Source organism: Nocardiopsis alba, assembly GCF_000710955.1.
Lineage (GTDB): Bacteria > Actinomycetota > Actinomycetes > Streptosporangiales > Streptosporangiaceae > Nocardiopsis > Nocardiopsis alba.
The window spans coordinates 287,134-343,891 of the sequence record NZ_BAZE01000001.1; the positions used below are offsets into that span (position 1 = coordinate 287,134).

Below are 56,758 nucleotides of genomic sequence, written 5' to 3' on the forward strand. Positions count from 1 at the left end.
GTCCATCACCTCCACCGTGACCCCCGACGAGCGGCGCATGCCCTTCGACACCAAGGGGTTCGTCGCCGCCCACCTGAGCGAGGCCAACACCGGCCCCGGGCCGGTGGGGCACGGCTTCACCGAGGCCAACGCCGACGGGGTCGACTGCTTCTACACCTTCCCCATCGCCGAGGGCGTCACCGGGATCAGCATGGACACGACCACCCTGGCCGGCCTGGCCAACGGGTCCATCGGCAAGACCCAGTACGACTGGCTGGAGCGGACCCTGCGCGCGTCGAGCTCGGTCTACTACGACCTGCTCGGACGGCGCCGGACCCAGCAGGTCACCGACGAACTGTTCGTCCTGTTCAGCCATCACACCAGCGACACGATGACCAACCCGCTCCCGGACCGTCGCCGCCCGGCCGAGCTGCGCTACATCGGCGACATCCTCGTCACCATGCTCAAGCGCTATCCGAACGTGCTGGCCTGGGTGAACGGGCACACCCACTACAACAAGGTGCGTGCGCACACCTCCAGCAGCCCCGAACGCGGTTTCTGGGAGATCAACACCGCCTCTCACATCGACCACCCGCAGATGGCCCGCTGCATCGAGATCGTGGACAACGCCGACGGGACGATGTCACTGTTCACCACCCTGTTGGAGGCCGACAGCCCCTATCAGGTGGACCACGGCGACTACTCGCAGGCCGGTCTGGCGTCGCTGTACCGAGAGCTGTCGGTCAACGACCTGTACGCCGACGCCGCCAACCTCGGTTCGGAGGCCGACCGCAACGTCGAACTCCTGGTCGCCGCGCACCATCCGGCACGGTGAGACCTCCCCGTCCGGCCGGACCTCGGAACCCGGCCGGGCGGGGCCCCGGGCCCGTCACCGACATCGGCGACTCGAAGCCTTGAGCCCGCCCGCCGGAGCCCTCAGCCCTGGAACTCCAGGTCCGTGACCCGTTCGTTCTCCGGCACCGGATCCGGAGGGGTGTCCCCTCGGAAGGGTTCGCCGTTCAGCGCCTCACGGTAGTGGGGCTCCTCCCAGCCGTACGGATCGGGCCCCACCGCCACGATGCGGGAGGGGTTGATGCCGGTGTGCACGTAGTAGTAGTGCTCCCGGATGTGGAGCAGATCTGTGGTGTCTCCGAAACCCGGTGTCTGGTAGAGGTCACGCGCGTAGGCCCACAGCACCGGATACTCGGAGAGCTTGCGCCGGTTGCACTTGAAGTGGCCGTGGTAGACCGCGTCGAACCGGACCAGGGTGGCCCACAGACGTAGATCCGCCAGGGTGATGTGATCGCTCACCAGATAACGGTGTCCGGCCAACCGCCGTTCCAGGTAGCCGAGCCGAGAGAAGACGTTGGAGACGGCGTCCTCGTAGACCTCCTGGTCGGGGGCGAACCCGGCCCGGTAGACCCCGTGGTTGAGATCGCGGTGGATCCAGGCGCTCACCGTGTCGATCTCCTCCCGTAGGAGCTCCGGGTAGAGGGAGGGCGCGCCCTCCCTGGCCAGATCGCCCCATTCGGTGGCCAGATCGACGCTGAGCATGTCGTAGTCGTTGGAGACCAGTTCCCCGGTGGCCACGTCCACCAGGGCGGGAACGCTCACACCCCCGGTGTAGTGGGGGTCGCGTGCCAGATAGGCCTCGCGCAGAGCGTGGATCCCCAGGACCGGGTCCTTGCCGTCCCGGTCTCCGTTGCCCTCGCTGAAGACCCAGTGCGGTTCACCGTCGATGACCTCCTGTAGGGGATCGACGACCGCCAGGGAGATCGCCTCTTCCAACCCCATGATGCGCCGGACCATGACCACCCGATGCGCCCATGGGCAGGCCCGGCTGACGACCAGACGGTAGCGGCCCGGTTCGGCGACGCGCCCGTAGCGCCCATCGGAGGTGACCCGGTCGGTGAAAGCCGAGGGATCGCGCTCGAAATCCTCGGTCGGCAGCATGTTGGCCCGCATACAGCACACCCTCCCTGCTCGGAGAACCCGTCCTCCTCCGATCCTAGGGCGGCGAGGGTCGGCTCATCAGGTTGTCCACAGCCTCGATCCGGGCGGATCCGGCCGCCCCCGTGGGACGGCCGGGGCGCGATTCATCGATCGTGGACGGCGGCCACGGCCTCGATCTCCACCAGCTGATCGTCGTAACCCAGAACGGTGACGCCCAGAAGGGTGCTGGGGACGTCGTGATCGCCGAAGGCGTCGCGGACCACCTCCCAGGCGGCGACCAGGTCGTCCTGGGAGGAGGAGGCGACGAGCACCCGGGTGCTCACCACGTCGGTGAGGCCGGCACCGGCCTCGGCGAGCGCCGTCCGCAGGTTGGCCACGCAGACGGCGGCCTGGCCCGCGTAGTCGCCCACCGCGGCGGTGGTTCCGTCCTTCTCCAGCGGGCACGCGCCGGCGGGGAAGATCAGACGCGTCCCGGCCGGGACGGTGGCCGCGTAGGCGTATTCGGCCGCGTCGGAGAGGGCGGCGGAACGGATGAGGGTCACTGCGCTGTTCATGAGGGTCTCCCGTCGAAGGCGTCGAACCTTCGGAAGGTTAGTGACATATCGAGAGAACGCCCACCGATTTTCGCGTTCCACCGCGAGGGCCGGACCCCACGTTGGAGGCGCCCGGGACGGGGGTCAGCCGGCTCGGCCCGCCGACGTCCGGACGCCGCTCCTCTCCAGTTCGGCCATGACCTGGCGGGCGACGGCCCGACCGGCCCGGTTCGCGCCGATCGTGCTCGCCTGCGGCCCGTATCCGGCCATGAACAGCCGAGGGTCGCGGACCGAGCGCCCGTCGCGCACCCACATCCCTCCTCCGGGTTCGCGCAACCGCAACGGGGCCAGGTGGGACAGTTCGGCGCGGAAGCCGGTGGCCCAGATGATGGCGTCCACCCGTTCGAACGAGCCGTCCTCCCAACGGACCCCGTCGGGTTCGATCACCGAGAACATCGGGCGGGCCACCAGGAGTCCGCGGTCGCGGGCGGCCAGGTTCGCGGGGGTGGCGGGCAGGCCGGTTCCGCTGATGATGCTCGGCAGCGGTCTCCCCGACCGGGCCGCCTCGTCGGCGGCGCGCACCGCCTTGACACCGCCCTTCGGGTCGTTCACGAAGGTGACCGGACGCCGGGTGACCCAGATCGTCTCGGCCGCCACGCCTTCGAGTTCGCGCAGGAAGCCGACCGCCGAGGTACCGCCTCCCACCACCAGTACCCTCCGGCCGGAGAACTCCGCCGCCTCCCTGTACTCGGGGGTGGAGAGCTGTCGGCCTCGAAAGTCGGCGATACCCGGCATATGAGGCCGGAACGGTCGCGCCCAGGTACCGGAGGCGTTCACCACCACCCGGGCCTCGATGTCCCCCGCGGTGGTCGTGGCCGACAGCCCCTCGCCCTCGTCATGGACCCCGGTGACGTGGACCGGCCGCGCCACCCTCAGGTCGAAGAAGCGCTCATAGCGGTCGTAGTACTCGCGCACCACGTCCCGGGCCGGGCGTTCGACGTCGGCGGTCGCGAAGCTCAGACCCATCTCGCGCATCCCGGGAAGGTCGTCGACCTTGTGGGCGTCGTCCAGGCGCAGCGACTCCCAGCGGAACTGCCAGGCCCCGCCGGTGGCGGGCCCTCGGTCCAGGACGACGAGGTCGGTCCCGGGTTCCAGTCCGAGGCGTCGTAGATGCCAGGCGGCCGAGAGACCGGCCTGGCCCGCACCGATGATCACCACGTCCGTCGAGGCGGGGAGCGTCCCCGCTCCCGTGGCCTCGTTCCGTTCGACCAGGTCCGTCATCGCCGATCCCTTCGTCCACCGTCGACAGTGGGCAACAACGGGGAATCCGCGTTCATGCCTCCCCTTCGAAGGTTCGAGCGGAACTCACATCCGCCTCGCCTTTCGGGAGGACCGGCCGCTGGAACAACGCTCCGCTCCCCCGCCCCGGACACCGGACCGTGCGAAGGTGCCGAAACCCTCGTTCGCGGTAGTACCGGTGCAGGGCGTGGTTGGTACGCCAACAGTCCAGGCGGAGCCAGTGCCTCCCCTGGGCGGCGGTCCGAGCACAGGCCCATTCCAGGAAGGCGTCTCCGAGCCCACCGCCGCGTTCTCCCGCACGGACCATGAACTTGTAGAGGTAGAAGGCGTCGGCGAGGTCGTCTTCCTCGTTCCAGAAGTCGAGGTCGGGCCCTCCCAGGGTGAGGGTCGCGTCGATCCTCCCTCCTCGATCGACGACCCACGTCGTGCCGGAGGCGACCCCCGCCTCGATGTCCGCGATGGCGCGGGCGGTGTCGTGCCACTGGTCCGATCCGATGGAACGCAGCCACTCCGCCGCGGCCACGCGCAGTTCTATGAGGGTGGGAACGTCGTCCGGTCCGGCCCGTCGGGGGATCGTGTCGAGTCCGGGAGGCCCGGTCTCCCCTCTTGTCGCCGCCATCGTCGCTCCTCGCGGGCTTCGTCTCCGTACCGTCGTCGACGAGTGTGCCCGACGACGAGGAGAAACGGTCCGTTCCACGAAAGGTTCGGGAGAGAGATCTGGAATTCCAGGTGTCCAGGTCCGGGAGAAGGCGGCCCGCCCGCAGGGCCGAGGGGACGGCCCCTCCCGGCCGAAGAGCCGGAAGGACGGCCGGGACGGCCGTGTCCGGGCTCTTCGAACGGAACAAGGATGTTACAGATGGTGACGACATCGATCCGCACGGGAGTCGTCACATGACCGCGATCACCTTCGACCACACCGCCACGGGCTACGGACTGCCCCACGTCCGCTGCCTGGCCCACGCCGCGCGGCTGGCCTACAAGGACGAGACCGAGGTGGAGGAGACGGCGCGGGGCTGGGGGTTCGACCGTGTGCGCTCCTTCCGGGTGCCGCTCAGCCGCCCCTTCGTCCTGGAGGACACCCAGGCCTACGTCATGGCGGGCGACGACATGATCGTCATCGCCTTCCGAGGAACCGAGCCCGAACAGGTCCGCGACTGGCTCTCCGACGTCAACGCGCCCCAGGTCCGCGAACACTCCTGCGAGGGCCGGGTCCACTGGGGCTTCCAACGCGCCTTGGACGCGGTCTACTCGGAGCTTTCCGGCACTCTGCGGGAGTTCCGGGACTCCGACCAGACTGTGTGGGTCACCGGGCACAGCCTGGGCGGAGCACTGGCCATGCTGGCCGCCGCCCGCCTGCACTTCGCCGACGACGTCCTCGCGGACGGCGTCTACACGTTCGGGCAGCCCCGGACCTGCGATCCCGCCCTGGCGCGGGCCTACGAGCAGGCGTTCCAGGGAAGGATGTACCGCTTCGTCAACAACAACGACATCGTCGCCCAGGTGCCGCCCGAGCCGCTCTACCGTCATGTCTCCGAAGTCCGGCACATCGACGCCGGCGGACGGATCCGCGAGAAGCCGATGTCCGTCCTGGGCGGCCTGACCGACTCGTTCGAGGGGCACACCGCCGACGTGTTCTCCCCCGGCGCGGACGCCCTCCGCGACCACTCCATGAACGCCTACATCACCCACCTCGACGCCGCCGCGCGCTGAGGGGTCCACCACGTGTCCGTGGCCGTCGAAGCGCGTCCATGTGTCCAGAGCCTTCGAGGTGGAAAACGCGTAGCCCGTCTGGCTCCCCCGTGGTTACGCTGCGCCCCATGGGCATCGAGATTCGTGACCACATCACCGAGGACCGCGAGGCCGTGGTCGCTCTGTCCCTACGCGCATGGGAGCCCGTACACGCTTCGATCGCCCGAGTCCTGGGACCGAAGATCTACGCACGGGTCGTCGGGGACTGGAGTCGGGCCCAGAGCCGGGACGTCCGGGCCGCCTTGGACTCCGAGGAGATGCGAACCCGGGTGGCGGTGACCGACCGGATCGCCGGATTCTCCACGGTCAGGCTCGACCGGAAGGAGGGCATCGGAGTACTGCACATGCTCGCGGTCGATCCGGAATGGCAGGGCCGAGGAGTGGGGAGGGAACTCGTCGCTGAGGCCGAACGGTTCATGCGCGAGGAGGACATGAAGGTCGCCCTCGTCGAGACCGGAGGCGATCCGGGTCACGCTCCCGCTCGAGCCGTCTACGAGGAGGCCGATTACACCGGCATGCCGGTGGTTCACTATTACAAGGCCCTCCGAGCGGGTCGGGGACACGAAGAAGGGCGTTCACCCAGGTGAACGCCCTTCGCCCGTCGGGACGGCGGGATTTGAACCCACGACCCCTTGACCCCCAGTCAAGTGCGCTGCCAAACTGCGCTACGTCCCGTGCGGTGGACCGGCGCCGTCTCCGGCGCGGCCAACGGGGAAGACTCTATCGCATCTTTCGGGGCGTTCGCACCACGAGGCACGGCCGCCGAAGGACGCGCGGGGTGCGCAAGAACGGTCAAGCGCGTGACGGGCCTCCGTGAACATACTGGTCACATGAGTCAGCCCACCGCCGAACCGCCCTCGGGCCGTGATCGTCTGCGCGAACTCCTCGACGCCGTCCTGCACGAGGACAACGCCCGCCTGAGCGACATGGCCGGACAGGCCCACGCCTCGCCGTTCCACTTCAGCCGTACCTTCTCCCGGGACACCGGAGAGTCACCGGTGGCGTTGCGCCGCCGGGTACTGCTGGAGCGGGCCGCCTGGCAGATCGGACAGGGCACCACCGTCACCGACGCGGCCTTCACCGCGGGATACGAGTCGGTGGAGGGGTTCATCCGGGCGTTCTCACGCGCCTTCGGTCATCCGCCGGGCGCGACCACCAAGGGCAGCGAACGGTGGCTGGAGGCGCCCAACGGCGTCCACTTCCATCCGCCGTTCCACCTGTGGGTGGAGGAGGGCTCGCCGCGGCGGAACGGCATGGAGCCGACCGTGCTCCAGATCCACCACGACGTCGACGACACGACCCACCTCATCGAGCTGGCCTCGCGCCTGTCGGAGCAGGAGTACCGGGCCACGCGCGCCCCCGGCCGGACCGTCCTGTCGTGGGACGGACCCGAGGAGTCGATCGCCCGCACGCTGGAGCTGCTGGTGAAGAGCAAGGAGGTCTGGCTGGCCTCCATCGAGGGAGCGGACTTCCCCGAGCCGGCCGCCGACGACCCGGAATCGCTCCGGGAGAGGCACCGTGCGGCGGGGGCTCGGTGGATCGCCACCGTCGACGACATCGGACGCCGAGGCGCCTGGGGCGACCGGCTCATCGATGCCCTGTGCGACCCGCCGGAGAGCTTCTCCCTGGTGGGCGTCGTAGTGCACGTGCTCACCTTCGCCGCGCACCGCCGCCAGCTCGTGCGACAGATGTTGCGCGAGGCGGGTGTGGCGGTGGATCACGGAGACCCCATCGAATGGCTACAGAGACACTACGGAGGAACGACATGACCAGGACCGTCTACGAGACCGCCACCAGCCTGGACGGGTTCATCGCCGACCCGGACAACTCACTGGACTGGCTGTTCGCTGTGGAGGGCGCGCAACCGGGCGAGGAGAATTCCGAGGCGATCGACAGCACCGAGGCGTTCATCAGGAGCGCCGGGGCGATCGTGTTGGGGGCGACCACCTACGAATGGATCCTCACCCATGAAGGGGGCGACCCGTGGCCCTACGAGGCGGCCACCTGGGTGCTCACCCATCGCGACCTGCCCCGGGTGAAGGGGGATCTGCGTTTCGCCCGGGCGGACACCGACGAGGAACTGCGCGCTCTGCACGCGGAGATGGTCCGGGTCGCCGACGGCCGGGACATCTGGGTGGTGGGCGGAGGACGGATCGCCGCCGACCTGGCCCGTCTGGGGCTGTTGGACGAGGTGCGGGTGTCGATCGCGCCCATCTCCCTGGGCGGGGGCGCGCCCCTGCTGGACGGGCGCGTCGAACTGCGCCCCCTGGAGGTCGAGCGGGCCGGCGCCTTCGCCTGTCTGCGCTATGAGGTGGTCAAGCCCTGACCAGGAGGGGTGGCGTGCCCGTCGGTCGACTCGACCTCGGCCAGCAGGCGCGCCGCCTCGGCCACCTGGTCCTCATCGAGCACGGCGATCCCGTGCTCGCGGAGCAGGTGGGCGGTGACCCCCTCCCCCGGCACCTTGACCCCGGAGAAGGTCCCGTCGTAGACCTCGCGTGACCCACAGGAGGGGCTGGACTGTTTGAGCAGGGCCACGGCGACCCCGTGGGCCCGGGCGGTGGCCAACGCGGAACGGGCACCGGAGACGAAGTGCTCGGTCACGTCCACGCCCTCGGGGGTGAGGATGCGTGCCCGGCCGGCGAGCACGTCCGCGGCGTCGGCGCCGGGTTCGATCTCCGCCGGGGGCCGGGGCACCGGCAACCCCCCGGAGATCTCGGGGCAGTGCACGACGAGTCGCCCCTCCCGCCGCCAGCGTTCGACCGCGGCGTCGTCCACCGGCTTGGCCCGACCGTCGTAGCGGACCCTGCGCCCCATCAGGCAGGCGCTGACCAGCACTTTACGCATGCGACCACGCTACCCTCCGGCCGACACGTTCAAATCCCACGGCCCCCTCGCACATGGTGCTTATGTAGGTACGCAAGGTGACGCGACCGAGGGAGAGACGTGAGCGACACACGACCCGGAGGCGGCTCGTCCTCCGACGATGCCCGAAGCCTGCGGACCGAACATCGCACCACACGCAAGGCCGTCACCGCGGCCGCGATCGGTAACGCGACCGAATGGTACGACTTCGGTGTCTACAGCTACCTGGCGGTCACGATCGGGCTGGTCTTCTACCCCTCCCAATCGGGGGGCGTCCAGCTCATCGCCACCTTCACCACCTTCGCGGCGGCGTTCCTGGTGCGTCCGCTCGGCGGTATGTTCTTCGGCCCCCTCGGAGACCGGATCGGGCGTAAGCACGTACTCGCCTTCACCATGCTGTTGATGGCGGTGAGCACCTTCGCGATCGGCCTGATCCCCTCGGCCGACACCATCGGCATCGCCGCACCGATCCTCCTGTTGCTCGCCCGCATGACACAGGGCTTCTCCACCGGAGGCGAGTACGGCGGCGCCACCACCTTCATCGCCGAGTACGCGCCCGACAGACGCCGCGGTTTCCTCTCCTCGTGGCTGGAGTTCGGCACGTTCAGCGGCTATATCGGCGGCGCCGGCATCGTCACCCTGCTGACGTTGTTCCTCGGCGACGAGACGATGCTGGCCTGGGGTTGGCGCATCCCCTTCCTGCTGGCCCTGCCGCTCGGCGCGATCGGTCTGTACCTGCGGGTCAAGCTGGAGGAGACCCCCGTCTTCGACCAGAACACCGACGGCTTCGCCAAGGACGCCGGTGGCGCGCGCCGCAAGGGGCAACTCCGCGAGACCATCCTCGAGCAGGGGCACGCCATCCTGCTGTGTCTGGGCCTGGTGATGGTCTTCAACGTCAACAACTACATGGTGACCGCCTACCTGCCCACCTACCTGGACTCCTCGCTCGGCTACAGCACCACCATGGGGCTGGTCGCGACCTTGGGCGCGATGGTGTTCATGCTGGCCGCCGTGACCCTGGTCGGAAGGGCGAGCGACCGGGTGGGTCGCAGGCCCATCCTGTTCTCCGGCAGCCTGTTCGCGATCGTGCTGTCCCTACCGGCCTTCTGGCTGCTGCAACAGGGGAACCTGTGGTCGGTCGCCTTCGGTGTGCTGGTCCTCGCCATCACCCTGGTGCACTTCTCCGGGGCCGCCCCGGCGGCTCTGCCGGCCTTCTTCCCGACCAAGGTCCGCTACGGCGCCCTGGCGATCAGCTTCAACATCTCGGTCTCACTGTTCGGTGGCACGACCCCGTTGATCTCGGAGTCGCTGGTGCAGTCCACCGGCAACCTGTACGCCCCGGCCTGGCTGCTGATGATCGCCGGCGCGGTGGGCGTCGTGGTCGTATGGCGGATGCCCGAGAGCGCGGGGCGTCCGCTGCCCGGGGCACCGGCCATCCCGGTGCCGGAGAAGATCGCGCGGGGCGCCTCTCCCACCCCTCCCCATCCCCGGGACGGGGAGGACTCGGAGTGGCGCTCGCCCGGAGGCAACGTGCGCAGGCTGCCCTCCGAGTCCGACTGACCCGAACGCGCCGAGGGCGCTCCGTCGGTGCGACGGAGCGCCCTCGGCGCGTTCGCGGGGGCTCAGCCCTCCCGCTTCTCGTCCTCGCCCGTCTCACCGGGGTCGTCGGTGTGCTCCCGGATCGCCGACATCAACAGCGACGAGGATTCGAGCTGACCCATGAGCCGGTCGACCGTCATCAGGGCGAGCCCCTGCGCGGGGTCTCCCAGGACGAGCAGTTTGTCGCCCGGCGCGATGCCCAGGTCTCGGCGGGCCTTCGCCGGCAGCGAGATCTGACCGCGTTCGCTCACGGTCACCGCGCCGTAGAACCCCCGGCCACCGGGCCCGTAGGAAGCGCCGTCCTCCTTCTCGGCCACCTGGTCACCACCTTCTCCACATGTTCCGCACAGCCTATCAAGCGGATCATGCCGGGCCCCGGCTCCGTTTCCCCCTCTCGACCGCGCCATGCTTTACATGATTTACATGACATATCATGTACGAGAACGCCTCGCAGAGGAGGAACCGTGACCACCAGCGCGCCCCGAGCGCTCGCCCCCGATCTGGCCCGTGGCGCCATGCTCCTGGCCATCGCCTTCGCCCACGCCCCCTTGTACGTCCTGGCCATCGACCACGGCCCCCTCGCGGCGAACCGGATCGCCCTCGCCTTCCACGACCTGTTCGTCGGCAACCACGCCCGACCGATGTTCGCGTTCCTGTTCGGCTACGCCCTCGTCCAGATGCTGGAACGCCGTACCTCCCGAGGCGACGACCCTGCCGATGTCCGGGCCATGCTGCGCCGCCGAGGTCTGTGGCTGATCGTCTTCGGCACGGCCCACCTCCTCCTGGTGCCCATCGACATCCTGGCCGCCTACGGAGTCGCCTCGCTCGTGCTCGTCGGCCTCCTCCGAGTACGGGACCGCACCCTGCTGTGGGTCGGCGCCCTCACCCTGATCCCCGGCACCCTGCTCTCCGGTCTCCCGCTGCTCCTGGCCCTCCCCCAGGGCCTGACCACCTTCGACATCGGCGCCCTGACCCTGCCCGCCGGCGGTGACACGGGCTCCCTGTACCTGGAACGCCTCCCCGGCGCGCCGATCGGAACGTTCGTCGGAACCGTGCTGGTGACGCCCGGTGTGATCGCCGGCATGTGGGCGGCCCGGCGTGGACTGCTGGAGGCCCCCGAACGCCACCGCGCCTTCCTGATCCGCGCCGTCGTGGTGACCATGGTGATCTCCTGTCTGGGAGCCCTGCCCTCGGTCCTGGCCCAGACCGGCCTGTGGCAGCCCTCGACGACGGCCGCGCTCTGGACCGCGGCCATGCTCCAGCCGCTCACCGGCTACTTCGGCGGCTTCGGCATGGCCGGGGCCATCGCGCTGATCGCCCTCCGGGCCGCGCGGACCCGGGGCCCGCTGACCACCGCGGTGGTCGCACTGGGACAGCGCTCCATGACCTTCTACCTGTTCCAGAGCGTGGCGTTCATGGCGGTGTTCGCCCCCATCGCCTTGGGCCTGCACGACCGCGTAGGACTGAGCGGAGCGCTGGTGGTGGCCACGCTCGTCTGGCTGGTGTCGTTGGGCGCCGCCGAACTCATGCGCCGTCGAGGCCTGCGAGGCCCCGCGGAGAGTCTGCTCAGGCGTCTGGTCTCCGGCGGGACCACTCGATCGAAGGCACCGGCCTCGACCTGACCCCCGGAAACGCCACGAGGGCCCACCCGGAACGATCCGGATGGGCCCTCGGCGCCGTCGAAGAGGGTCAGCGGCGCCCGCGCTGATTGCGGTCGGGACGCACGCTGCCCTTGGAGGCACGCCCCTGAACACCGTTCTTCTTCTCCCGAATGCGCATGCTGATGTGCACCGGGGTCCCCTCGAAGCCGAAGTCCTCGCGCAGACGACGCTCGATGAACCGGCGGTAGTTCTCCTCGAGGAAACCGGTCGTGAACAGGATGAAGTGCGGAGGGCAGGCACCCGCCTGGGTCGCGAACAGGATCTTGGGCTGCTTGCCGCCGCGTACCGGCGGCGGGGTGGCCGCCACCAGCTCCTTGAGCCAATTGTTGAGCTGCCCGGTCGGGATGCGCTGGTTCCACCCGTTCAGGCTGGTCTCGATGGCCGGAACGAGCCGCTCCATGTGCCGGCCGGTCGCCGCGGAGATGTTCACCCGGGGGGCCCAGGAGACGCGGGAGAGCTGCCGGTCGATCTCCTTCTCCAGGTAGATGCGGCGCTCCTCGTCGAGGATGTCCCACTTGTTGAAGGCCAGGACCAGGCCGCGGCCGGCCTCGACGACCTGCTCCACCACCCGGATGTCCTGTTCGGCGAGCGGCTCGCTGACGTCCATCAGCACCACCGCCACCTCGGCCCGCTCCAAGGCCGTGCCGGTCCGCATAGTCGCGTAGTAGTCGGCTCCCTGAAGGGCACGGAACCGGCGGCGGATACCGGCGGTGTCGATGAACTTCCAGGTCTTGCCGCCCAGCTCGATCAGCTCGTCGACCGCGTCCCGGGTGGTCCCCGCCACCGAGTCCACGACCACGCGGTCCTCGCCGGCCAGCCGGTTGAGCAGGCTGGACTTGCCCACGTTGGGACGGCCGAGCAGGGCCACGCGCGGCGGGCCGTCCTCACCGTCACGATCGTCGTCGCCCTCCGGGACCTCGGGGAACGACGACACCAGGGCGTCGAGGAGATCGCCGGTCCCACGACCGTGCAGGGCGCTGATGGGGAAGGGCTGGCCCACGCCGAGGTTCCACAGGTCGAGGGCGTCCGCCTCCTGCTGACCGCCGTCGACCTTGTTCGCGGCCAGGACCACGGGACGCTTGGTGGCGCGCAGGACGCGGGTGACGGCGGCGTCGGCGTCGGTGATGCCGACCGTCGCGTCCACCACGAACAGGATCACGTCGGCGGTCTGCGCGGCGTACTCGGCCTGACGGGCGACCATCGCGGCCAGACCGGCGACACTGGTCTCCCAACCACCGGTGTCCACCAGCGTGAAGCGCCGGGTCTGCCACTCGGCGTCGTAGGCGACGCGGTCACGGGTCACGCCCGGCACGTCCTCGACCACGGCCTCGCGGCGGCCGAGGATCCGGTTGACCAGACTGGACTTGCCGACGTTGGGGCGGCCCACGACCGCGACGACCGGCAGGGCCGGCTCGGGCCCCTCGGACTCGTATCCGATGTCGGACACGTCGAACTCACTCATTGCTCATAACTCCCGGTTGAAGGACCCCGCGCGCCCAGGATGCGTGCCGCGAGGCCACGAAGATTCGACGCGATCGCCACGTGAATCGATGGGGGCGCCCGTACGGGCGCCCGTGACCACCCTGAGGGAAACCCCTCGGGCGGGTGTCGTGATTCCCCCGAAGGGGAGGGTGTGGCCGGGCTCTCCCGGCCGGTACTACTCGCCGCCGGCCTCGTCGGCCAGCTTGACCACCAGGGCGATGACCTCGTCCAGGGTCAGCCCCGTCGTGTCCAGCTCCAAGGCGTCCTCGGTCCGGGTCAACGGAGAGTGCGCGCGGTTGGAGTCCAGACGGTCACGACGGGCCAGGTCGGCCTGGGTCGCGGCCACGTCGCCGGTGCGGACCTCCTTGCTGCGGCGCTGCGCGCGCGCCTCGGCACTGGCCGTGATGAACAGCTTCACCGGGGCCTCGGGGGCGACCACCGTGGTGATGTCGCGCCCCTCGACGACGATGCCCGCGCTCTCGGCACGGGCCGCCTCGATGACCTCGCGCTGGGTGCGCACGAGGAGCTCACGGGCCTCGGGCACGGCGGAGACCGCGCTGACGTTGGTGGTGACCCGCTCGCCGCGGATGTCCGCGGTCACGTCGTGGCCGTCCACCTTGACGGTGGGGTCGCCCGGGTCGGTGCCCATCGTGATGACCGGACGAGAGACCTCGGCGGCCACCGCCGCGGGGTCGGAGACGTCCACCCCGTGGTGCAGCATCCACCAGGTCAGAGCCCGGTACATGGCGCCGGTGTCGAGGTAGCGCAGTTCCCGCGCCTTGGCGACACCCTTGGCCGTGCTCGACTTGCCCGACCCGGAGGGACCGTCGATGGCGATGACGATTCCGGTGCCCTGCGCGCTCACTACTGCTGTCTCCCTCGAAGGTCCGCTTTGATCGACGCCTCAGCCTACCCGCGCGACGGGCGCCCTCGGACCAACTATCAGGCGCCGGGGTGCACCGACCAACCGTCCGCGGACAGGGCCTCAGCCAAGGTGTCCAGAACCTCGGGAAGCACGTACAGCTCGGCCACGCCCAGCGGCAGTCCGGGGCTGTGCTCGATCCGTACGTCCTCGATGTTGACCCCGGCGGTGGCCGCGGCCGCGAACAGCCTCCCCAACGCCCCTGGTTCGTCGGGGATGACCACCGGCATGACGGTGTACTCGGGACGGCTCACCGACCCGTGTTTGCCGGGGATGCGCCCATGCCCCACGCGCCCCCGCGACAACAGGTCCCGCACCGGTTCCAGAACGTCGACACCCTCGGCCGCCCCCGCCAGGGAACGCAGGGCCTCGGCGGTGGCGGCCAGGTCCTCGGCCACCTCGGCGAGCACCTCGGCCACCGGAAGGGCGTTGTGGGAGAGGATCTCCTCCCACATGGCCGGGTCTCCCCCGGCGATCCGGGTGACGTCGCGCACGCCCTGACCGGCCAGGGCCAGGGCCGTCTCGTCCCCTCCCGACAGACGCGCGGCCACCGCGGAGGAGGCCACGTGCGGGGCGTGCGAGACCAGGGCCACCGCGCGATCGTGGGCCTCGGCGTCCAGGATCAGCGGATCGGCGCCGCACACCCGGGCCAGCTCGATCACCGCGGCCACCGAACCGGGGTCGGCCTTACCGGTGGGACACAGGGCCCAGGAACGCCCCAGGAACAGGTCGGCGCGGGCCGCGCCGGGGCCGTGCTTCTCCCGTCCGCCCATGGGGTGGCCGGGAACGAAGGTCGCCATGTCGCATCCGGACCGTTCGGCCTCGCGCAGCACGCTCGCCTTCACACTGGCCACGTCGGTGTACACCTGGGCCAGTCCTCGGTTCTGGGCGTCGCGCAGCACCGCCGGCACGACGGCCGGCGGCGCGGCGATCACCGCGAGGTCGGCCGGGGCCGAGGAGGCGTTCTCCTCCAAGGGGCGGCCGGCGCCGAGGTCACAGGCCAGTCGCAACGAGGAGGCGTCCGGATCCGAGAGGGCGACGTCCACGTCATGGGCGCGCAGGGCCAGCGCGATCGACGTACCGATCAGACCGGTACCGATCACCGTGACCCGCCGCAGATCGCTCCGGCGCCCCTCGGCGTCCTCGTTCACCTTCACCGTTCCCCCGGCCCCCCGACGTGTGTCCACGCCACCAGCGTACGGCCTCTCCGGCCGTGGCTACTGCGCGATGTCCAGGCGCAACGCCTGGGCGCCGCGCAGGTAGACGTGCTGGACCTCGGAGCGGGGACGCTCGGTCTCCACGTGCGCCATGAGCCGCACCACACGCGGCAGGGCGTGCGGGACCGCGATCTCGGTCGCGCACATCAACGGGACGTCGGAGAAACCGACCTCGCGCGCGGCCAACGCCGGGAACTCGCACGTCAGGTCGGGGGTGGCGGTGAACAGCACGCTGATCACGTCGTCCGTGGTGAGACCGTTGCGCTCCATCACCTCGGAGACCAGTTCGGCCGTGGCCTCCAGCACCTGCTCGCGTTCGTTCGCATCGACCTGCACCGCACCGCGGATGGCCCGTACCGCCACGTTCTTCCCGCCTCGTCGTCGTCTCTCCCCGCTCCCCGAAGGAGAACGGCGGCCGCCCCACCATGGGACGGCCGCCGTCAACTGTATCGACAGACTCGGGTCACAGACCCGCGACCTTGTACAGTTCGCCGATCTCACGCGAGCTCAGCGCGCGCATCGTGCCCAGCCTCAGGGTGTTCAGGTCGATCGGGCCGACCTGGGTACGGGCCAGGTCCGTGACCGGGTGGCCCACCTCCTCCATGAGACGACGCACGATGTGCTTGCGCCCCTCGTGGAGTCGGATCTCCACCATGGCCTGCTGGCTGTCGTTGTCGACCACGCGGAAGGAGTCGACCTCGACGGGGCCGTCCTCCAGCTCGATGCCCTTCTCGATCTCGCGCACCACACGGTGCGGCACCGGGCCGGGCACCTTCGCGATGTAGGTCTTGATGACCTTGTAACGCGGGTGCGTGAGCCGGTTGGCGAGCTCACCGTCGTTGGTCAGCAGGATCAGACCCTCGGTCTCGGTGTCCAGCCGACCCACGTGGAAGATGCGCTCCTCGGTCTGCCCCGTGTAGTCGGCCAGGGTCGGACGACCCTGGGGGTCCCACATGGTGCTGACCACGCCACGCGGCTTGTTCAGCGCGAAGTACAGCTTGTCCGGGGCGGTGACCACACGCATGCCGTCGACCCGGATCTCGGAGGCCTCCGGGTCCACCCGGGCGCCGAAGCGACGGACGATCTGACCGTCGACGCTGACGCGACCGGCGGCGATCATCTCCTCGCTGGCGCGACGGCTGGCGACACCGGCGGCCGCGAGGGCCTTCTGTAGACGGATGCCGTCGGGGACGTCCGTGTAGGTGTCACGGTCCTCGCCGGAGTGACGGTCCTCATCGCGCGGGTCGTAGTCGGCGCGCAGCGCGTTGAGACGCTCACGGGCCGCCTTGGAGAGCTGGTTCTCGCTCTTGACCGCGCCACCGGTCGGGGCCTGGTCGCGACGTCCCTGGTAGCGGTCGCGACGGTCGTCGCGGCCGGAGGAACGACGGTCGTCGCGGCGCGGGCGCTCGTCACGGTCGAAGCGGCCACCGCCACCACGCCGATCGTCACGCCGGTCCTGGGGACGGCCACCGCCGCGCCGGTCGTCACGACGATCGTGGGAACGACCGCCGCGGTCGTCACGGTCGAAGCGGCCACCGCCGCGCCGGTCATCACGCCGCTCGAAGGAACGACCACCACGGTCGTCACGACGGTCATAGGAACGGCCACCACGGTCATCACGACGATCGCGATCACCGCGGAACCCACCACGGTCCCGGTCGTCACGGCGCGGACGCTCATCACGGTCGAAGCGGCCACCGCCACCACGCCGATCGTCACGCCGCTCGAAGGAACGACCACCACGGTCGTCACGGTCGAAGGAGCGACCACCGCGATCCCGGTCGTCACGGCGTCCCTGGAAACCACCACGCCGGTCGTCGCGTCGCTCGAAGGAGCGGCCACCACGGTCATCGCGACGGTCACGGTCACCGCGGAACCCACCACGGTCCCGGTCGTCACGGCGCGGACGCTCATCACGGTCGAAGCGGCCACCGCCACCACGCCGGTCATCACGCCGCTCGAAGGAACGACCACCACGGTCGTCACGACGGTCATAGGAACGGCCACCACGATCGTCACGCCGATCACGGTCACCACGGAACCCACCACGGTCCCGGTCGGGACGTCCGCCACCCCGGCGGTCGTCACGGTCGAAGGAACGGCGGCCTCGGCCGCCTCGGTCGTCATAGTCGCCGCGCTCACCGCGCGGGGCGTATCCGCCCCGCTCACCGCGGGGACGGTCGTTATCAGTTGTGCTCACCGGTGTCGTCAAGACCTTCGATGTCGTCGGGGAGGAACGGCGCCAGATCAGGCAGCTCGTCGAGGCCGCGCAGGCCCAGCCGTTCCAGGAAATAGGAAGTGGTCCGGTACAACAGGGCACCGGACTCGGGGTCGTGACCGGACTCTTCGATCAGGCCCCTCAGTACGAGGGTACGCATGACCCCGTCACAGTTGACCCCGCGTACCGCGGAGACCCTGCCACGGGAGACCGGCTGACGGTAGGCGACCACCGCCATCGTCTCGAGGGCCGCCTGGGTCAGGCGTACCTCCTGCCCCTCCTTGAGGAAGTGCTCGACGATGTCGGCGCATTCGGGACGCGTGTACACACGCCAGCCCTCGGCCACCGCCCGTAGGTCGAAACCACGGCCCTGTTCGGTGTATTCCCGTGACAGGTCCTCCAGGGTACGCGTGACCACGTCGAGTGGGACACCCAACGCCTTGGCCAGGTCGTACTCGGACACCGGCTGGTCGACGACCATGAGGACCGCCTCCAGGTCACGGCGCAGGGTCGGCGGCGCCACGGCCGCCTCGTCCGTCCCGGCGTACTCCGTCGTCATCGTCCGTCCCCCGTATCGGCGGGTGCCACCGCCTCGTCGTATTCGGTCTCCACCTCGACCTCACGGTCCCCTCCGGTCCAGGTCACGATGAGCTCGCCCAACGGTTCGGGCTGGTCGAACCCCACGTTCGAGGCGCGGTACAGCTCCAAGAGCGCCAGGAAACGGGCCACCACCTCGAAGGTTCCGGTACAGCCCGCCGTGAGCCGGGCGAAGGACAACCGTCCGTGCTCTCGCAGCTCGGCGACCATCAGCTCGCCCTGCTCCTTGACCGAGGTTTTGGTCTGGTGGATGTGCGTGACCGGGACGCTCGGCGGCTCCTTGGGGGTGAACACCATCCCCGCGAGCGCCGCGAACTCCTGAGGGCCCAGCTTGAACAGCACGTCGGGACGCATCCCCGCGAACCGTTCCTCCAACGGCACGGCCCGAGCGTAACGGCGCCCCTGCGAGGCCAACCGCTCGCGCATATAGGAGGCGACCTCCTTGTAGGCCCGGTACTGGAGCAGCCGGGCGAACAACAGGTCGCGCGCCTCCAACAGGGCCAGATCCGCCTCGTCCTCCACGTCCCCACGTGGAAGCAGCCGCGCCGCCTTCAGGTCCAACAGGGTGGCCGCCACCAGCAGGAAGTTGCTGGCCTGGTCCAGATCCCAGTCGTCACCGTGCGCCCGGATGTGCGCGATGAACTCGTCGGTGACCTTCGACAGGGAGACCTCGGTGATGTCGAGCTTGTGCTTCGAGATCAGCGCGAGGAGCAGGTCGAAGGGGCCCTCGAAGTTGTCCAGGTGCACCTGGAAGGCGTTCTCGTCGACCTCGTCCACGCCCCCGGCGGACGGAGGGACCCCCTCCGGGTCAGTCGCCATGGCGGGCCCACGTCTTCTCACTCATAGGACAAGGGTGTCACCGATTCGGAGCCGCGCGTGACGGGCCGTGCCCGGACCACCCCACGGGGGGCGTCCGATCCGGGTGCGCGGCCCGCTCAGTCCTCGCTCAACCGACGTACCAGCATGCTGCCCGCGCCGTTCTCCTCGAAGTCGGCGAGCAGGACGGCCACCGCCTCCCGGACCAGACGCCCCCGGTCGGCCGACAGCCCGTGCTCGGCGCGCAGCGACAGTCGGGCCTGTTCCAGGGCCAACAGCTCCGCACCGGAGATGTAGACGGTGATCTTCTCGTCGTGACGCTGGCGACCACTGGGCTTGGGGGCCCGACGCACCGCGCCGTCGCCCTTGACTCCGTGGCCGTCCCCGGCGTCGTCCGCCCCACGGGGCCGCCGTCTCTCGACGTCGTCCCCGTTCGTCTCCTGTCGTTCCTGCTCCGGTACCTTGTGCCGGCTCTCGGCCTCCGACTGTTCCCCGTCGGGCCCGGAGGGGCGGAAGAAGAGTTCGTCCGCCCCGGGTAGCGTCACGCGCCGTGACCGCTGAGAGGCCACCTCGCCAGCACCTCCTTGGCCAGAGCACGATAGGCGTTGGCCCCGGCCGAGGAGGAGTCGAACCTGGTGATGGGCTCGCCCGCCACGGTGGCGTCCGGGAACCGCACGGTGCGATTGATGACCGTACCGTAGACCTTGTCGCCGAACCCGTCCACGATCGTGGACAGCACCTCACGGGCGTGCAGGGTCCGCGGGTCGTACATGGTGCCGAGGAAACCGTCGATGACCAGGTCCTCGTTGAGGCGCTCCTGGACCTTCTGGATGGTGTCCATCAGCAACGCCACACCGCGCAGCGCGAAGAACTCGCACTCCAACGGCACGATGACGCCGTCGGCCGCGGTCAGCGCGTTGACGGTGAGCAGGCCCAACGAGGGCTGGCAGTCGATCAGGATGACGTCGTAGTCGTTGATGACCGGACGCAGCGCCCTCGCCAGCATCTGCTCACGGGCCACCTCGCCGACCAACTGCACCTCGGCCGCCGACAGGTCGATGTTGCTCGGAATGAGGTCCAGGCCGTCGACGTCCGTCTTGAGCAGGACGTCCTCGACCGTCACGTCCCGCTGCATGAGCAGGTTGTAGACGGTCAGGTCCAGCTCACGCGGGTCCAGACGGCCCAACCCCACCGACAGCGCGCCCTGCGGGTCGAAGTCGACCAGCAGTACCCGTCTGCCGTACTCCGCGATGGCGGCACCGAGGTTGATGGTGGTGGTGGTCTTACCGACCCCACCCTTCTGGTTACAGAGTGCTACAATCCGTGCCGGGCCGTGTTCGTCCAGCGGCTCCGGCTCCGGAAACGCCCGCTCGGGTCTCTTGGTGTGCAGATCGGCCCCCGTGTTGCGTGTCGTCCCCCACGGGTTGTTCACCGGGTCGGCGGAGGTGTCCCCGCCGACGGGTGCGGTGTTCGCCGCCTCGTCGTACTCCGACCAGTTCACAACCCTTGACCTCCCCTACGGACCGGCCACGGCCCGATGGGACTCCTGACGTCCCCCACGACTCGACCGCCGTCGGAAACTCAATATGTCGACAGCAACGTACCTTCGTGCGGCGACTCTAGAACGGCGACACGGCGCACTTCAACATGATCCGACGAGTATTCCTCACCGTGCGGACCGAGGGTGTTCGGACGCGTACGCCCTTCCATCTCGTAGGAGAAGAGTACACACCGGACACCCCTGCCCCGCCCCGCGCGAAGCCGCCTCCCCTCCGCCCGGACGCCCTCGGACCGCCGCACGCCCCGTGTCACCGGGCCGCCCGTCGCGCACGCGGATGGCTTGAGGCGTACACCTCACGCAGCCTCTCCACGGTCACCAGCGTGTAGACCTGGGTGGTGGTGACCGAACTGTGCCCCAGCAGCTCCTGGACCACCCGGATGTCGGCCCCGCCGTCGAGCAGGTGGGTGGCGAAGGAGTGCCGCAGGGTGTGCGGAGAGATCCCCTCCGCACCGGCCCGTTCGGCCACCGCCGACAGCAGCGCCCACCCACCCTGCCGGGTCAGCCTTCCACCCCGCGCGTTGACGAACAACGCCGGCCCACCGCGGCCGGAAGCGGCCAGGGTCGGCCGGGCCCGGGTCAGGTACCCGCCGAGCGCGCGACGGGCGTGCGAGCCCAACGGCACCAGACGTTCACGCTCGCCCTTACCTCGGAAACGCACCAGCCCGACCCGATCTCCGGCGTCGACCGCGTCGGCGACGTCGTCCACGTCCAGACCGACCGCCTCCGAGATCCGGGCCCCCGTACCGTAGAGCAGCTCCAACAGGGCACGGTCGCGCAGGGCCAACAGGTCGGGGCGCTGGTCCGAGGCGGGGGCCTCCTCGGGCCCCGCCGCCTCCAACAACCCTTCGACCACCTCCAACGGGACGGCCTTGGGCAGGCGCATCGGCGTCGACGGCGGAGTCACCTCGACGGCGGGGTCCTCCGCCGCCCAGCCCTCCCGCACGGCGAACCGGTGCAGGCCCCGCACCGCCGCCAGGGTGCGCCCGGCCGAGGCCGCGCTCAACGGCCCGTGCTCCTCGTCGCCCTCGCGCAGCACCGAGAGAAAGCGTCCCACCCGTGCCGGGGTCACCCCGCCCAGGTCGTCGACGCCGCTCTCCTCCAGATGGTCGATGTAACGGCGCAGATCACGCCGGTACGCGGCGAGAGTGTTACCGGCCAACGCGCGCTCCGCGCTCAGATGGTCGAGGAAGGCGGCGCGCGCCCGCTCCAGCGGCCCACGCTCCGCCCCTTCGGCCGAGCCGTTCGGGCCCTCGACGTCCGCCCCGCCCTCTCCGGGGTCGATCACCCGTCCCCTTCCCGTCAGTCGTCGGAGGCCTCGGGCAGGGCGGCGAACCCGTCCCCGGAGGCGGCGTGGGCGGCCAGGACACCGATGAGCGTGGCACCGTTGTGGAGTCGATCGGCGAGCACGGCGCGCACCGTCTCCTCCAACGGCAACCACTCCGAGGCCAGGTCGGTCTCCTCGTGCTCGCGCACGAAGTCGATCTCCTCCTCCGGCACCTCGGACAGGTCCCGGGCCAGGAAGATGTGGATCCGCTCGTTGGAGAAACCGGTGCTGGGGAAGAAGGCGGGCAGCCGATGCCAGGTGGCGGCCCTCAGACCGGCCTCCTCCACCAGTTCACGACGCGCGGTGGCCAACGGCCCCTCGCCCTCCGCGTCGAGGACGCCCGCCGGCAGCTCCCACAGGGTGTGCCCCGTGGGGTGCCGGTACTGGCGCTGAAGTAGAACCCGGCCCTGATCGTCCAAGGCCACGATCGCCGCGGCCCCGGGGTGGTCCATGTAGTCGCGGGCGGCCACGGTCCGCCCCTCGCCGCCGGCCCCGGGCATCTCCACCCAGTCGGTGCGCATCCCGCACTTGGGCCCGCGGTAGCGCTCCTCGGAACGCTCCACCGGCCATGACTCGGGGGCGTCCGCGACCCGCGCGTACGCCCCCGACGTCTCGTTCTCGATCCGACGGGTCTGGTCGGCCATACGGCCCCTCTCAAAGACCGGGCCCCACCCGTCGGTTCCGCTCGCTAGGGCTCCTGGTGCTCCAGCGCGGCGGAGATCAACCCGCGGAAGAGCGGGTTGGCGTTGGTCGGGCGGGACCGCAGCTCCGGGTGCGCCTGCGTCGCGATGAAGAACGGGTGGGCGTCCCGGGGCAGTTCCACGTACTCCACCAGCTTGCCATCGGGGGAGAGCCCGGAGAACACCAGACCCGCCTCCTCCAGCCTGGAACGGTAGGCGTTGTTGACCTCGAAACGGTGCCGGTGACGCTCGGAGACCTGCGCCCGACCGTCGTAGAGCTCCCGGGCCAGGGTGCCCTCGCCCAGGTCGGCCGGGTACAGACCCAGCCGCATGGTGCCGCCCATGTCGCGGTCACCGGAGACCACGTCCTGCTGGTCGGCCATGGTCGCGATCACCGGGTCGACGGCCTTGTCGTCGAACTCGGTGCTGTTGGCGCCCTCCAGGCCGAGCACGTTGCGGGCGTACTCGATGACCAGACCCTGAAGACCGAGGCAGATGCCGAGCAGCGGCACCTTGTTCTCACGCGCGTAGCGGATGGCGCCGAGCTTGCCCTCGATACCGCGCACCCCGAAACCACCGGGGATGAGGATGCCGTCGGCTCCGTCGAGCTCGGCGGCCGCGCCCGAGGGGCTGGCGCAGTTGTCGCTGGCCACCCAGCGGATGTTCACCCGCGTGTCGGTGGCGAAACCGCCGGCGCGCAACGCCTCGCTGACCGACAGGTAGGCGTCGGGCAGGTCGATGTACTTGCCGACCATGGCGATGGTGACCTCGTGGTCGGGCTGGTGCACGCGGCGCAGCAGCTCGTCCCACTCCGTCCAGTCCACGTCGCGGAACGGCATGCCCAGCCGACGGACGACGTAGGCGTCCAGGCCCTCACGGTGCAGCACCTTGGGGATGTCGTAGATGGAGGGGGCGTCGGGGGTGGAGACCACACCGGACTCGTCCACGTCGCACATGAGGCTGATCTTGGACTTCAGGCTCTGGGTGATGGGCCGGTCCGAACGGCACACGATGGCGTCGGGCTGGATACCGATGCTGCGCAGGGCGGCGACCGAGTGCTGGGTCGGCTTCGTCTTCATCTCGCCGGACGGGCCGAGGAAGGGGATGAGCGACACGTGCAGGAAGAAGCAGTTCTCCCGGCCGATCTCGTGCCGGATCTGACGGACGGCCTCCAGGAACGGCTGCGACTCGATGTCGCCGACCGTGCCGCCGATCTCGGTGATGACGATGTCGACGTCGGGGGCGTCCATCGCGTAGATACGCGACTTGATCTCGTTGGTGATGTGCGGGATGACCTGCACGGTGTCGCCCAGGTAGGCGCCCTGGCGCTCCTTGGCGATGACACTGGAGTAGATCTGACCGGTCGTGACGTTGGCCGACGCGGACAGCTCCACGTCGAGGAAACGCTCGTAGTGGCCCACGTCCAGGTCGGTCTCGGCACCGTCGTCGGTGACGAAGACCTCACCGTGCTGGAAGGGGTTCATGGTCCCCGGGTCAACGTTGAGGTAGGGGTCCAGCTTCTGCATGGTGACCCGCAGGCCTCGCGACTTCAGGAGTCGACCCAGGCTGGAGGCGGTCAGGCCCTTGCCGAGACTGGAGGCGACGCCGCCGGTAACGAAAAGGTGCTTGGTACTCGCGGCGGATGCCAAAGTGTTGCTCCCGTGGTGTGATTGGCTACGGCGGGCTCGAACGAGCCGAGAGGCCGTGCGGCGGTCCGGGTCCGAGCGGCGGCGAGGGCCGTTCCAGCACGTCGGACTCCACGGGGCACCAGGATAACAGGCCCCCCGTTCGCCCACACCCGGGAACGCCCTCCGGGTCTCGGCTGTTCCCCGGGCTCCTTCGCGCGGCCCTCGGCAAGCCCGACGGACAGGGCGTTCACGTTCCCTCGCGCACCGGACGGGTGGCGAAGGCAACAGTCGGAGACCGCCCCGGATCGTTCACGGCCGGGGCGGCGATCCCTCGGTCAGGCGGGGAATCCGCCGGCGCGTCCCAGGTAGGCGGGCGGGGTCTTACCGAGCCGCTCCCCCATCCAGTCGCCCAGCGCCGCGGCCTCGGACAGGCCGATCCCCGTGCGCATCCCGCTCCGGTGCAGCAGGTAGAGCAGGTCCTCGGTGGCGATGTTGCCGGTCGCGGCGGGTGCGAAGGGGCAGCCCCCGAAACCGCCCAGGCTGGAGTCCAGCACGCGGACGCCCTCCTCCACGGCGGCCAGGGCGTTGGCGTAGCCCGTGTTCCGGGTGTTGTGGAAGTGGCAGCGCAGCGTCCGCCCGGGGGCGACCTCTCCGACCGCCCTCGTCAGCTCACGGACCTGGAAGGGCACGCCCACGCCGATGGTGTCGGCCAGCGCGATCTCCACGGCGCTCGTGTCGGCGACGCGCCGCGCCACCTCGCGCACCCGTTCCGTCGAGACCTCGCCGTCGAAGGGGCAGCCGAAGGCGGTGGAGATCGTGACGCTCAACGGCACCCCGGTGCCCTCCAAGGCCCGGTCCATGTCGGCCAGGGAGTCGAGCATCTCGTCGACGGTGGCCCCCTGGTTGCGGACGCTGAAGCCGTCGGTGGCCGGCACCGCCACGTTGATCTCGGAGACCCCGGCCGCCAGGGCCCGGTCCAGGCCACGACGGTTGAGGGCCAGGCCGATGAAGGAGGCCCCCGCCCCCCGGTCGACCCCGGCCATGATCTCCTCGGCCCCGGCCATCTGCGGTACCCGCTTGGGGTTGACGAAGCTGACCGCCTCGATCCGCCGGACCCCGGCGGAGACCGCCCGGTCGATCAACCGGATCCGGTCCTCGACCGACAGCACGGTGGACTCGTTCTGGAGGCCGTCGCGCGGACCCACCTCCACGATCTCCACCTGTTCGCCGCCCTCGGGCCCACGATCGTCCGCGGCCATCACAACCACCTCTCCCGCCCCATCGCGTTATCGCGCCCAGGCTAGTGGAGGCCGGTCGAGAGCCACGTCACCGGGGCTCCCCACCGTCGTGTTCAGCGCAGGGCGAGGGCGGGGCGGACCTCCCAGGTCGTCCACACCGGGCGGTAGCCCATCCGGTGCCAGAACGGCCCCGAGAGCGGGTTCATCTCCGCGTAGTTGAGCACCGACACCGCCACCCCGTGACTGTCCAGGGCCTGATGCGCCTGACTGACCAGAGCCGTACCGATCCCGTGGCCGCGCTCGGCGGCGGTCACCACCGCGTAGCCGATGTGCGCGATCGGGCGGGCGCGCACCAGGGACCTGGCCCAACGGGAACGCTCGGGCGGGGACACCCACAGCAGACCGACCGCGCGTCCCCGACGCTCGGCCAACCAGATCCACGAACGCGAACGGTTCAGCGCCCGCGCCGAGACCTTACGGGTCTGCTCGGCGGTGTCGGGCTGGAGGAAGACCCCGCCGAAGTGCTGCTCGTACCGGTGCTCCTCCATCAGCAACCCCACCACCTGGGTCAGGTCGCTGATGTCGGCCAGGCGGATCGTCACATCGCGCGGAGGCAGCGACGGCGGCACCCCGCGACGCCGCTGCCGGGCCGCGAGCACCGTGTAGGGCTGGAGGCCGTGACGTTGCAGCGGGATGATCCCCTCCACGTCCCGGGCCGGCCAGCTGACCAGGGCGGCCGACTCCGACCCGGTGCCGGTGGGCAGGTCCTCCAACTGGTCGCGCCAGCTGGTGAGCAGGGAGTCCAGGGCCCGCGCCGGTTCGGGGCCACCGACGATGGGGGTCAACCAGTGCTGGTCGGGGACGCCCCATATCCGGCCGACCTCGCCCGGCTGGTACCAGGTGTAGTGCATACTGCCCGCCGCCACGGGGTGGCCGTCCTCGTCGCTGACGGTCAGGAGGGGGTAGGAGTTGGGGGCGAAGCCCACGGGTTCGGGCAACAGGGGATCGGCGTCGGCCCAGCGTCGGGCGGCCGAACGCACCAACGGGTCGAGTCCGACGTCGCCCCCGGGAGACTCGTCGTGTCGCACCCGCGCGACGTAACCGCTCATCCACCCCTCCCCTAGCGGGTCCTTGCCAAGCGAACACCCACGGCCGCGGCCTCGCCGCGGCGCCCATGATCATCGTGCCCACCACGCGGACGTATCGGCGCGGTGGGGACGGAACGACCGTACCGCCTCATCCTGGCACCGATACGCGAAAACGGGGAACCGTACCGATGGTACGGACCATCCCGCCCTCCGTGGCGCCTCACACGAGTGCGGGTGGACGCGCTCCACGGTAACGGATCATGGCCCGCCCACCGAGGGCGGGGCGGTGCGTACGAGAGCGCGAGCGCCTGCCACATAGGGGTTTCGGAGTCCGCCCGGGGTGGAGGGCGAGGGGGTTCAGATACCGGCGTCGCCGCCCTCGGTGACGGTGGTGTTACGGCCGTGGTTGACCACCACGGGGTCGCCTCCGGCGAAGGAGACCTTGTTGTCCACCCCCACCAACACGATCTTCTCGGCGCTGCCCACCTCGACCACCGAACCACGACCGCTGGCGCGCACCAGACCGCACTCGCCGTCCAGCACCACCTTGGCGTTGTCGGCGGAGACGACGACCTTGCGATGTTCGCAGTCCTCGTGGACGTCGGCCTCGTCGTCGACCACCAGGATCACCTCGTCGTCGACGACGTTGCCCTCCGGCTCCCGCTCGCGGTCCTCATCGGTCGATCCCCGCCCCTCGTCCACGGCATGGGTGCGTCCGGAACCCGGGTCGACCTCGTCGGGGGCCGCCTGCTCCACCCCACAGCCGACGACCAGGGAACCGAGCAGCGCAGCGCCGCCCACGAGTCGAAGAACTCGACCACCCATGAACTCCCCCATAGCAAAAACCGATAATCGCGACATAGGTCCGGGACAAGACCCAAGACTATGTCACGTGAAGGTAACTATGCGACCCAAGAGTTCTGTGATCGTTCTCTTTTCGAGACAGGGTCGGGGATGTGGGAGGAACTCCTGAAAGCCCCTCCCACCCGGAAACGTCCGCTCAGCTCATCCCCGCGGCGTCCATACCGCGCAGCTCGCGCTTCAACTCGCCGATCTCGTCGCGGAGCCGGGCCGCCAGCTCGAACCGCAGGTCGGTCGCGGCCTGGTGCATCTGTTCGCTCAACTGCTCGATGAGTCCGGCCAGCTCCGCGCGCGGCATGTTCGCCACGTCCGCCTTCTCGCCCAGAGCCGGGACCGGGGCCTTCGTCGCCTTGGCCCCCTGGCGGTAGCCGGTCGACATCAGCTCCTCGGTGTCCACGTCCTCCCGGTTCAAGGTGTCCAGGATGTCGGCGATCTGCTTGCGCAACGGGGTCGGGTCGATCCCGTGCTCGGCGTTGTAGGCCAACTGCTTGTCCCGGCGCCGGTTGGTCTCCTCGATCGCCGCGCTCATCGAGTCCGTCACCCGGTCCGCGTACATGTGCACCTGACCGGACACGTTACGGGCCGCGCGACCGATCGTCTGGATCAGGGAGGTCTCCGAACGCAGGAAGCCCTCCTTGTCGGCGTCCAGGATCGCCACCAGCGACACCTCCGGCAGGTCCAACCCCTCACGCAGCAGGTTGATCCCGACCAGCACGTCGAACTCGCCCACCCGCAACTCGCGCAGCAGCTCCACCCGGCGCAGGGTGTCCACCTCGCTGTGCAGGTACCGGACCCTGATCCCCAACTCGGCGAAGTAGTCGGTGAGGTCCTCCGCCATCTTCTTGGTGAGCGTGGTGACCAGCACCCGCTCGGATCGCTCGGCCCGCTCCCGGATCTCGTGCACCAGATCGTCGATCTGCCCGTCCGTGGGTTTGACCAGCACCTCCGGGTCCACCAGACCGGTCGGCCGGATGACCTGCTCGACCACATCGCCGCCGCTCTGCCGCAGCTCGTACTTGCCGGGCGTCGCCGACAGGTACACCGACTGCCCGATCCGTCCGGTGAACTCCTCCCACTTCAACGGACGGTTGTCCAACGCCGAGGGGAGTCGGAACCCGTGGTCCACCAGGGTCCGCTTACGCGCGGCGTCCCCCTCGTACATCGCGCCGATCTGCGGCACGGTCACGTGCGACTCGTCCAGGACCAGGAGGAAGTCCTCGGGGAAGTAGTCCAGGAGCGTGTTGGGCGCGCTTCCGGGATCGCGGCCGTCGAAGTGCCGCGAGTAGTTCTCGATCCCCGAGCAGGTCCCCAGCTGACGCATCATCTCCAGGTCGTGGGTGGTGCGCATCCTCAGACGTTGGGCCTCCAGCAGCCTCCCCTGACCCTCCAGCTCGGTGAGCCGCTCGCCCAGCTCCGCCTCGATCGAGGCGATCGCCCGTTCGGTGCGCTCCTCGCCCGCGACGTAGTGCGAGGCGGGGAAGATGAACATCGCGTCGCTCTCGCCCAGCACCTCACCGGTCAGCGGGTGCAACGTCAGCAGACGTTCGATCTCGTCACCGAACATCTCGATGCGGATCGCCAGTTCCTCGTAGACCGGGATGATCTCGATGGTGTCCCCGCGCACCCGGAACGTCCCCCGGGTGAACGCCATGTCGTTGCGCGAGTACTGCATCTCCACCAGACGGCGCAGCAGGTCGTCGCGGTCGACCTCCATGCCGACCTCCAACCGCGCCATCCGGTCCACGTACTCCTGCGGGGTGCCCAGACCGTAGATGCACGACACCGACGCCACCACGATCGTGTCCCGCCGGGTCAGCAGCGAGTTGGTGGCCGAGTGCCGGAGCCGCTCCACCTCGTCGTTGATCGACGAGTCCTTCTCGATGTAGGTATCGCTCTGCGGGACGTAGGCCTCGGGCTGGTAGTAGTCGTAGTACGAGACGAAGTACTCGACCGCGTTGTTCGGCAGCATCTGCCGGAGCTCGTTGGCGAACTGCGCGGCGAGCGTCTTGTTCGGCTGGATGACCAGCGTGGGCCGCTGGAGCCGCTCCACCGTCCAGGCCACCGTCGCCGTCTTACCCGTACCGGTGGCGCCCAGCAGCACCGTGTGCGGATCGCCCGCCCTGACCCGCCTGGAGATCTCCTCGATCGCGTGCGGCTGGTCCCCCGCCGGGGTCATCTCCGAGACGACCTCGAAGGGGGCCTCACTGCGTTCAATGTCGCTGACCGGTCTCACTAGCCCTCAATCTCCCGTCGAACCACAGGCCGACCCGAGCCGCCCGTCCCCTCTCCCTCCAACGCTACCGACCCCCGGTGACATCCCGGCCGATGGAAGTCCGGCCGCGTCGCGCCGCGGCCCCTGGGAACACGTGAGGTCTAGGCGGCTCTGCGCAGGAGTTCGTTCCACAGCTCCTCGACCCGGCGTTCCAGGTCCTCACGGCTCCCGGAGTTGTCCACCACCAGGTCGGCCGAGGCCAGACGGGTCTCCCGATCGGTCTGGGACGCGATCCTGGCGCGGACCTGCTCGGGAGGCATCCCCCGGTCCCGGGCCACCCGCTCCACCCGCGTCTCGTCGGGGGTGTCCACCACGACCACCACGTCGTACAGCGACTCCAGGCCGTTCTCGACCAGCAGCGGCACGTCGTAGACCACGACCTCGGCGTCGGAGTCCAGAGCCTGTTCCATCAGGCGGCCACTGCGCTCGGCCACCTTCGGATGGACGATCGCGTTGAGCCGTTCCAACCGCTCCTCGTCGGCGAACACCAACTCCCCCAACCGGGGACGGTCCAACCGCCCCTCCGGGGTGAGCACCCCCGCACCGAACTCGGCGACGATCTCCGCCAACCCGGGCGTGCCCGGTTCCACGACCTCGCGGGCGATGGCGTCCGCGTCGATGACCACCGCGCCGAAGGAGGCCAACGCCGCGGAGACCGCGCTCTTACCCGAACCGATACCGCCGGTGAGTCCCACTTTCAGCATGGCTGCACCCTAGGCCATGGGCACCGGAGGCACACGCCGCGGCTCCCCCTCACAGCGCCGCTCCCACCGCGCTCAACTCCTTGCGCATGTGCACCATCACCAGATGGTCGGCCACCCTCTCCCGGTGCGTCTCGGCGTACCCCACCTCACGGTAGAGCCGCTGCTCCTTCGCGCTCTGCGCACCGGTGAACAGCGTCAACGCCGCCAGATCCGGCCGTCGCTCGCGCAACTCCTCCTCGACCCGGGAGAGCAGCGCCCGGGCGATCCCACGACGTCGCAGATCCGGGGCTACCACCAACCGGCCGACGACCCCCGTGGTATCGGTGACCCCGGCCCGCACCGCCCCGACCACACGGGCACCGACCACCGCCTTGAGCACCAGAGCCCCCTCGTCGGCCAGAAGCGTCTCGATCCGGCTCAGGCCCTCGGTGAGCGGCAGGATGAACGGATCCCCGTACGCCTGCGCCTCGTCGACGTAGGCGGCGCGCTGGAGGGTGAAGATCTCCCCCGCGTCGTCGGGACCGGCCTGGTGGATGTCGAACACGTCGCCTCCTCGACGGCCCCCGCCTCTCGAGGACCCCTCCTGGCACCCTAGGGCGGCCGGAGGCGATACGCGGGGGATTCGCGGACACGGCGAAGGGCCGCCCCCACACATGGTGGAGACGGCCCCTCGTCAGAGTGTCACTCGGGCTCGCGCCCGATGGACGAGTCGATCAGGACTCGCCACCACCCGCCAGCTTCTCGCGCAGAGCGGCCAGGGCCTCGTCGGAGGCCAGGGCACCGCTGCTGCCGCTGTCGGAGCCGGTCGAACCGGTCTGACCGCCACCGGTGTACTCTTCCTCCTCCTCGGGGAGGGGAGCGTTGGCGGCGGCGTCCTCGGCCGCGCGGGCCTCCTCGACCTGCTTGCGGTGAGCCTCGAAGCGAGCCTGCGCCTCGGCGTAGCTGCGCTCCCACTCGTCCCGCTGAGCCTCGAAGCCCTCGAGCCACTCGCCGCTCTCGGGGTCGAAGCCCTCGGGGTACTTGTAGTTGCCCTGCTCGTCGTAGTCCGCGGCCATGCCGTACAGGGTGGGGTCGAAGTCCACCTGGTCGGGCGAGACGGCCTCGTTGGCCTGCTTCAGCGAGAGGCTGATGCGACGACGGTCGAGGTCGATGTCGATGATCTTGACGAAGATCTCGGTGCCGACCTGGACGACCTGCTCCGGCACCTCGACGTGGCGCTCGGCCAGCTCGGAGATGTGGACCAGACCCTCGATGCCCTCCTCGACGCGCACGAACGCACCGAACGGAACCAGCTTGGTGACCTTGCCGGGAACGACCTGGCCGATCTGGTGGGTCCGGGCGAACTGCTGCCACGGGTCTTCCTGGGTCGCCTTGAGCGACAGGGAGACGCGCTCGCGCTCCATGTCCACGTCGAGAACCTCGACGGTGACCTCCTGGCCGACCTCGACGACCTCGCTCGGGTGGTCGATGTGCTTCCAGGAGAGCTCGGAGACGTGCACCAGACCGTCGACGCCACCCAGGTCCACGAAGGCACCGAAGTTGACGATCGAGGAGACGACGCCCTTGCGGATCTGACCCTTCTGGAGGGTGTTGAGGAACGTCTGGCGAACCTCGGACTGGGTCTGCTCGAGCCAGGCACGGCGGGACAGGACCACGTTGTTGCGGTTCTTGTCCAGCTCGATGATCTTGGCCTCGAGCTCACGGCCCACGTAGGGCTGGAGGTCGCGGACACGGCGCATCTCGACCAGGGAGGCGGGCAGGAAGCCGCGCAGGCCGATGTCGAGGATGAGACCACCCTTGACGACCTCGATGACGGTGCCGGTGACGACGCCGTCCTCTTCCTTGATCTTCTCGATCGTGCCCCAGGCCCGCTCGTACTGAGCGCGCTTCTTGGACAGGATCAGACGGCCTTCCTTGTCCTCCTTCTGGAGAACGAGGGCTTCGACCTGGTCGCCGACGGCAACGACCTCACCGGGGTCGACGTCGTGCTTGATCGACAGTTCCCGAGAGGGAATCACACCCTCGGTCTTGTAGCCGATGTCGAGCAAGACCTCGTCTCGATCGACCTTCACGATGGTGCCCTCGACAATGTCACCGTCGTTGAAGTACTTGATGGTCTCGTCGATCGCCGCGAGGAAGGCTTCCTCGGACCCGATGTCGTTGACCGCTACCTGGGGTGTCGAGGTGGCCTCGGTGCTGCTCGTCATTTGTGGGTGGACTCCGGATACGGACAGGTTCAGAAAATGGGCACGTCGTGGGTTCGGGCTGGTCGATCCGTCGTCCAGATGCAAGAAGCAGGGCCACATGTACGGAACGAGCCGTCCGTGACCGCCGACTACCGGGTCCAGAGTGGTGACCGATGCGGTGCAACCCTTCGCCCCCTACGGAGACGACAGACGCACGCACGAACCCACAACACTGAGGCCAGAATATGAGACATGGGCGTCCTGGTCAATCGGAACCCGGGAACGCCAACCCGGCGAAGGCCATGATGGACGCAATTTACCCGAGCCCCGAGGGGAAGTTCAACCGGGCCACGCCGACCCTCCGACCAGGCGCGCCACCCGATGTCGCCCCTCGGAGAACACCCCTTCGCGGCGACCGTGAGGATTCCTCCGAAAAATCACGAATCCCCCGGATCGACGAGCCTCTCAGTCCATCGGAGGACGTGAACGCGAGCGCTTGACCTCGCCCCGCCGTCTCTTGGCGTCCACCCGTCGCCGCTTCGCGGCCCTGCTGGGCCGACGGCTACGACGCTCCGGCGGCGGAGGCGCGATCGCCTCCTCCAGAAGGCGGGCCATCCGCTCCCTGGCCTCCACCCGGTTGCGCGTCTGGGAACGGTGACTCTGCGCCGACACCGTCAGCACCCCGTCGACCAGGCGCCCTTCGAGACGTTCCAGAGCCCGGGCCCTGCGGGTGGCCCCCAGAGCCCGACAGGAGGCCACGTCCAAGGAGAGCGACACCCGGGTGTCGGAGGTGTTGACGTGTTGTCCGCCCGGCCCCGAGGACCGGGAGAAACGCCACCTCAACTCCTCGGCGGGAACGGTCACCGGCCCCACGGCCAGACCCTTCGTGGTCTCGTCGCTTCCCGTCACCGTTCCCGCTCCTCTCCTACCCGCGCCGACCGGGCCCCGGAGCGCCCTCAGTGCGCGGCGTCATGCCAGTTCTGCCCGCTGCCGACCGAGACACCCAGCGGAACACGCAGATCATAGGCCGTGCCCATCTCGTGCGTCACGAGGTTTTCGACCGCCTCACGCTCGCCCGGAGCGACCTCCACCACGAGTTCGTCGTGCACCTGCAACAGCACCCGGGAGGCGTGCCCGCCCTCGGTGAGCGCCGCGTCCACCTGGAGCATCGCCACCTTGATGATGTCGGCCGCCGAACCCTGGATCGGCGCGTTGAGCGCCATCCGCTCGGCCATCTCCCGCCGCTGACGGTTGTCGCTGGTCAGGTCGGGCAGGTAACGCCGCCGGCCCAGGATCGTCTCGGTGTAGCCGACCTTGCGCGCCTGCTCCACCACCTCGTGGAGGTAGTCGCGCACCCCGCCGAAGCTGGCGAAGTAGTCCTCCATGAGCTTCTTGGCCTCGTCAGGGGCGATCCCCAACTGCTGGGAGAGACCGTAGGCGCTCAGCCCGTAGGCCAACCCGTAGCTCATCGCCTTGATCCGGGAACGCGCCTCCCCGTCGACCTCCTCCACGTCGATGTCGAACACCTGCGCCGCCATGTGCGCGTGGAAGTCGTAGCCGCTGTTGAAGGCGTCGATCAACGCCTGCTCACCGGACAGATGCGCCATGATCCGCAATTCGATCTGGCTGTAGTCGGCCGTCAACAGCTCCTGGTAGCCCGGGCCCACCACGAACGCCCGCCGGATACGACGCCCCACGTCGGTGCGGATCGGGATGTTCTGGAGGTTGGGGTCGGTCGAGCTGAGCCGGCCGGTCGCCGCCACCGTCTGGTTGAAGGTCGTGTGGATGCGGTCGTCGTCGGCGATCGTCTTGATCAGACCCTCGACCGTGGTCCGCAGCTTGGTCTGGTCGCGGTGGTGCAGCAGCACCCCCGGCAGCTCGTTGTCGCTCTGGGTCGCCAGCCACGCCAACGCGTCCGCGTCGGTGGTGTACCCCGTCTTGATCTTCTTGGTCCGGGGCAGCCCCAGGTCCTCGAAGAGCACCTGCTGCAACTGCTTGGGCGAGCCCAGGTTGAACTCACGCCCCACGATCTCGTGCGCCCGGGCCACCGCCGCGCGCCCTGCCGAGGCGAACTCGCCCTGGAGCTCCTCCAGGTAGGGGCGGTCCGCGGCGATACCGGCCCGCTCCATCCTGGCCAGCACGTCCACCAGCGGCAGCTCGACCTCGCGCAGCAGATGGTCGCCCCCACGACGGTCCAGCTCGGCGGAGAGCACCACGGCCAGGTCGCGGACGGCGGCGGCCCGCACCGCGAGCCCGTGTCCGCGCCCGTTCTCGACCTCCTCGCCCAGGTCCAGGGAGAGCTGGGCGCCGTCGTCCTTCTCCTCCAGCTCCAGACCCAGGTACTTACGGCACAGGTCGAGCAGGTCGAACCGGCGCTGCCCGGGCTGGACCAGGTAGGCGGCCAACGCGGTGTCGCTGACCACCCCGCCCAGTTCCCAGCCGTGCGCTCCCAGGGCCAACAGCGCGCCCTTGTACTCGTGCACCACCTTGGGCCGCGCGGGGTCGGCCAGGAAGGCCGCCAGAGCCTCATGGTCGGAGGCGTCCAGAAGGGTGGGGTCCACGAACAGCGAGGCACCGCCCGCGACCGTCACCGCGAGCCCGTCCACACGGCCGGTGCCCTGCCCCCAGGTGCCCTCCAGGGCGATCCCGGCGGGGGCCGCCCCGGTGACACCGTCCGCCGAGGCGTGCTCGGTGAGCCAGTCGGCCACCCGGCCGGTCTCGGCCACGGTCACGTCCACGTCGAAACCGGCGACGTCCGCGCCGTCCTCGGCCCCCTCACGGCCGTCGTCGCCGGTGCGCACCACCGCGTACAGCCGCTCGCGCAGGTTGGAGGCGAACTCCAGGTTGTCGAAGAGCGCGTCCACGCCGGCCCGGTCCGTCTCGCCCAGACCCAGGTCCCGCACGTCCGACTCCAGCGGCACCTCGGTGACCAGCTTGTTGAGCCGCTGGTTGCGCAGGACGTCGGCCAGGTGGTCGCGGAAGTTCTGCCCGGCCTTGCCGGTCACCTCGTCCGCGCGCTCGACCAGCGCCTCCAGGGAACCGAACTTCGTGATCCACTTGGCCGCGGTCTTGGGGCCGACCCCGGGCACGCCCGGAAGGTTGTCGGCCTTCTCCCCCACCAGGGCGGCCAGGTCGCGGTAGCGCTCGGGCGGCACCCCGTACTTGTCCTGGACCGCCTCGGGGTCCATCCGGCGCAGGTCGGACAGGCTCTTGCCCGGGTAGAGGACCGTGCAGTCCTCGGTGACGAGCTGGAAGGCGTCCCGGTCGCCCGAGGCGATCAGCACCTCCATCCCCGCCTCGCAACCCTGGTGCGCCAACGTCGCGATGACGTCGTCGGCCTCGAAGCCGGGCGCGGACAGGTTGGTCACCCCGATCATCCGCATCAGGTCCTGGGTGAGCGGAACCTGGGAGGGGAACTCCGGCGGGGTCTCGGACCGGCCCCCCTTGTAACCGTCGTACTCCTCGTCCCGGAAGGTGGGACCGGACAGGTCCCAGGCCACCGCCACATGGGTGGGCTCCTCATCGCGCAAGAGCTTCACCAGCATGGAGGCGAACCCGTACACGGCGTTGGTCGATTGCCCGGTACTGGTCCCGAACTTCTCCACCGGCAGCGCGAAGAAGGCACGGAAGGCCATCGAGTGGCCGTCCAGAAGGAGCAGGCGGGGACGCCCACCGGCGGTCGGGGCTGTCTGTTCGGGGGTCTCTCGCTTGGTCACCACAGGTGAGATCTTAGGATGCGCCGCGGACACTCCGAGGCCATCACCACGAGAACACCACCCGACCCCGGCCGGTTCGACCGGGTAAGGGACCACCTGAGCGGATCGAAAGGCACCATCATGAGTACAGACGCCGGGGAACTGCGGGATCTACTGGAGTCCGGCGCCCTCTCCGCGGGCCTGGGCGAGACGATGGGCATCGAGATCACCGAGGCCACGGCCGAGCGTGTCGTGGGCCGTATGCCGGTGGAGGGCAACCGCCAGCCCTTCGGGCTCCTGCACGGAGGCGCCTCCTGCGTCCTGGCCGAGTCGCTGGGCTCGATCGGCTCCAGCATCCACGCCCACGGCTTCGACCGCGTCGCCGTGGGCATCGAGATCAACGCCACCCACCACCGCTCCGCGGTCGAAGGCCACGTCACCGGTGTCGCCACCCCCGTCCACCTGGGCCGGACCCTGTCCACCTGGGAGATCGTCATCACCGACGACCAGGGACGCAAGGTCTGCACCTCCCGCCTGACCTGCATGCTGCGGGACAAGCCGAACGGCGCCCCCCAGGGAACCTGAGCCCGACTTCACGAACAACCCCAGAACGACTACCGAAGGCCCGCCCCGGCAAGAGCGCCACCGCCCGGGGCGGGCCTTCTCGCATATGGACGGAGTACCACGAGAACACGCACGCCGCCCGGGCCGCACCCTCAGGAGGCACGACGTGGCACCGAGTACCCGATGACCACAGCTTCATAACGGCACGGAGGCGAGTAGGACGCAACCACTCCCCCACACTTCCCGAAGCCGAACTTACGTGATTAAGCTCCCCTAAAGTTCCTGATTAAGCCATGCCACACATCAAGGGCATCAGAACACATCCTCACCATCGGCACGGCCACCCCCCGACCCAGGCCGTGCGACGCCGGTTGAACGGAGCGACCACGATCATGGCAAGCAAGAAGGTCCTAGGATTCACCGCCGCGACCGCGGCCCTGGTACTGGGGCTGACCGCGTGTGGCAACGGCGACGGAGGTGACGAGTTCACCTTCGGGATCCTCTACCCCCAGACCGGTGCCCTCGCCTTCCTCGGCCCGCCCCAGATCGCCGCCGCCGAATACGCCATCTCCGAGATCAACGAGGCCGGCGGCATCCTCGGCGCCGAGGTCCCCGCGATCGTCGAGGGTGACGAGGCCGGCGACGGCGCCCAGGCCAACGAGGCCGCCAACAGCCTCGTCAACAGCAACGTCAACGCCGTCATCGGCGCGGCGGCGTCCGGCATGACCCAGGCCACCTACGACACCATCACCGGTGCCGAGATCGTCCAGTGCTCGGGATCCAACACCGCCCCCGACCTGACCGACATCGACGACGGCGGCTACTTCTTCCGCACCGCGCCCAGCGACCTGATGTCCGGCCCCGTGCTGGCCCGCAAGATCGTCGAGAACAACCAGCTCAGCGTCGGCATCGTCGCCCGCGCCGACGACTACGGCAACGGCTACCTCGGCGCGGTCAAGGACGAGCTCGAGGGCCTGGGAGCCGAGGTCGTCCTCACCGAGACCTACGACCCCGACGCCACCAGCTTCGACTCCGTCATCAACGCCGTGAGCAGTGAGGAGCCCGACGCCGTCGCCCTCATCTCCTTCGAAGAGGGCGCCCAGGTCGTCGCCGAGCTCCTGGAGAGCGGCCTCGAAGGCGACCAGCTCTACATCACCGACGGCCTCAACGACCCCGACCTGGGCACCACCGTCAACGAGAACGACCCCAGCGTCGTCGAGGGCATCACCGGTGTGGCCCCCGGTGCGGACAACCCCGAGTTCAACGAAGGACTCCGCGAGTCCGCGCCCGACCTGGACGTCTTCCAGTTCGCGCCCCAGGTCTACGACTGCGTCACCGCCATCGCCCTGGCCGCCGAGTCCGCCGGCTCCACCTCCCCGGCCGACTACGTCGAGCACCTCCCCGAGATCAGCCGCCCCGACGGCACCGAGTGCGGCACCTTCGCCGAATGCCGCGATCTGCTCGCCGAGGGGCAGAGCATCGACTACCAGGGTGTCAGCGGCAACATCGACTTCGACGACAACGGCGACCCCACCTCCGCCACCTTCGAGGTCTTCCACTACGGCCCCGACGGCCACGAGGTCCTCGGCTACGAGGAGTACTCCTCCGAGGAGTGACCTCCCGGGCGTAACGCCCCCGAGGTGAGACCACCAGCGACACCCAGACGCGCCCATCGGGGGTGCGGGGCCCCGCCCCGCACCCCCGTACGGCTGTCATCCCCCGGACACGGTCGTCCCCCATCCCGCCCGACCGCCACACGACCCGGGAACCCCACTCGAACGGACCCCCATGACGACCCGACCAGCCCTGGCGCTGTCCACAGCGGCCCTCGCCCTCGTACTCGCCTCCTGCTCCCTCACCGGGGACACCGAGGACACCTTCACCTACGGGATCCTCTATCCCCAGACCGGATCCCTGTCCTTCCTCGGCCCCGCCCAGATCGCCGCCGCCGAATACGCCATCTCCGAGATCAACGAGGCCGGCGGCATCCTCGGCGCCGAGGTCCCCCCACCCGTCCGGGCCGACGAGGGCGGTGACAACACCCGGGCCGACGAGGCCGCGAACGGCCTCGTGAGCGACGACGTCAACGCCGTCATCGGCGCCGCCTCCTCCGCCATGAGCCAGGCCACCTACGACACCGTCACCGGAGCCGGCATCGTCCAGTGCTCCGGCTCCAGCACCGCCCCCGACCTGACCGACATCGACGACGACGGCCGTTTCTTCCGCACCGCCCCCAGCGACCTCATGGCCGGCCCCGTCCTCGCCCGGCGCATCGCCGACGACGGCAACACCTCCGTCGCCGTCGTCGCCCGCGCCGACGGCTACGGCACCGGCTACCTCACCACCGTCGAAGAGGAACTCCGCGCCCTCGACATCGACGTCGTCCTCACCGAGACCTACGATCCCGACAGCACCAACTTCGGCGCCGTCGTCGGCGGCATCGTCGAGGCCGCCCCCGACGCCGTCGCCCTCATCTCCTTCGAAGAGGGCGCCCAGGTCATGGCGGCGCTCCTCGAAAGCGACATCGGGGGCGAGCGGTTCTACCTCACCGACGGCCTCAACGACCCCGGCCTCGCCGAGACCATCACCGTGGACGCCCCCGGCCTCATCGAAGGCACCACCGGGGTCGCGCCCAGCGCCGACAACCCCGAGTTCAACGAAGGACTCCGCGCCTTCGCCCCCGAACTCGACGTCTTCCAGTTCGCGCCCCAGGTCTACGACTGCGTCACCGCCATCGCCCTGGCCGCCGAATCCGCCGGCTCCACCTCGCCCGAGGAATACGTCGAACACCTCCCCGAGATCAGCCGCCCCGACGGCACCGAGTGCACCGCCTTCGCCGAATGCCGCGATCTGCTCGCCGAGGGGCAGAGCATCGACTACCAGGGCGTCAGCGGCGACATCGACTTCGACGACAACGGCGACCCCACCTCCGCCACCTTCGAGGTCTTCCACTTCGGCCCCGACGGCTACGAGATCCTCGACTACGTCGACTACAGCGCCGACGGCCACTGACCGACGGGCGCACCGCGCGAGGAACGAAGAGAGGGGGTGGGCCCGCGGGCCCACCCCCTCCTCGTACCACCGGATCACCCCTTGGCGAGCGTCCCCAGGTACAACTCGATCACGTTCGGATCGTTCAACAGATCCCGCCCCGAACCCGTATAGGCGTTACGCCCCTGATCCAGGACGTATCCACGATCACAGATCTGTAGACACCGCCGGGCGTTCTGCTCCACCATGATCACCGAGACACCCGTGGAGTTGACCTCCTTGACCCGCTGGAAGACCTCCTCCTGATAGATCGGCGACAACCCCGCCGTCGGCTCGTCCAACAACAGCACCGACGGGTTCATCATCAACGCCCGACCCATCGCCACCATCTGACGCTCACCGCCCGACAGGGACCCGGCCTTCGCCCGACGCCGCTCCCCCAACAACGGGAACAACTCCGAGACCACCGCGAACCGCTCCGAGAACGTCCGAGGACGCAGGAACGCCCCCATCTGCAGGTTCTCCTCGATCGTCAGGGAGGGGAACACGTTCCGCGTCTGCGGAACGTAACCCACGCCCCGCTCCACCAGGCTGTGCGCCGGCAACCCGGCGATACTCGAACCCCGCAGCGTCAACGAGCCCTCGCGCACCGGGATCAGACCGAAGATCGTCTTGATCAACGTCGACTTGCCCGCGCCGTTCGGCCCGATGATCGCCACGACCTCGCCCTCGGTGAGCGTCAAGGTGCACCCGTTGAGGATGTTCACCCCGGGCACGTAGCCGGCCACCATGTCCCTGGCCAGAAGCAGGTAATCCTCCGGACCGCCCACCTCCACCGCGGCGGCCTCCGCCTGCTCCAGAAGCTCCTCACGGTGCTCCTGGACGGCGGACGCCTCCGCCGCCTCGACCGGAACCTCCTCCGGCCCGGAACCCGAGGCCCCGTTGCCCTCACTCATCGCCACTCACCGAGCCCTCGTCCTCGACCTCCTGGGCACCCAGGTAGGCGTCGATCACCTGCTGGTTCGACCGGATGTCCGAAGGACGACCCTCCGCGATCACCCGCCCCTGCGCCAACACCACGATCCAGTCGCTGATCCCCATGATCACGTCCATGTCGTGCTCCACGAACAGGACCGTCTTGCCCTCGTCGCGCAACGACGTGATGTGGTGCAACAACGACTGCACCAACGCCGGGTTCACCCCCGCCATCGGCTCGTCGAGCATGATCATGCTCGGATCGGTCATCAACGCGCGCGCCATCTCCAGCAGCTTGCGCTGACCACCCGACAACGCCCCGGCCATGTCCCGACGCTTGTCGATCAGCTTGAAGCGTTCCAACAGGTCCAGAGCACGCTCGGTGTTGACCTTCTCCTGCCGACCCCACACGGAGCGCAGGAACGCGCCCCCCATCCGCTCGCCCGTCTGCCCCTGAGCTCCCAACAACATGTTGTCGAGCACCGACAGACGCGTCAGCGCCTTGGTCAACTGGAAGGTCCGCACCATCCCGGCCCGGGCCACCTGGTGACCCCGCTTGCCGTTGATCGACCTCCCCTCGAACGTCCACCGACCCGAGTCGACCCGATCGAACCCGGTCAACAGGTTGAAGCACGTCGACTTGCCCGCGCCGTTCGGCCCGATCAACGCCGTGATCGTGCCCCGCTGGACCTCCAGATGCTCCACGTCCACCGCGGTCAGACCGCCGAAGGAACGCTTCACACCGTCGACCACCAGAATCGGATCCGACTTGGCCGACCCCGGCTCGGGCAGCGCCCCCGCCATCCGGTCGACGACCGCCGCGGAACCGTTCACCTCGTCACTTGACATTGACCAACATCTCCTTGCGGTCGCCGATGAGCCCCTGCGGACGGAAGACGATCAACAGCACCAACATCACACCGGCGAAGGCCAACTGGATCGCACCGAAGTCCGGACCCGACAGGAAGGGCAACCAACCCTCGCGCCCCATCCACCTCAAGAGCCCGTCGGTGAAACTCATCAAGAACCAGAACGCCATCGAACCGAGAATCGGACCGAACACACGACCCGCGCCGCCCAACAGCAGGATCACCCACAGGAAGAACGTCACCTGCGGCTTGAACTGGTCCGGCTGGATCGCCCCCTGGTGCATCGCGAGCATCGCGCCCGCCAGAGCACCCAGCAGACCGCCCAGGACCAACGCCTGCATCTTGTAGGCGAACACGTTCTTACCGAGGCTGCGCACCGCGTCCTCGTCCTCACGGATGCCCTTGATCACACGCCCCCACGGGCTGTGGATCAACAACCAGGTCAACAACACGGCCAGGCCCACCAGGCCCCACGCCACCGTCATCAACCACAGCTGGTTGCCCGTGAACACGAACGAACCGAAGCCGTACCGCGCGCCCCCGTCGAACGGATTCACCGCGCGGAACCCCGACGACAGGTTCTGCAACCCGTACACGCCATTGGTCACCGACTCGGCGAAACCCGCCCGGTACACAAGACGCAGCACCTCCGCCGCCGCGATCGTCGTGATCGACAGGTAGTCCGCCCGCAACCGCAGCGTCGGAATACCCAACAGCAACGCCAACACCACGGCACAGGCCAGACCCACCAGGAACCCGACCGACACCGGCAGACCGAAGACCGCCACGCTGATACCGACGCCATAGGCGCCCACCAGCATGAAGCCGACCTGGCCGAAGTTCAGCAACCCCGTGTACCCGAAGTGCATGTTCAGACCGACCGCCGCCAGCGCGTAGATCGCGGCGATCGGACCCACCGCGGATCGAGCGGCCTCGGCGAGGATCATGAGAATATCCATCGTCAACCTCTCCTAGCCGACCCGCTCGCGCTGCCCGAGCAGACCCTGAGGCCTGACCAACAGCATGAGGATCATCAGGGCAAGAGCCCACGCCTGCATCAACTGCGTGGGGAACCACAGGGTGGACAACATCGCCACCAGACCGACCGAGATACCGCCGACCATCGCTCCGTACGCCGTGCCCAGACCACCGAGGATCACCGCGGCGAACATCAGCAACAGAAGACGGAAACCCATCTCGTAGTCGACGACCTGGTTCAAACCGAAGAGCACACCGCCCAGCGACGCCAGACCGCCACCGAGCAGCCACACGTACAGCGTCACCCGGTCCACGTCGATACCGGAGGACTCCGCCAGATCCCGGTTGTCCGAGACCGCGCGCATCGCCTTTCCGATCCGCGTGAACTGCAACAGACACGCCACCAGCACCAGGACCACCACGGCCACGCCCATGATCACCAGATCCCGGGGCGGCATCGAGATCGGCCCGATGTGCACCAACTCCTGCACCTGGAAACCCGCGTAACGCGACCGGTTCGCACCGAACATCACCAGGATCACGTGCCGCAGGACCAACGCCAGACCGATCGAGACGATGAACATCTGGATCAGCGCGACATTGCGCTTGCGCAGCGGACGCCACAGGTAACGCTCCAACGAGCCGCCCAACACGGCGCCCATGACCACCGCGATACCGGCCGCCGCCCACAGCGGCACCTTCCACCCCAGATCCGGGAAGAAGACGCCCAGCACCGTCGCCAGGGCGATACCGGCCATCACCGACACCCACTGAAGGGCGACCAGGACCGTACGGCCGAGCCTGCCCTCCATGAAGGCGCCCAACAGGACCGCCACACCCAGACCGGCGAAGATCGCCAACAGCGAATTGCCCATACCGGCCGCGCCCGAACTGAACAGCAACGCCATCATCGCGCCGAAGGTGACCATGTCACCGTGCGAGAAGTTGATGACCTGCGTCGTCCCGAAGATCAGCGACAGACCGATCGCGGAGACCGCGATGACCAGGCCGAACAGCAGACCGGCCGCGGTCAGCTGCACGAAGCGCTCGCCGAAGCCGCCGCTGACGCCCTCGACCTCCACCGACTCGTCCTCGGCCGACGACCCCTCGTCGTCGCCCTCGGTCGCCTCGTCGTCCGGAGAGGGAGACTCCGACTGCTCGGCCTCCGCACCCGACGAGGCCCCGGCCACGTCCAGAAGAACGATGAACGGCCGCCGGTCTCCGGACTCGACCTCGACCTCCGCCTCACCGTTCGAGAGCATCGGCGTCTCACGAACGGCGAAATCGTCGGGGATGGACTCCTGGTCCACCACCACACGGTAGGTGCCCGGTCCGGGCAGCTCCGCTTCCCACATTCCATCGGGGTCGGTGGCCGCCGCCACGATCTCGTCGCCCTCCTGGAAGACCGTGATCTCGATGCCCTCGACACCTTGATCACGATCATCAGGCTGAACGATCTGACCGTGCAGCGATTCACCGCCCTCTTCGTCTGCCGTCGCCGCCGCCCCCGGGATCACCAGGAATGCGGTGATCAGGGCGAGCAACACGGTCACGAGGCGTGTGCGCACGCGCGCTCCTTGCGCATCTGAGGTAGGTGGCACCCCTATATGAGGATTCGGGGGCCACTGTCCTTTAGCTGTTCGGTGCGGTGAGTTTAGCCCGATTTATGCCGACCATTCAGCGCCGCTTAAGCCACGTGACCCAACCGTCACCCCATTGTGCGCAAGCGATATCAAATCGGTACGGGATACGCATTGACCCTGAACACCCGTTCAGAAATATGCCGAGAACACGAACTGATCAGGGACGTGGACCCACCGTCGGTGTCCGAACGACCACTCACGGAACAGCCCGCGCACACGAAGAAGGGGCCGCGCCCCACACGGGACACGACCCCTGATCGATCCGATCCACGACGGGTGTTCAGCCCGCCTACGGAACCTTCGTTAGCCCTTCTGACCTCCGAGGGTCTCCACCACGGTCTCCGCGACCTTGCGCATCGTCAGCCGGCGATCCATCGAATTCTTCTGGATCCACCGGAACGCCTCCGGTTCGCTCATCCCGTGCCGGCTCTGCAACAGCCCCTTGGCCTGCTCCACGACCTTGCGCGTCTCCAGACGATCCTGGAGATCGCCCACCTCCGCCTCCAACGCCGCCAACTCGGCGTAACGGGAGGTGGCCATCTCGATCGCCGGCACCAGGTCCGACTTGCTGAAGGGCTTGACCAGATAGGCCATCGCCCCCGCCTCACGCGCGCGCTCCACCAGTTCACGCTGGGAGAAGGCCGTCAGGATCACGACCGGGGCGATCCGCTCGGCGGCGATCCGCTCGGCGGCCGTCAGTCCATCGAGCACCGGCATCTTGATGTCGGTGATCACCAGGTCGGGACGGTGTTCCCGGGCAAGCCTGATGGCGGCCTCCCCGTCGCCGGCCTCGCCCACGACGGCATAGCCGTCCTCTTCGAGCATCTCCTTGAGATCCAGGCGGATCAGGGCCTCGTCTTCCGCGATCACCACACGGCTCTGCGTCCTCGTCACGTATACGAGGTTACCGAGATCCGCTAGTATGCTGTTCGTCGGCCCCGGCAATGCCGGTCGATCGTGACCCCACCGTTGACCGCGCGTCACCGGAACCGACAGCAGAAAAATTTCAGAGAAACACTTGACAAGTGCACTCGCCCCGATATTCCAACCGGCAGAGAAGATGAGCTCAAACCTCATACAGTGTGGGTTCGAATCCCACTCGGGGCACAGATCGGCCACTCGCCATACGCGGGTGGCTTTCTTGCTGTTCAGAGGCCTCCAAACCGGAATGTCGTATGCGTGAGCGAACATGCACGCTATGTACTCACCTCATGACAGGCGCCTGGCCGTCTCTCTGCTCGATTCCGGAATCTCCTCCACCGAAGTGAGCCGGCGGACGGGGATCGACCGTTCCACCCTCCGCGAGTGGACTCGAGACCGTTCTCTCGTGGACAGGTATCTCGGTACCGACCTCTGCCCCCGGTGCGAGCCGATCCCCCGCCCTCCCTCCAGGCCCGATTCCTACGCCTATCTTCTGGGGCTCTATCTGGGGGACGGTTGTCTGACCCCGGCGGGAGATCCGACCAAGGGGGTCTGGCGGTTACGGATCATGTGCTCCGACGACCGGCCCGGACTGATCGATGAGTGTGCCCGGGCTCTGGCGCTGATCCGTCCGGATCACGTGGTCTCCCGGGTTCCCTCGCAAGGCTGCACCGAGGTGCACGGGAACTGGAAGCACTGGCCGTGTCTTCTCCCCCAACACGGCCCCGGCAAGAAGCACGAACGCCGCATCGTCCTGGAGCCCTGGCAGCGACGGATCGTGGACGAGCACACCGGACCCTTCGTCCGTGGCCTGATCCACTCCGATGGTTGTCGTCTGGTCAACCGGGTGAAACGGAAGACGCCGAAGGACGGGCGGACGCATTACGAGTATCCGAGGTACCAGTTCGTGAACGTCTCGGTCGACATCGTGGAGCTGTTCACCGAGGCCCTGGATCGGCTGGGCATCGCTTGGAAGAGGCACGTGCAACGTCGCGAGGAACCGCGTCGTGACCTGCATGTCGTATCCGTGTCCAAGCGGGACGCGGTGGCGCGGATGGACGGCTTCGTGGGGCCCGAGTACTGAGCCGCCCGCCCGGACGATCCGTCCTTCTCGTTCGGGCGGGCGGGGACGCTCAGCGCTCGCTCTCCTCCCAGCGTTTGCGGACCTCCTCGGTGATCTCCTTCATGGGGGTGCGCTGGGTGACGCGGATGTGGTTGCCGAAGGGGTCGCGCAGGGCGCAGTCGATGCCGTAGGGCTGTTCGACGGGTTCCTGGGTGAACTCGACGCCCTTGGCGCGGAGCTCCTCGTAGGTGGCGCGGCAGTCGTCGGTGTCGAGGACGGCGGCGAGCCCGAGGGCGCCCTTGGTGGTGAGGTCGCGTACCCGGGCGGCGGTCTCCTCGCTGAGAGCGGGTGGTCCGGGGACCTCCAGGAGGATCTCGTGGTCGGGGTCGTCTGGCAGGGCGATGGTGAGCCATCGCATGAAGCCGAGGTCGACGTCGCTCGATACCCGGAATCCGAGTGTGCCGACGTAGAAGTCGAGGGCCTCGTCCTGGTCGAGGACCTGGATGGAGGTGATGCCGATGCCTGTGAACATGTTCGAACGCTATGCCGAGGGGGTGGGGATGTGCTTATCCGAAACCGCCGTGTCGGGTCCAGGCCTTGATGAAGCAGGCGGGTACGTGGACGGGCGCCACTTCGGCCCGGTAGCGGGTGGGTGGGCGGCCGATGACCTCGGTGAAGGTGCGGCTGAAGGTGCCGAGGCTTTCGAAGCCGACCATGAGGGCGATGTCGGTGACGGGGGTGTCGGTGTCGCGGAGGAGGGCGCAGGCGCGTTCGAGGCGGCGTCGTCGCAGGTAGCGGTAGGGGGTCTCGCCGAAGGTGTCGCGGAAGAGGCGGGTGAAGTGGGAGGGGGACAGGTGGGCGAGGCGGGCGAGCGCGGGGACGTCGAGGGGGTGGGCGTAGTCGCGGTCCATGGCGTCGCGGGCGCGGAGGAGTCGCAGGTTCTGTCTTTCGCGTTCGCGGTTCATGGTCGGCCGTCTCCTTCGGTGGTGGCGGGCCGAGTGTAGAGGCGGGGTCAGACGGAGCGGAGGTGGTCGCGGAGGGTGCGGGCGACGCGTCCCATGAGGGCTTCGGCGGCGGGTTGGTGGCGTGAGGGGACCTGGGAGGCGGTGAGGGCGGCGATGGCGTAGGCCTCGCCGTTCTCGTGTTCGACGACGCCGATCTCGTGGCGGTGGTTGAGGACGGTGCCGGTCTTGGAGGCCCAGGTGGAGGCGTCGGTGGTGAAGTCGGGGGCGAGGCGGTGGCGGATGGCGTTGTCGGCCATGAGTCCGCGTACGCGTCGGGCGACGTCGGGGTGGATGGCGGTGGGTCGCCAGAGGGCTTGGAGGAGTTCGATGTGGGCTCGGGCGGAGCCGGAGTTGGCGAGGGTGACGTCGAGTTGGGGGATGTCGTGTCCGCGTCCGTCGGTGCCGGCGCGGATGGCGAGGGTCTGGGCGAGGTGGTTCTCGTCGGGGGCGAGGCGTTCGGCGGGTGTGGAGCCCAGGCTCTTGATGCTGTGGCGGACGGTGATGCCGTGGATGTCGTGTTCGCGGAGGAGGCGGTCGACGGTCTCGGGCGGGGTGAGGTCGAAGAGGGCTTCGGCGGCGGTGTTGTCGCTGAGGCAGGTGCTGAGGTGGAGGAGGTCGTCGATGGCGATGGTGACGGGGTGGCGGAATTTGCTGAGGCCGAAGGGGCCGGTTCCGGGTGGTCCGGTGACGGCCGGGACGGGGGTGATCTCGATGCGGGTGGCGCCGTCGAGTTCGCCTTGGTGGATGCGGTGGAGGGTGGCGAGGGCGAGGGGGACTTTGACGAGGGAGGCGGTGGCGTATTCGGTGTCGGGGTCGATGCCGATCTCGTGTCCGGTGTGGAGGTCGCGGACGAGGAAGGAGGCGTGGAGGCCGGCTTCGTCGAGTTCGGTGCGCAGGTGGTGGGTGATCACGGGGTGTGGGCTCCGAGGCAGCGGGCGATGTGCGGGTGGAGGTGGGTGCGGAGGGTTTCGGCGTGTTCTCCGGTGATGGTGTGGTCGCGGGTGGGTCGTATCTCTCCGATGGGACGCCAGTGGAGGTCGAGTCGTTCGGCTTGGGCGGGTGTGCAGAGGAGGAGGTCGTCGCTGGTGAGGACTTCGGCGGTGGCGGTGCTGAGGTCGGTGGCGAGGGTGATCTGGGCGGGGTGGAGTCCGAGTGAGGTGCCGGTGCGGGTGAGGGGGTCGCGGATGTGGGGGGTGTCGTCCTCGGGTTGGATCCAGAGGCGTCGGCGGGGTGTGGTGTCGGTGCGGCCGGCTCGGAGGGTTTCGAGGTAGAGGGTGTGGGCGGCGGGGGGTCGGTGGGCGGCGAGGCCGAGGGGGGCGCTCCAGTGGGCCTGGTCGGGTGGGACGGCGGTGAGGGCGGTGCGGACCTGGTGGGTGTGGAGGAGGTGGGTGCGTTGGGCGGGTGGTGCGGGGTGGGGTTCGAGGTTGAGGTCGTGTTCTCGGGCGTGGGCGGTGAGGTGGGCGAGGTCGAGTGTGGTGCAGGTGGTGGGGACGGCGATGCGCAGTGGTGTGCGGCGGGCGGTGGCGGCGTCGTGTTCGAGGGTGTGGGCGAGGTCGATGAGGCGGCGTGCGGCGGGGAGGACGGCGTGTCCGAACTGGGTGAGGGTGGGGTGGCGTGTGGAGCGGTCGAAGAGGGGGGCGCCGAGGTGTTTCTCGAGTGCGGCGATGCGTCGGCTGGCGACGGGTTGGGGGATGCGCGCGGCGGCGGCGCCGTGGGTGAAGCTGCCTCGGTCGCTGACGTGGACGAAGGCGACGCAGGCTCCTACGAGGTCCATGAGGTGGGATCATATCGAAAACGCATGGGATTGATCGTTTCCGTCTTGGACGGCATGGGCGGAGTGTGGTGAGACTACGGGGGCGGGCCGGGTCCGGTCCGTTCTCTCGATCTCCTGGGGGTCTTTGTCATGTGGAGTCCTGTGCGGTCCGGCCTGGTCGCGGCGTTGGCGTTGGTGCCTTTGGTGGGTTGTGGCACCGCCGGGGAGGGCGCTTCGGAGGAGGTGTCGTCGGCGGACGCGCTGGTGGACGTGGAGGCGGAGTTCGAGGCCTTGGAGGCCGAGTACGACACGCGCCTGGGCGTGTACGCGTTGGACACGGGTTCGGGTGAGGAGGTGGAGTTTCGGGAGGACGAGCGGTTCGCCTTCGCCTCGACGTTCAAGTCGTTGTTGGCGGGGGTGGTGTTGTCGGAGAACTCGTTGGAGGAGATGGAGCGGGTGATCACCTATGACGAGGACGTGCTGGTGTCCCACTCCCCCATCACCGAGGAGAACGTGGGGACGGGGATGTCGTTGTTGGAGTTGTGCGACGCGACGGTCCGGTTCAGTGACAACGCGGCGGCGAACCTGTTGTTGGAGGAGTTGGGCGGTCCCGAGGGGTTCACGGAGTCCTTGGAGGAGCTGACCGGGGACGATGTGACGACCCTGGACCGGTATGAGACGGATATGAGCGCGGCGGTCCCGGGTGATGAGCGGGACACGAGTACTCCGGAGGCTCTGGCGGGGAGCCTGGAGGCGTTCACGTTGGGGGACGTGCTTCCGGAGGATCGTCGTGAGGTCCTGGTGGACATGTTGGTGCGCAACATGACGGGCGACGCCGTGATCCGGGCGGGTGTGCCCGAGGGCTGGGTCGTGGGCGACAAGACCGGGACCGGCGGCTATGGGACGCGTAACGACATCGCGGTGGTGTGGCCGGAGGAGGGCGATCCGATCGTGCTGGCGGTGTTGTCGACCATGGAGGTGGAGGACGCCGAGCCTCAGGACTCGTTGATCGCGGAGGCCACCGAGGTGGTGGTGGAGGCGCTCGGGTAGGGCGTTTCCGAGGTTCTCGCGGGGTTCCGGTCGCCGGGTCGTGTGCGGCCGGAACCTTCGTATTTACCCAGCCCTTTCGACCCGTAATAGGCCTTTTGTCACTTTTAAGTGATCCCAGCGGCCTGAACCGGTCACATCACGGCCACAACCTGAGTACAACCTGTGGCTCAGGGCGCCGAGAACACTCGATGTCCCTGATCCTTGATGCGGAAAGCCCGGTCCGGACGGGCTTGCGCGAGGAGAGGGGAAGCGGGTGTTGACCGCGGTGGCCGGGGTGATCGGCGCGCTGGTGATCGGTGCCTGGGTCGTGGTGGCCTGGGGGTCCCGGCGTCGTCAACCGTGGCTGTGGGCTCCGGTGGCCCTGTTCGCGGTCGCGCTGGTCGCCCTGGATCTTCCCGGCTGGTCGTTCGTTCCGTTGACCGTCCTGGCCGGCGGCTCGTTCGCCGAACTGGTCGTGGGGGCGCGGGAGCATCCCACGATCCGCACCAAGACACCCGACGCCCCCTTGAGCACCGAGCGGTGGGCGGCCGCGGTGGCCGCCCCGTTCCGGGTGGCCCTGGCCGAGCCGTGGGACGTGGTGGCCCGTCCGAGTCTGCGTCGTCGTTACCGGAGGATGTTGGAGCGCCAGTGGGGCGTGGTCGACCGTGATTCGCTGTTGGCGGCGGTCGACGGTCTGTTGGAGGAGCTGCGCAACGGTCCGAGCCTGGATCTGGTGGTGGACCTGAAGGCGGGGCTGGCCCGGTCGCGTTTTCCCGACGGTGGCGCGGACACCGGTGCGATGGTGCGATTGACGTCCGAGCAGGTGACGCGTCTGCGGACGGTGACCGGTGTCTCCGAGGGCGACGAGACGGTGATGATCGGCGCCTACCAGTGGTGGAAGTCGGTGCACATCATCCGGCTGGTGTGCGGCGGGGCGACGTTGGACTGGTTGAGTCCGGTGGAGACGCAGACGTTGTTGCATCGGGTGGCCTCGGATCTCCAGCGCCGCTATTCCTCGTGGGGGCGGTTGTCGTCGGCGTTCCACGCCGGTTATCTGCTGTGGCCGGATCGTCGGGTGGAGATCGACGAGGGCGACGCGGATCGGGTGTGGGTGGCGCTGGGGCTTCTGGACGAGGATCCGCGTAGTCCCTGGAATCTGTTGCCGTGGGACATGCCGTTGGAACGGGTGTCCTTCGAGGGCGGGGTCTCCTCCGGTCAGGAGTGATCCCCGCGTCTCCGGCCGACCGCACCGGTCGGCCCGGAACGCTCTGGCGCGGCTCATACGCCGAGCTCCGGGCCGGACCTGATGCGGCCCGTGGGGTGCGCCGTCGTGGCGCCGTGCGTCAGCTGCTCAGGGAGACGGTGTCTCCGAGGCGGTGGACGCGCAGGAAGTTGGTGGAACCGGGGGTTCCGGGCGGGCTTCCGGCGACGATGACGATCTTGTCGCCCTTGTTGTAGTCGCCGAGACGGAGGAGCTCGCTCTCGACCTGGCGGACCATGTCGTCGGTGTTGTCGACCCAGGGCACCAGGTTGGTCTCGGCTCCCCAGGTGAGGGAGAGCCGTCCGCGGGTGCTCGCCTCGGTGGTGAAGGCCAGCAGCGGAATGGGGGAGCGATAGCGGGCCAGGCGCCGCGCGGTCTCACCGGACATGGTGAAGGCGACCAGGGCCTTGGCTCCGACGGTGGCGCCGATCTCGGCCGCGGCGCGGGCGATGGCCCCGCCGGTCGTCTCGGGCACCCGGTTGAGGATGTGCGAGGCCCGCAGGGATTCCTGCTCGGCGGCGCCGACGATGCGGGCCATGGTCTCGACGGTCTCGATGGGGTACTTGCCGACGCTGGTCTCTCCGGAGAGCATGACGGCGTCCGCTCCGTCGAGGACGGCGTTGGCGACGTCGGAGGCCTCGGCGCGGGTGGGCCGGGGGGCTCCGATCATGGACTCGAGCATCTGCGTGGCGACGATGACCGGCTTGGCCTTGTCGCGGCAGCGTTCGATGGCGCGCTTCTGCACCATGGGAACGTTCTCGAGGGGCAGCTCGACGCCCAGGTCGCCTCGGGCGACCATGACACCGTCGAAGACCTCGATGATGTCGTGGAGGCGTTCGACCGCCTGGGGCTTCTCGATCTTGGCGATGAGGGGGACGGTGATGCCCTCCTCGTCCATGATGCGGTGGCATTCCTCGGCGTCGGCCGGGCTGCGGACGAAGGAGAGGGCGACCATGTCGACGCCCTGGTGGAGGGCCCAGCGCAGGTCCTCCTCGTCCTTGTCGGTGAGAGCCGGGACGCTGACGGCCACTCCGGGGAGGTTGAGTCCCTTGTGGTTGGAGACGGGTCCGCCGAAGATGACGCGGGTCTGGACGTCCGTGCTGGTGGTCTTGGTGCACTCCAGCACGACGCGGCCGTCGTCGATCAGGACGCGGTCGCCGGGGCGGACGTCGCCGGGGAGTCCCTTGTAGGTGGTGGAGACCCGGGTGGAGTCGCCGGGGACGTCCTCGGTGGTGATGGTGAACTCGTCGCCTTCGGCGAGTTCGATGGGCCCGTCGGGGAAGGTGCCGACGCGGATCTTGGGGCCTTGGAGGTCCGCGAGGACGCCGACGGCCCGGCCCGCGTCCTTGGCGGCCTGCCTGAGGTTGGTCAGACCGGCGAGGTGGTCATCGTGGGTTCCGTGGCTGAGGTTGAGTCGCGCGACGTCGAGACCGGCGTCCACGAGACGCCGGAGGGTCTCCGGGCTCGAGGTGGCGGGTCCCAGGGTCGCGACGATTTTTGCTCTACGTGTCACACGTATCACTTTAGAGCGTTCGGAGGATGAAGTGGTCTAAACCAGGTTGCGATCCGTCGTATACGAGGTGCTGCGGGGGTGAATTCGGTGACCCTCCGTGATGGCCAGGGGGTGCGCTCCGGGGGTGGCGGGAGGCCTGGGATCGTTGCCCTGTCAGGGTTCTCGTCATCCTCCGGAGGGTTCCGTGGTGTCCGAACGTGACCGTGTCCTGGCCGCTCTGTCGGCCGAGGCGACCTCTTTGGAAAACGCCCTTTCGGGCCTGTCGGAGCGCGAAGCGGTCTATACCACTCGGTGTCCTCCGTGGGACGTGGCGGCGTTGGCGGTCCACACGGTGGGCTCCTTGCACCAGACGACGGTGGCATTGGAGGGCCCCTCCCCCGCCGCCGAGGAGGTGTCGGTGTCCGCCTTCGGCTATTACCGGCCCGAGGTCCGTTTCTCCCCGGAGGTGAACCGGGCGCGGGTGGAGAGCGCGGTGGAGAAGGCGGCCCGGCGGTCGGACGCCGGGGAGCCGGGGCGGGTGTTGGGTCGCGTCCGGCGGGAGCTGTCGGCGCGTCTGGCAGTCGAGCCGCTCGACCGGGCCGTGCGGACCCGGCATGGGGACGCGATGACGTTGACGGACTACCTGGTGACGCGGGTGATGGAGCTGTCGTTGCACGGGCTGGACCTGGCGGACGCGTTGGGCCGGGATCCGTGGATCTCCCCGGAGGGGCTGACCCTGGTCCGCGATGTCCTGTTCGGGGCCGCGGATCGTGACGCGTTGGAGCGGGTGCTGCCGGGGGTGTGGGACGGCGGTGAGGCGACGGTGGCGGCCGTGCGCGCGGTGACGGGGCGTTCGTCGGAGCGGGTGGAACGTTCTGTTCTGGAGGCGGCCGGGGCGCGTCTTCCGGCGCTGGGCTGAGGTGTTCCGCCTCCGGCCTCTCCCCGGAGCCGGAAGCGGAACGTCGTCAGCGGGCGCGGCGCGGCCGGGGGAGGTCCGGGACCAGGTGTCCGTAGGCGCGCAGGATGCGCAGGCGCTGGATGGTGCGCATCCCTTCGCGTTCGAAGGTCGCGGTGGTGTCCCAGTGGTCCCAGCAGGCATCCCAGCCCCCGTCGGGGCGCTGCTGGTCCTCGAACACCTCGAGGTTGTGTTCGATCTCGGTGTCGGTGAACAGGGGCCGGGCGATGTGGTGGGGGTGCGATGCCAGGTCCAACGGAGTGTGGACGTGGCCGGTGGCGCGCGGGTGCACGTCGATGACGGCGCGGATCATGGTGGACAGGTGGTTCATCGCGGTCAGCGCGCGTGGCCGGTCGGGCACGTACTGGAGGAATCGGCAGATGCCGATGGCCTCGTGCGGGTCGGTCCAGCCGAGCGCGTCGATCCTCTTCCAGCAGAAGGCCGTGGCGTGGTCGCGCCACGGGTGGGTGATGTGGTTCTTGTGCAGCAACCCCGTGATGCTCGCGGTGACGTCGAGACGACTGGAGAAGTCGGTGGTGTGCTGGTACCAGGGCGCGGCCTCGGTGTGGCGGACGTTGGGCAGCACGTCGGGCAGCCCTCCGTCGTCGTTGGAGACCGAGGCCAGGTAGCGACAGACGCCGTAGCCGAGATCCTCGGGGATCGTTCCCAGTTCGTCGAGGTGGCGCAGGGCCAGTTCGGTGGCCACGGGCTGGCTGGAGTGCCCACGCAGGTCGGGGTCGAGGCTGTTGCCGTAACCCCCGTCGAGATTGCGGTGGGCGACCAGGGCGGCACGCACGGGTTCCGCCGGTCCGGACTGGAAGTGGTAGGCGAAGCGGTGCCGGTCGACGAGCCGGGCGCTGCGCATGATGAAGTGCTCTGCTGCGCGGTAGGAGTCCCAGGTCACAACGGTCATGCTTCGACGGTAAGCACACATACCCGGTGGGTGAATAGCGCGACGGGGATCCATTCGCGATCTTTACGCCCGGTTCTCAGAGGAGTGGCGTTGGCGACGTCTGTGGAGGATGAGGGCACCGATCCAGGACACCACGACGCTGAGGGCGACGAGGAGCTGGACGGTGAGGAGGTGCTCCCGCGGGTAGACGACGCCGGTGAGGTAGTGCTCGATGAAGCCGCCGGGCGGGAGTCCGGCCTGTCCGGCCCTCTCACGGCCCCAGGTCTCGATGTCGGTGAGGGGGCAGTCCCAGCCGATGAGGGTGATGCCGAGCCCGTAGAGCGCGCAGGCCATGTGCGGCCAGAGAGCGGGGAGGCGGTACCAGGCGAGGTAGCCGCCGACGGCCACGTAGACGAGGAAGGCCATGTGAAGGACCATGGCCCCCTCGCCGACGAGCCGGTAGATCATCCTTCGAGGGTAGGTGTCGGTCGCGGAGGGTGTCATCCCTCGGCCGGGGAGGGGCCGAGACGAACCCGGCCCCTCCCCCGCTCGACCTGCCCCTAGACCAGAGGGCGGGCGGTGGGCGGGATGGCGGTGGGCAGGTCGCCGCCCCCGCCGAGCGCCCGGTCGACGGCGGCCGCGGCGGAGCGGCCCTCGGCGATGGCCCAGACGATGAGCGACTGGCCCCGTCCCATGTCCCCGGCGCAGAAGACGCCGTCGACGCTGGTGCGGTATTCGGCGTCGCGGACGACGTTGCCGCGGCCGTCGAGTTCGACGCCGAGCTCGTCGAGCAGGCCCTCCTTCTCGGGGCCGACGAAGCCCATGGCGAGGGTGACGAGGTCGGCGGGGATCTCGCGTTCGCTGCCCTCGACGGGTTCGAAGCCGTTCGGGCCGCGTTCGACGTCGACGAGCTTGAGGGCGCGGACGTGGCCGCGTTCGTCGCCCAGGAACTCCAGGGTGTTGACGGAGTAGATCCGGCGGCCGCCCTCCTCGTGGGCGCTGGTGACCTTGTACAGCATCGGCATGGTGGGCCAGGGCTGGTGGTCGGGGCGCTTGGTGGGCGGCTTGGGCATGATCTCCAGCTGGGTGACCGAGGCGGCCCCCTGCCGGTGGGCGGTGCCGACGCAGTCGGCGCCGGTGTCGCCGCCTCCGATGACGACGACGTGCTTTCCGCGCGCGTCGATGGGGGCCTGTTCGAGGTCGCCCTCCTGGACCCTGTTGGCCAGGGGCAGGTACTCCATGGCCTGGTGGATACCGTCGAGTTCGCGGCCGGTGGCGGGCAGGTCCCGCCACCGGGTGGCGCCGCCGGTGAGGACGACGGCGTCGTGGTCCGCCCTGAGCCGTTCGGCGGTGATGTCGACGCCGACGTCGACCCCGGTGCGGAAGGTGGTGCCCTCGGCGGTCATCTGGGCGAGGCGGCGGTCGACGTGTCGCTTCTCCATCTTGAACTCGGGGATGCCGTAGCGGAGGAGGCCTCCGGCGCGGTCGGCGCGTTCGTAGACGGTGACGTCGTGGCCGGCGCGGGTGAGCTGCTGGGCGGCGGCGAGTCCGGCGGGCCCGGAGCCGACGACGGCGACCTTCCTACCGGTGCGTCGGGTGGGGGGCAGGGGTCGGACCCAGCCCTCCTCCCAGGCGCGGTCGATGATGGAGACCTCGACGTTCTTGATGGTGACGGCGGGCTGTGAGATGCCGAGCACGCAGGCGGATTCGCAGGGCGCGGGGCACAGTCGGCCGGTGAACTCGGGGAAGTTGTTGGTGGCGTGGAGTCGTTCGATCGCCTCGGCCCAGTCGTGGGTGTGGACGAGGTGGTTCCACTCGGGGATGAGGTTGCCCAGGGGGCAGCCGTTGTGGCAGAAGGGGATGCCGCAGTCCATGCAGCGGGAGGCCTGTCGGGTGACGGTCCCCCGGTCGAGGTCCTCTTGGACCTCGCGCCAGTCCTGGATGCGCACGTCGACGGGTCGGTGGGCGGGGAGCTCCCGCTCGGTGATCTTCAGGAAACCCTTGGGGTCGGCCATGTTCTTCCTCCTTTCGGTTGTGGGGCTCAGGACTGCGCGGAGGCCATGACGGCCTCGTCGACGTCGCGGCCTTCTCGTTCGGCCTCGGCCCTGGCGAGGAGGACCCTCTTGTAGTCGCGCGGCATGATCTTGGCGATGCGGTCCAGACCGCGGTCGCCCTGGGCCAGGAGGCGTTCGGCGACGGCGGAGCCGGTCTCGGCGTGGTGGCGTTCGAGGATGTCGGTGAGGA

At 69.1% G+C, this 56,758-nt stretch carries 55 protein-coding genes and 2 tRNA genes (2 of these 57 running past the window's edge); 15 read left to right on the forward strand and 42 right to left on the reverse strand.

From position 1 onward, the window contains the following. On the forward strand, window positions 1-814 hold the end of the coding sequence (locus TR33_RS01160; protein ID WP_042280925.1) for a TIGR03767 family metallophosphoesterase. Its footprint begins 950 nt before the window's first position; 814 of the gene's 1,764 nt are visible here — the last part of the coding sequence; its start codon lies beyond the left edge, outside the window; it ends in the stop codon at window positions 812-814. Between the two features lie 101 nt (window positions 815-915). Here TR33_RS01160 and TR33_RS01165 read toward each other — a convergent pair whose 3' ends face one another. The 4 genes from TR33_RS01165 to TR33_RS01180 form a co-directional block, all read right to left on the reverse strand. Continuing rightward, the gene (locus TR33_RS01165; RefSeq protein WP_042280927.1) at window positions 916-1,944 is read right to left on the reverse strand and encodes a glutathione S-transferase family protein; all 1,029 of its coding nucleotides are present in this window, start codon (window positions 1,942-1,944) and stop codon (window positions 916-918) included. A 131-nt stretch (window positions 1,945-2,075) separates the two neighbouring features. Beyond that, window positions 2,076-2,486 (reverse strand): RidA family protein, encoded by a 411-nt coding sequence (locus TR33_RS01170; RefSeq protein WP_199806087.1) that lies wholly within the window; start codon window positions 2,484-2,486, stop codon window positions 2,076-2,078. A 123-nt stretch (window positions 2,487-2,609) separates the two neighbouring features. Next, window positions 2,610-3,746: an FAD-dependent oxidoreductase gene (locus TR33_RS01175; RefSeq protein ID WP_042280929.1), complete on the reverse strand. Its 1,137-nt coding sequence runs from the start codon at window positions 3,744-3,746 to the stop codon at window positions 2,610-2,612. A gap of 52 nt (window positions 3,747-3,798) precedes the next feature. Beyond that, complete coding sequence (locus TR33_RS01180) at window positions 3,799-4,383, reverse strand: GNAT family N-acetyltransferase (RefSeq protein ID WP_014908934.1); 585 nt, start codon at window positions 4,381-4,383, stop codon at window positions 3,799-3,801. A gap of 272 nt (window positions 4,384-4,655) precedes the next feature. On the opposite strand from TR33_RS01180, the gene TR33_RS01185 reads away from it, so the two are divergent. Then, window positions 4,656-5,474, forward strand: a complete 819-nt coding sequence (locus tag TR33_RS01185; RefSeq protein ID WP_041561922.1) for a lipase family protein — start codon at window positions 4,656-4,658, stop codon at window positions 5,472-5,474. A gap of 107 nt (window positions 5,475-5,581) precedes the next feature. After that, complete coding sequence (locus tag TR33_RS01190; RefSeq protein WP_042280931.1) at window positions 5,582-6,100, forward strand: GNAT family N-acetyltransferase; 519 nt, start codon at window positions 5,582-5,584, stop codon at window positions 6,098-6,100. 14 nt (window positions 6,101-6,114) lie between these two features. On the opposite strand, the gene TR33_RS01195 is transcribed toward TR33_RS01190, so the two are convergent. Beyond that, window positions 6,115-6,188: transfer RNA gene (locus TR33_RS01195), tRNA-Pro, on the reverse strand. Between the two features lie 155 nt (window positions 6,189-6,343). On the opposite strand from TR33_RS01195, the gene TR33_RS01200 reads away from it, so the two are divergent. Both TR33_RS01200 and TR33_RS01205 read left to right on the forward strand, forming a co-directional pair. Beyond that, window positions 6,344-7,282 (forward strand): helix-turn-helix domain-containing protein, encoded by a 939-nt coding sequence (locus TR33_RS01200; protein WP_042280932.1) that lies wholly within the window; start codon window positions 6,344-6,346, stop codon window positions 7,280-7,282. Then, window positions 7,279-7,839 (forward strand): dihydrofolate reductase family protein, encoded by a 561-nt coding sequence (locus TR33_RS01205; RefSeq protein ID WP_017534017.1) that lies wholly within the window; start codon window positions 7,279-7,281, stop codon window positions 7,837-7,839. The genes TR33_RS01200 and TR33_RS01205 overlap by 4 nt, the downstream gene beginning before the upstream one ends. On the opposite strand, the gene TR33_RS01210 is transcribed toward TR33_RS01205, so the two are convergent. Next, window positions 7,818-8,357: a 2-thiouracil desulfurase family protein gene (locus TR33_RS01210; protein ID WP_017534018.1), complete on the reverse strand. Its 540-nt coding sequence runs from the start codon at window positions 8,355-8,357 to the stop codon at window positions 7,818-7,820. The two genes, TR33_RS01205 and TR33_RS01210, sit on opposite strands and share 22 nt — an antisense overlap. A 99-nt stretch (window positions 8,358-8,456) precedes the next feature. On the opposite strand from TR33_RS01210, the gene TR33_RS01215 reads away from it, so the two are divergent. Then, complete coding sequence (locus TR33_RS01215) at window positions 8,457-9,935, forward strand: MFS transporter (protein WP_042280933.1); 1,479 nt, start codon at window positions 8,457-8,459, stop codon at window positions 9,933-9,935. 62 nt (window positions 9,936-9,997) lie between these two features. Here TR33_RS01215 and TR33_RS01220 read toward each other — a convergent pair whose 3' ends face one another. Beyond that, entirely contained in the window at window positions 9,998-10,291 is a 294-nt protein-coding gene (locus TR33_RS01220) for an AbrB/MazE/SpoVT family DNA-binding domain-containing protein (RefSeq protein ID WP_014908618.1), read from the reverse strand. Between the two features lie 147 nt (window positions 10,292-10,438). Here TR33_RS01220 and TR33_RS01225 point away from each other — a divergent pair, with 147 nt between their 5' ends. Then, window positions 10,439-11,596: a DUF418 domain-containing protein gene (locus tag TR33_RS01225; RefSeq protein ID WP_042280936.1), complete on the forward strand. Its 1,158-nt coding sequence runs from the start codon at window positions 10,439-10,441 to the stop codon at window positions 11,594-11,596. A gap of 67 nt (window positions 11,597-11,663) precedes the next feature. On the opposite strand, the gene der is transcribed toward TR33_RS01225, so the two are convergent. The 21 genes from der to polA form a co-directional block, all read right to left on the reverse strand. Next, window positions 11,664-13,097 carry a ribosome biogenesis GTPase Der gene (der, locus tag TR33_RS01230; RefSeq protein ID WP_042280939.1) on the reverse strand — a complete coding sequence of 478 codons (1,434 nt, stop codon included), beginning with the start codon at window positions 13,095-13,097 and terminating at the stop codon, window positions 11,664-11,666. Window positions 13,098-13,292: 195 nt separating this feature from the next. After that, entirely contained in the window at window positions 13,293-13,982 is a 690-nt protein-coding gene (cmk, locus tag TR33_RS01235; RefSeq protein ID WP_014912662.1) for a (d)CMP kinase, read from the reverse strand. 77 nt (window positions 13,983-14,059) lie between these two features. After that, entirely contained in the window at window positions 14,060-15,226 is a 1,167-nt protein-coding gene (locus TR33_RS01240) for a prephenate dehydrogenase (RefSeq protein WP_387606900.1), read from the reverse strand. Window positions 15,227-15,256: 30 nt separating this feature from the next. After that, complete coding sequence (gene aroH / locus TR33_RS01245) at window positions 15,257-15,619, reverse strand: chorismate mutase (RefSeq protein WP_017534025.1); 363 nt, start codon at window positions 15,617-15,619, stop codon at window positions 15,257-15,259. A gap of 100 nt (window positions 15,620-15,719) precedes the next feature. Beyond that, window positions 15,720-17,456 carry a pseudouridine synthase gene (locus TR33_RS25790; RefSeq protein WP_084570168.1) on the reverse strand — a complete coding sequence of 579 codons (1,737 nt, stop codon included), beginning with the start codon at window positions 17,454-17,456 and terminating at the stop codon, window positions 15,720-15,722. Next, a complete protein-coding gene (gene scpB, locus TR33_RS01255) occupies window positions 17,443-18,033 on the reverse strand; it encodes an SMC-Scp complex subunit ScpB (RefSeq protein ID WP_014909296.1) in 591 nt (196 codons plus the stop codon). The genes TR33_RS25790 and scpB overlap by 14 nt, the downstream gene beginning before the upstream one ends. Next, window positions 18,030-18,890 (reverse strand): segregation and condensation protein A, encoded by an 861-nt coding sequence (locus TR33_RS01260; protein WP_026124903.1) that lies wholly within the window; start codon window positions 18,888-18,890, stop codon window positions 18,030-18,032. Before TR33_RS01260 ends, scpB begins: the two co-directional genes overlap by 4 nt. A gap of 116 nt (window positions 18,891-19,006) precedes the next feature. Beyond that, the gene (locus TR33_RS01265) at window positions 19,007-19,432 is read right to left on the reverse strand and encodes a hypothetical protein (protein ID WP_234305720.1); all 426 of its coding nucleotides are present in this window, start codon (window positions 19,430-19,432) and stop codon (window positions 19,007-19,009) included. Then, window positions 19,429-20,388: a ParA family protein gene (locus TR33_RS01270; protein WP_014912154.1), complete on the reverse strand. Its 960-nt coding sequence runs from the start codon at window positions 20,386-20,388 to the stop codon at window positions 19,429-19,431. Before TR33_RS01270 ends, TR33_RS01265 begins: the two co-directional genes overlap by 4 nt. Window positions 20,389-20,695: 307 nt before the next feature. Beyond that, a complete protein-coding gene (locus TR33_RS01275) occupies window positions 20,696-21,733 on the reverse strand; it encodes a site-specific tyrosine recombinase XerD (protein ID WP_042280945.1) in 1,038 nt (345 codons plus the stop codon). Window positions 21,734-21,747: 14 nt separating this feature from the next. Then, window positions 21,748-22,416, reverse strand: coding sequence for an NUDIX domain-containing protein (locus TR33_RS01280; RefSeq protein WP_042280947.1), 669 nt, complete (start codon window positions 22,414-22,416; stop codon window positions 21,748-21,750). 44 nt (window positions 22,417-22,460) lie between these two features. Next, window positions 22,461-24,101: a CTP synthase gene (locus tag TR33_RS01285; protein WP_014910226.1), complete on the reverse strand. Its 1,641-nt coding sequence runs from the start codon at window positions 24,099-24,101 to the stop codon at window positions 22,461-22,463. A gap of 314 nt (window positions 24,102-24,415) precedes the next feature. Further along, window positions 24,416-25,339: a hydroxymethylglutaryl-CoA lyase gene (locus TR33_RS01290; RefSeq protein WP_042280949.1), complete on the reverse strand. Its 924-nt coding sequence runs from the start codon at window positions 25,337-25,339 to the stop codon at window positions 24,416-24,418. 92 nt (window positions 25,340-25,431) lie between these two features. Beyond that, on the reverse strand, window positions 25,432-26,427 hold the full coding sequence (locus TR33_RS01295; protein ID WP_014911540.1) for a GNAT family N-acetyltransferase: 996 nt from the start codon (window positions 26,425-26,427) through the stop codon (window positions 25,432-25,434). A 336-nt stretch (window positions 26,428-26,763) separates the two neighbouring features. Then, complete coding sequence (locus TR33_RS01300; RefSeq protein ID WP_017534032.1) at window positions 26,764-27,243, reverse strand: DUF3060 domain-containing protein; 480 nt, start codon at window positions 27,241-27,243, stop codon at window positions 26,764-26,766. A 163-nt stretch (window positions 27,244-27,406) separates the two neighbouring features. Beyond that, window positions 27,407-29,500, reverse strand: a complete 2,094-nt coding sequence (gene uvrB / locus TR33_RS01305) for an excinuclease ABC subunit UvrB (protein WP_014912246.1) — start codon at window positions 29,498-29,500, stop codon at window positions 27,407-27,409. 140 nt (window positions 29,501-29,640) lie between these two features. After that, window positions 29,641-30,243 carry a dephospho-CoA kinase gene (gene coaE, locus TR33_RS01310; protein ID WP_042280951.1) on the reverse strand — a complete coding sequence of 201 codons (603 nt, stop codon included), beginning with the start codon at window positions 30,241-30,243 and terminating at the stop codon, window positions 29,641-29,643. A gap of 49 nt (window positions 30,244-30,292) precedes the next feature. After that, a complete protein-coding gene (locus TR33_RS01315; protein ID WP_017534034.1) occupies window positions 30,293-30,787 on the reverse strand; it encodes a GNAT family N-acetyltransferase in 495 nt (164 codons plus the stop codon). A 169-nt stretch (window positions 30,788-30,956) separates the two neighbouring features. Beyond that, the gene (rpsA, locus tag TR33_RS01320) at window positions 30,957-32,450 is read right to left on the reverse strand and encodes a 30S ribosomal protein S1 (protein WP_014912405.1); all 1,494 of its coding nucleotides are present in this window, start codon (window positions 32,448-32,450) and stop codon (window positions 30,957-30,959) included. Window positions 32,451-32,894: 444 nt separating this feature from the next. Continuing rightward, on the reverse strand, window positions 32,895-33,338 hold the full coding sequence (arfB, locus tag TR33_RS01325) for an alternative ribosome rescue aminoacyl-tRNA hydrolase ArfB (RefSeq protein WP_014911236.1): 444 nt from the start codon (window positions 33,336-33,338) through the stop codon (window positions 32,895-32,897). A gap of 47 nt (window positions 33,339-33,385) precedes the next feature. Next, complete coding sequence (gene polA / locus TR33_RS01330) at window positions 33,386-36,148, reverse strand: DNA polymerase I (protein WP_042280952.1); 2,763 nt, start codon at window positions 36,146-36,148, stop codon at window positions 33,386-33,388. Between the two features lie 117 nt (window positions 36,149-36,265). Here polA and TR33_RS01335 point away from each other — a divergent pair, with 117 nt between their 5' ends. From TR33_RS01335 to TR33_RS01345, 3 genes are all read left to right on the forward strand, one after another. Next, a complete protein-coding gene (locus TR33_RS01335) occupies window positions 36,266-36,709 on the forward strand; it encodes a PaaI family thioesterase (protein ID WP_017534037.1) in 444 nt (147 codons plus the stop codon). 371 nt (window positions 36,710-37,080) lie between these two features. Further along, window positions 37,081-38,304: an ABC transporter substrate-binding protein gene (locus TR33_RS01340; RefSeq protein ID WP_042280954.1), complete on the forward strand. Its 1,224-nt coding sequence runs from the start codon at window positions 37,081-37,083 to the stop codon at window positions 38,302-38,304. 172 nt (window positions 38,305-38,476) lie between these two features. After that, window positions 38,477-39,700 (forward strand): ABC transporter substrate-binding protein, encoded by a 1,224-nt coding sequence (locus TR33_RS01345; RefSeq protein ID WP_017534039.1) that lies wholly within the window; start codon window positions 38,477-38,479, stop codon window positions 39,698-39,700. Between the two features lie 74 nt (window positions 39,701-39,774). Here TR33_RS01345 and TR33_RS01350 read toward each other — a convergent pair whose 3' ends face one another. From TR33_RS01350 to TR33_RS01370, 5 genes are all read right to left on the reverse strand, one after another. Beyond that, window positions 39,775-40,635, reverse strand: a complete 861-nt coding sequence (locus TR33_RS01350; protein ID WP_026124908.1) for an ABC transporter ATP-binding protein — start codon at window positions 40,633-40,635, stop codon at window positions 39,775-39,777. Beyond that, entirely contained in the window at window positions 40,628-41,503 is an 876-nt protein-coding gene (locus TR33_RS01355) for an ABC transporter ATP-binding protein (RefSeq protein ID WP_026124909.1), read from the reverse strand. Before TR33_RS01355 ends, TR33_RS01350 begins: the two co-directional genes overlap by 8 nt. Next, window positions 41,493-42,482 carry a branched-chain amino acid ABC transporter permease gene (locus TR33_RS01360; RefSeq protein WP_042280955.1) on the reverse strand — a complete coding sequence of 330 codons (990 nt, stop codon included), beginning with the start codon at window positions 42,480-42,482 and terminating at the stop codon, window positions 41,493-41,495. Before TR33_RS01360 ends, TR33_RS01355 begins: the two co-directional genes overlap by 11 nt. Window positions 42,483-42,494: 12 nt before the next feature. Next, a complete protein-coding gene (locus TR33_RS01365; RefSeq protein ID WP_014912920.1) occupies window positions 42,495-44,069 on the reverse strand; it encodes a branched-chain amino acid ABC transporter permease in 1,575 nt (524 codons plus the stop codon). 378 nt (window positions 44,070-44,447) lie between these two features. Continuing rightward, window positions 44,448-45,017 (reverse strand): ANTAR domain-containing response regulator, encoded by a 570-nt coding sequence (locus TR33_RS01370; protein WP_014912456.1) that lies wholly within the window; start codon window positions 45,015-45,017, stop codon window positions 44,448-44,450. Between the two features lie 160 nt (window positions 45,018-45,177). Between TR33_RS01370 and TR33_RS01375 the strand changes: the two genes are divergently transcribed. After that, window positions 45,178-45,251 (forward strand) — tRNA-Leu (locus TR33_RS01375). Window positions 45,252-45,342: 91 nt separating this feature from the next. Beyond that, on the forward strand, window positions 45,343-46,149 hold the full coding sequence (locus tag TR33_RS01380; protein WP_017534045.1) for a helix-turn-helix domain-containing protein: 807 nt from the start codon (window positions 45,343-45,345) through the stop codon (window positions 46,147-46,149). A 49-nt stretch (window positions 46,150-46,198) separates the two neighbouring features. On the opposite strand, the gene TR33_RS01385 is transcribed toward TR33_RS01380, so the two are convergent. The 4 genes from TR33_RS01385 to TR33_RS01400 are packed head-to-tail and all read right to left on the reverse strand — an operon-like array spanning window position 46,199 to window position 48,906. After that, window positions 46,199-46,660, reverse strand: a complete 462-nt coding sequence (locus TR33_RS01385; RefSeq protein WP_042280957.1) for a VOC family protein — start codon at window positions 46,658-46,660, stop codon at window positions 46,199-46,201. A gap of 34 nt (window positions 46,661-46,694) precedes the next feature. Continuing rightward, window positions 46,695-47,093, reverse strand: a complete 399-nt coding sequence (locus TR33_RS01390; protein WP_042280960.1) for a helix-turn-helix transcriptional regulator — start codon at window positions 47,091-47,093, stop codon at window positions 46,695-46,697. A gap of 47 nt (window positions 47,094-47,140) precedes the next feature. Beyond that, window positions 47,141-48,043, reverse strand: a complete 903-nt coding sequence (locus TR33_RS01395; protein WP_014913285.1) for a serine hydrolase — start codon at window positions 48,041-48,043, stop codon at window positions 47,141-47,143. Further along, the gene (locus TR33_RS01400) at window positions 48,040-48,906 is read right to left on the reverse strand and encodes a LysR family transcriptional regulator (protein WP_014908293.1); all 867 of its coding nucleotides are present in this window, start codon (window positions 48,904-48,906) and stop codon (window positions 48,040-48,042) included. The genes TR33_RS01395 and TR33_RS01400 overlap by 4 nt, the downstream gene beginning before the upstream one ends. Window positions 48,907-49,035: 129 nt before the next feature. Between TR33_RS01400 and bla the strand changes: the two genes are divergently transcribed. Together bla and TR33_RS01410 are read left to right on the forward strand one after the other, a co-directional pair. Further along, window positions 49,036-49,935, forward strand: coding sequence for a class A beta-lactamase (gene bla, locus TR33_RS01405; protein ID WP_199806088.1), 900 nt, complete (start codon window positions 49,036-49,038; stop codon window positions 49,933-49,935). A 253-nt stretch (window positions 49,936-50,188) separates the two neighbouring features. Then, window positions 50,189-51,139 (forward strand): DUF1266 domain-containing protein, encoded by a 951-nt coding sequence (locus tag TR33_RS01410; protein WP_042280962.1) that lies wholly within the window; start codon window positions 50,189-50,191, stop codon window positions 51,137-51,139. Window positions 51,140-51,257: 118 nt separating this feature from the next. On the opposite strand, the gene pyk is transcribed toward TR33_RS01410, so the two are convergent. After that, on the reverse strand, window positions 51,258-52,688 hold the full coding sequence (gene pyk / locus TR33_RS01415) for a pyruvate kinase (protein WP_026124910.1): 1,431 nt from the start codon (window positions 52,686-52,688) through the stop codon (window positions 51,258-51,260). 187 nt (window positions 52,689-52,875) lie between these two features. On the opposite strand from pyk, the gene TR33_RS01420 reads away from it, so the two are divergent. Further along, window positions 52,876-53,586, forward strand: a complete 711-nt coding sequence (locus TR33_RS01420; RefSeq protein WP_042280964.1) for a maleylpyruvate isomerase N-terminal domain-containing protein — start codon at window positions 52,876-52,878, stop codon at window positions 53,584-53,586. A gap of 46 nt (window positions 53,587-53,632) precedes the next feature. On the opposite strand, the gene TR33_RS01425 is transcribed toward TR33_RS01420, so the two are convergent. From TR33_RS01425 to gltB, 4 genes are all read right to left on the reverse strand, one after another. Further along, a complete protein-coding gene (locus tag TR33_RS01425) occupies window positions 53,633-54,526 on the reverse strand; it encodes a hypothetical protein (protein ID WP_042280966.1) in 894 nt (297 codons plus the stop codon). A gap of 72 nt (window positions 54,527-54,598) precedes the next feature. After that, entirely contained in the window at window positions 54,599-54,982 is a 384-nt protein-coding gene (locus TR33_RS01430; RefSeq protein WP_042281274.1) for a DUF2784 domain-containing protein, read from the reverse strand. 92 nt (window positions 54,983-55,074) lie between these two features. Then, a complete protein-coding gene (locus TR33_RS01435) occupies window positions 55,075-56,529 on the reverse strand; it encodes a glutamate synthase subunit beta (protein WP_017534053.1) in 1,455 nt (484 codons plus the stop codon). A 26-nt stretch (window positions 56,530-56,555) separates the two neighbouring features. Further along, on the reverse strand, window positions 56,556-56,758 hold the 3' portion of the coding sequence (gene gltB / locus TR33_RS01440; protein WP_042280967.1) for a glutamate synthase large subunit. The gene runs 4,360 nt beyond the window's last position; 203 of the gene's 4,563 nt are visible here — the last part of the coding sequence; its start codon lies off the right edge, out of view; its stop codon occupies window positions 56,556-56,558.

What these genes read in the sequence shown, in the direction of transcription:
- TR33_RS01335 (WP_017534037.1), top strand. Translation starts at nt 36,266, where the DNA reads ATGAGTACAGACGCCGGGGAACTGCGGGATCTACTGGAGTCCGGCGCC.
- TR33_RS01200 (WP_042280932.1), top strand. Translation starts at nt 6,344, where the DNA reads ATGAGTCAGCCCACCGCCGAACCGCCCTCGGGCCGTGATCGTCTGCGC.
- der (WP_042280939.1), bottom strand. Translation starts at nt 13,097, where the DNA reads ATGAGTGAGTTCGACGTGTCCGACATCGGATACGAGTCCGAGGGGCCC.
- TR33_RS01170 (WP_199806087.1), bottom strand. Translation starts at nt 2,486, where the DNA reads ATGAACAGCGCAGTGACCCTCATCCGTTCCGCCGCCCTCTCCGACGCG.
- TR33_RS01380 (WP_017534045.1), top strand. Translation starts at nt 45,343, where the DNA reads ATGTACTCACCTCATGACAGGCGCCTGGCCGTCTCTCTGCTCGATTCC.
- TR33_RS01435 (WP_017534053.1), bottom strand. Translation starts at nt 56,529, where the DNA reads ATGGCCGACCCCAAGGGTTTCCTGAAGATCACCGAGCGGGAGCTCCCC.
- TR33_RS01360 (WP_042280955.1), bottom strand. Translation starts at nt 42,482, where the DNA reads ATGGATATTCTCATGATCCTCGCCGAGGCCGCTCGATCCGCGGTGGGT.
- TR33_RS01390 (WP_042280960.1), bottom strand. Translation starts at nt 47,093, where the DNA reads ATGAACCGCGAACGCGAAAGACAGAACCTGCGACTCCTCCGCGCCCGC.
- scpB (WP_014909296.1), bottom strand. Translation starts at nt 18,033, where the DNA reads ATGACGACGGAGTACGCCGGGACGGACGAGGCGGCCGTGGCGCCGCCG.
- TR33_RS01400 (WP_014908293.1), bottom strand. Translation starts at nt 48,906, where the DNA reads ATGGACCTCGTAGGAGCCTGCGTCGCCTTCGTCCACGTCAGCGACCGA.
- TR33_RS01300 (WP_017534032.1), bottom strand. Translation starts at nt 27,243, where the DNA reads ATGGGGGAGTTCATGGGTGGTCGAGTTCTTCGACTCGTGGGCGGCGCT.
- coaE (WP_042280951.1), bottom strand. Translation starts at nt 30,243, where the DNA reads ATGCTGAAAGTGGGACTCACCGGCGGTATCGGTTCGGGTAAGAGCGCG.
- TR33_RS01355 (WP_026124909.1), bottom strand. Translation starts at nt 41,503, where the DNA reads ATGTCAAGTGACGAGGTGAACGGTTCCGCGGCGGTCGTCGACCGGATG.
- rpsA (WP_014912405.1), bottom strand. Translation starts at nt 32,450, where the DNA reads ATGACGAGCAGCACCGAGGCCACCTCGACACCCCAGGTAGCGGTCAAC.
- TR33_RS01345 (WP_017534039.1), top strand. Translation starts at nt 38,477, where the DNA reads ATGACGACCCGACCAGCCCTGGCGCTGTCCACAGCGGCCCTCGCCCTC.
- TR33_RS01350 (WP_026124908.1), bottom strand. Translation starts at nt 40,635, where the DNA reads ATGAGTGAGGGCAACGGGGCCTCGGGTTCCGGGCCGGAGGAGGTTCCG.
- TR33_RS01295 (WP_014911540.1), bottom strand. Translation starts at nt 26,427, where the DNA reads ATGAGCGGTTACGTCGCGCGGGTGCGACACGACGAGTCTCCCGGGGGC.
- bla (WP_199806088.1), top strand. Translation starts at nt 49,036, where the DNA reads ATGTGGAGTCCTGTGCGGTCCGGCCTGGTCGCGGCGTTGGCGTTGGTG.
- TR33_RS01190 (WP_042280931.1), top strand. Translation starts at nt 5,582, where the DNA reads ATGGGCATCGAGATTCGTGACCACATCACCGAGGACCGCGAGGCCGTG.
- TR33_RS01165 (WP_042280927.1), bottom strand. Translation starts at nt 1,944, where the DNA reads ATGCGGGCCAACATGCTGCCGACCGAGGATTTCGAGCGCGATCCCTCG.
- TR33_RS01430 (WP_042281274.1), bottom strand. Translation starts at nt 54,982, where the DNA reads ATGATCTACCGGCTCGTCGGCGAGGGGGCCATGGTCCTTCACATGGCC.
- TR33_RS01280 (WP_042280947.1), bottom strand. Translation starts at nt 22,416, where the DNA reads ATGGCCGACCAGACCCGTCGGATCGAGAACGAGACGTCGGGGGCGTAC.
- TR33_RS01340 (WP_042280954.1), top strand. Translation starts at nt 37,081, where the DNA reads ATGGCAAGCAAGAAGGTCCTAGGATTCACCGCCGCGACCGCGGCCCTG.
- TR33_RS01205 (WP_017534017.1), top strand. Translation starts at nt 7,279, where the DNA reads ATGACCAGGACCGTCTACGAGACCGCCACCAGCCTGGACGGGTTCATC.
- TR33_RS01210 (WP_017534018.1), bottom strand. Translation starts at nt 8,357, where the DNA reads ATGCGTAAAGTGCTGGTCAGCGCCTGCCTGATGGGGCGCAGGGTCCGC.
- TR33_RS01185 (WP_041561922.1), top strand. Translation starts at nt 4,656, where the DNA reads ATGACCGCGATCACCTTCGACCACACCGCCACGGGCTACGGACTGCCC.
- TR33_RS01180 (WP_014908934.1), bottom strand. Translation starts at nt 4,383, where the DNA reads ATGGCGGCGACAAGAGGGGAGACCGGGCCTCCCGGACTCGACACGATC.
- TR33_RS01385 (WP_042280957.1), bottom strand. Translation starts at nt 46,660, where the DNA reads ATGTTCACAGGCATCGGCATCACCTCCATCCAGGTCCTCGACCAGGAC.
- TR33_RS01260 (WP_026124903.1), bottom strand. Translation starts at nt 18,890, where the DNA reads ATGGCGACTGACCCGGAGGGGGTCCCTCCGTCCGCCGGGGGCGTGGAC.
- TR33_RS01290 (WP_042280949.1), bottom strand. Translation starts at nt 25,339, where the DNA reads ATGGCCGCGGACGATCGTGGGCCCGAGGGCGGCGAACAGGTGGAGATC.
- TR33_RS01175 (WP_042280929.1), bottom strand. Translation starts at nt 3,746, where the DNA reads ATGACGGACCTGGTCGAACGGAACGAGGCCACGGGAGCGGGGACGCTC.